Annotated in this window: 58 protein-coding genes and 1 tRNA gene (2 of these 59 only partly in view); 38 read left to right on the top strand and 21 right to left on the bottom strand. The window is 54.9% G+C overall.

Annotation, left to right across the window (positions count from 1 at the left end):
• The 4 genes from recA to AC2FLB_RS01170 form a co-directional block, all read left to right on the top strand.
• A protein-coding gene (gene recA / locus AC2FLB_RS01185; RefSeq protein WP_142633714.1) for a recombinase RecA crosses the window boundary here: on the top strand, positions 1–595 show its 3' portion. The gene continues 470 nt to the left of window position 1, outside the view; the window shows 595 of its 1,065 coding nt (coding positions 471–1,065); its start codon lies off the left edge, out of view; it ends in the stop codon at positions 593–595.
• A 175-nt stretch (positions 596–770) separates the two neighbouring features.
• Positions 771–3,443 carry an alanine--tRNA ligase gene (gene alaS / locus AC2FLB_RS01180; RefSeq protein ID WP_496708466.1) on the top strand — a complete coding sequence of 891 codons (2,673 nt, stop codon included), beginning with the start codon at positions 771–773 and terminating at the stop codon, positions 3,441–3,443.
• A gap of 4 nt (positions 3,444–3,447) precedes the next feature.
• Positions 3,448–3,735 (top strand): DUF1330 domain-containing protein, encoded by a 288-nt coding sequence (locus AC2FLB_RS01175; protein ID WP_142633718.1) that lies wholly within the window; start codon positions 3,448–3,450, stop codon positions 3,733–3,735.
• A gap of 316 nt (positions 3,736–4,051) precedes the next feature.
• The gene (locus tag AC2FLB_RS01170) at positions 4,052–4,726 is read left to right on the top strand and encodes a transglutaminase-like cysteine peptidase (protein WP_496701059.1); all 675 of its coding nucleotides are present in this window, start codon (positions 4,052–4,054) and stop codon (positions 4,724–4,726) included.
• Positions 4,727–4,804: 78 nt separating this feature from the next.
• Here AC2FLB_RS01170 and AC2FLB_RS01165 read toward each other — a convergent pair whose 3' ends face one another.
• Positions 4,805–5,464, bottom strand: coding sequence for a hypothetical protein (locus AC2FLB_RS01165; RefSeq protein ID WP_496708465.1), 660 nt, complete (start codon positions 5,462–5,464; stop codon positions 4,805–4,807).
• Between AC2FLB_RS01165 and AC2FLB_RS01160 the strand changes: the two genes are divergently transcribed.
• The gene (locus tag AC2FLB_RS01160; protein ID WP_185956608.1) at positions 5,463–5,633 is read left to right on the top strand and encodes a hypothetical protein; all 171 of its coding nucleotides are present in this window, start codon (positions 5,463–5,465) and stop codon (positions 5,631–5,633) included. The genes AC2FLB_RS01165 and AC2FLB_RS01160 overlap by 2 nt on opposite strands.
• Before the next feature lie 190 nt (positions 5,634–5,823).
• Here the strand turns inward: AC2FLB_RS01160 and typA are convergent, their stop codons facing one another.
• Together typA and AC2FLB_RS01150 are read right to left on the bottom strand one after the other, a co-directional pair.
• Positions 5,824–7,641 (bottom strand): translational GTPase TypA, encoded by a 1,818-nt coding sequence (gene typA, locus AC2FLB_RS01155; protein WP_271947178.1) that lies wholly within the window; start codon positions 7,639–7,641, stop codon positions 5,824–5,826.
• 76 nt (positions 7,642–7,717) lie between these two features.
• The gene (locus AC2FLB_RS01150; protein WP_142633723.1) at positions 7,718–8,053 is read right to left on the bottom strand and encodes a DMT family transporter; all 336 of its coding nucleotides are present in this window, start codon (positions 8,051–8,053) and stop codon (positions 7,718–7,720) included.
• 175 nt (positions 8,054–8,228) lie between these two features.
• Between AC2FLB_RS01150 and AC2FLB_RS01145 the strand changes: the two genes are divergently transcribed.
• On the top strand, positions 8,229–8,360 hold the full coding sequence (locus tag AC2FLB_RS01145) for a hypothetical protein (protein ID WP_271947174.1): 132 nt from the start codon (positions 8,229–8,231) through the stop codon (positions 8,358–8,360).
• Positions 8,361–8,414: 54 nt separating this feature from the next.
• Here the strand turns inward: AC2FLB_RS01145 and AC2FLB_RS01140 are convergent, their stop codons facing one another.
• From AC2FLB_RS01140 to AC2FLB_RS01130, 3 genes are read right to left on the bottom strand one after another with little or no spacing between them, the layout of a single operon-like run.
• Positions 8,415–9,572, bottom strand: a complete 1,158-nt coding sequence (locus AC2FLB_RS01140; RefSeq protein ID WP_496708464.1) for an HD domain-containing protein — start codon at positions 9,570–9,572, stop codon at positions 8,415–8,417.
• Positions 9,569–9,814, bottom strand: coding sequence for a hypothetical protein (locus AC2FLB_RS01135; protein ID WP_142633727.1), 246 nt, complete (start codon positions 9,812–9,814; stop codon positions 9,569–9,571). Before AC2FLB_RS01135 ends, AC2FLB_RS01140 begins: the two co-directional genes overlap by 4 nt.
• Positions 9,814–10,467: an alpha/beta hydrolase gene (locus AC2FLB_RS01130; protein ID WP_142633729.1), complete on the bottom strand. Its 654-nt coding sequence runs from the start codon at positions 10,465–10,467 to the stop codon at positions 9,814–9,816. Before AC2FLB_RS01130 ends, AC2FLB_RS01135 begins: the two co-directional genes overlap by 1 nt.
• A 178-nt stretch (positions 10,468–10,645) precedes the next feature.
• Here AC2FLB_RS01130 and iscR point away from each other — a divergent pair, with 178 nt between their 5' ends.
• The 9 genes from iscR (at position 10,646) to AC2FLB_RS01085 (ending at position 18,303) form a co-directional block, all read left to right on the top strand.
• Positions 10,646–11,104: a Fe-S cluster assembly transcriptional regulator IscR gene (gene iscR / locus AC2FLB_RS01125; protein WP_142633731.1), complete on the top strand. Its 459-nt coding sequence runs from the start codon at positions 10,646–10,648 to the stop codon at positions 11,102–11,104.
• Positions 11,105–11,152: 48 nt separating this feature from the next.
• The gene (locus AC2FLB_RS01120) at positions 11,153–12,232 is read left to right on the top strand and encodes a cysteine desulfurase family protein (RefSeq protein WP_142633733.1); all 1,080 of its coding nucleotides are present in this window, start codon (positions 11,153–11,155) and stop codon (positions 12,230–12,232) included.
• A gap of 18 nt (positions 12,233–12,250) precedes the next feature.
• The gene (gene sufB, locus AC2FLB_RS01115) at positions 12,251–13,771 is read left to right on the top strand and encodes a Fe-S cluster assembly protein SufB (protein ID WP_142633735.1); all 1,521 of its coding nucleotides are present in this window, start codon (positions 12,251–12,253) and stop codon (positions 13,769–13,771) included.
• A gap of 70 nt (positions 13,772–13,841) precedes the next feature.
• Positions 13,842–14,597, top strand: a complete 756-nt coding sequence (gene sufC / locus AC2FLB_RS01110) for a Fe-S cluster assembly ATPase SufC (RefSeq protein ID WP_142633737.1) — start codon at positions 13,842–13,844, stop codon at positions 14,595–14,597.
• On the top strand, positions 14,597–15,877 hold the full coding sequence (gene sufD, locus AC2FLB_RS01105) for a Fe-S cluster assembly protein SufD (protein WP_271947165.1): 1,281 nt from the start codon (positions 14,597–14,599) through the stop codon (positions 15,875–15,877). Before sufC ends, sufD begins: the two co-directional genes overlap by 1 nt.
• Positions 15,877–16,362 (top strand): YIP1 family protein, encoded by a 486-nt coding sequence (locus AC2FLB_RS01100; RefSeq protein ID WP_496708463.1) that lies wholly within the window; start codon positions 15,877–15,879, stop codon positions 16,360–16,362. The genes sufD and AC2FLB_RS01100 overlap by 1 nt, the downstream gene beginning before the upstream one ends.
• Positions 16,359–16,925: a YIP1 family protein gene (locus tag AC2FLB_RS01095; RefSeq protein WP_496695491.1), complete on the top strand. Its 567-nt coding sequence runs from the start codon at positions 16,359–16,361 to the stop codon at positions 16,923–16,925. Before AC2FLB_RS01100 ends, AC2FLB_RS01095 begins: the two co-directional genes overlap by 4 nt.
• A 14-nt stretch (positions 16,926–16,939) precedes the next feature.
• Complete coding sequence (locus tag AC2FLB_RS01090; RefSeq protein ID WP_496708462.1) at positions 16,940–18,160, top strand: cysteine desulfurase; 1,221 nt, start codon at positions 16,940–16,942, stop codon at positions 18,158–18,160.
• Between the two features lie 66 nt (positions 18,161–18,226).
• Positions 18,227–18,303: transfer RNA gene (locus AC2FLB_RS01085), tRNA-Arg, on the top strand.
• A gap of 165 nt (positions 18,304–18,468) precedes the next feature.
• Here AC2FLB_RS01085 and mepK read toward each other — a convergent pair.
• The gene (mepK, locus tag AC2FLB_RS01080; RefSeq protein WP_142633747.1) at positions 18,469–19,038 is read right to left on the bottom strand and encodes a peptidoglycan L,D-endopeptidase MepK; all 570 of its coding nucleotides are present in this window, start codon (positions 19,036–19,038) and stop codon (positions 18,469–18,471) included.
• 421 nt (positions 19,039–19,459) lie between these two features.
• On the opposite strand from mepK, the gene AC2FLB_RS01075 reads away from it, so the two are divergent.
• From AC2FLB_RS01075 to AC2FLB_RS01060, 4 genes are read left to right on the top strand one after another with little or no spacing between them, the layout of a single operon-like run.
• Positions 19,460–20,998 (top strand): L,D-transpeptidase family protein, encoded by a 1,539-nt coding sequence (locus AC2FLB_RS01075; protein WP_496708461.1) that lies wholly within the window; start codon positions 19,460–19,462, stop codon positions 20,996–20,998.
• 36 nt (positions 20,999–21,034) lie between these two features.
• The gene (lpxD, locus tag AC2FLB_RS01070; RefSeq protein ID WP_496691225.1) at positions 21,035–22,126 is read left to right on the top strand and encodes a UDP-3-O-(3-hydroxymyristoyl)glucosamine N-acyltransferase; all 1,092 of its coding nucleotides are present in this window, start codon (positions 21,035–21,037) and stop codon (positions 22,124–22,126) included.
• A 32-nt stretch (positions 22,127–22,158) separates the two neighbouring features.
• Positions 22,159–22,416 (top strand): acyl carrier protein, encoded by a 258-nt coding sequence (locus AC2FLB_RS01065; protein WP_142633752.1) that lies wholly within the window; start codon positions 22,159–22,161, stop codon positions 22,414–22,416.
• A 9-nt stretch (positions 22,417–22,425) separates the two neighbouring features.
• Positions 22,426–23,634 (top strand): beta-ketoacyl-[acyl-carrier-protein] synthase family protein, encoded by a 1,209-nt coding sequence (locus AC2FLB_RS01060; protein WP_496708460.1) that lies wholly within the window; start codon positions 22,426–22,428, stop codon positions 23,632–23,634.
• Between the two features lie 41 nt (positions 23,635–23,675).
• On the opposite strand, the gene AC2FLB_RS01055 is transcribed toward AC2FLB_RS01060, so the two are convergent.
• On the bottom strand, positions 23,676–24,293 hold the full coding sequence (locus AC2FLB_RS01055; protein ID WP_142633757.1) for an invasion associated locus B family protein: 618 nt from the start codon (positions 24,291–24,293) through the stop codon (positions 23,676–23,678).
• A 433-nt stretch (positions 24,294–24,726) separates the two neighbouring features.
• Here AC2FLB_RS01055 and AC2FLB_RS01050 point away from each other — a divergent pair, with 433 nt between their 5' ends.
• Entirely contained in the window at positions 24,727–26,268 is a 1,542-nt protein-coding gene (locus AC2FLB_RS01050) for a helicase HerA-like domain-containing protein (protein ID WP_496708459.1), read from the top strand.
• Positions 26,269–26,304: 36 nt separating this feature from the next.
• On the opposite strand, the gene AC2FLB_RS01045 is transcribed toward AC2FLB_RS01050, so the two are convergent.
• The 7 genes from AC2FLB_RS01045 to AC2FLB_RS01015 form a co-directional block, all read right to left on the bottom strand.
• Complete coding sequence (locus tag AC2FLB_RS01045) at positions 26,305–26,556, bottom strand: hypothetical protein (protein WP_142633761.1); 252 nt, start codon at positions 26,554–26,556, stop codon at positions 26,305–26,307.
• Positions 26,557–26,732: 176 nt separating this feature from the next.
• A complete protein-coding gene (locus AC2FLB_RS01040) occupies positions 26,733–28,046 on the bottom strand; it encodes a branched-chain amino acid ABC transporter permease (RefSeq protein ID WP_496708458.1) in 1,314 nt (437 codons plus the stop codon).
• The gene (locus AC2FLB_RS01035) at positions 28,043–29,053 is read right to left on the bottom strand and encodes a branched-chain amino acid ABC transporter permease (protein ID WP_496693159.1); all 1,011 of its coding nucleotides are present in this window, start codon (positions 29,051–29,053) and stop codon (positions 28,043–28,045) included. Before AC2FLB_RS01035 ends, AC2FLB_RS01040 begins: the two co-directional genes overlap by 4 nt.
• Positions 29,053–29,430: a hypothetical protein gene (locus AC2FLB_RS01030; RefSeq protein ID WP_496708457.1), complete on the bottom strand. Its 378-nt coding sequence runs from the start codon at positions 29,428–29,430 to the stop codon at positions 29,053–29,055. Before AC2FLB_RS01030 ends, AC2FLB_RS01035 begins: the two co-directional genes overlap by 1 nt.
• Before the next feature lie 98 nt (positions 29,431–29,528).
• Positions 29,529–30,359, bottom strand: a complete 831-nt coding sequence (locus AC2FLB_RS01025; RefSeq protein WP_142633769.1) for an ABC transporter ATP-binding protein — start codon at positions 30,357–30,359, stop codon at positions 29,529–29,531.
• Entirely contained in the window at positions 30,356–31,144 is a 789-nt protein-coding gene (locus AC2FLB_RS01020) for an ABC transporter ATP-binding protein (RefSeq protein WP_271947144.1), read from the bottom strand. The genes AC2FLB_RS01025 and AC2FLB_RS01020 overlap by 4 nt, the downstream gene beginning before the upstream one ends.
• A 130-nt stretch (positions 31,145–31,274) precedes the next feature.
• Positions 31,275–32,456: an ABC transporter substrate-binding protein gene (locus AC2FLB_RS01015; protein ID WP_142633772.1), complete on the bottom strand. Its 1,182-nt coding sequence runs from the start codon at positions 32,454–32,456 to the stop codon at positions 31,275–31,277.
• Positions 32,457–32,609: 153 nt separating this feature from the next.
• Between AC2FLB_RS01015 and AC2FLB_RS01010 the strand changes: the two genes are divergently transcribed.
• Positions 32,610–33,707, top strand: a complete 1,098-nt coding sequence (locus AC2FLB_RS01010) for a PQQ-dependent sugar dehydrogenase (RefSeq protein WP_496708456.1) — start codon at positions 32,610–32,612, stop codon at positions 33,705–33,707.
• Here AC2FLB_RS01010 and AC2FLB_RS01005 read toward each other — a convergent pair.
• On the bottom strand, positions 33,704–34,708 hold the full coding sequence (locus AC2FLB_RS01005) for a GlxA family transcriptional regulator (protein ID WP_496691228.1): 1,005 nt from the start codon (positions 34,706–34,708) through the stop codon (positions 33,704–33,706). The two genes, AC2FLB_RS01010 and AC2FLB_RS01005, sit on opposite strands and share 4 nt — an antisense overlap.
• Before the next feature lie 169 nt (positions 34,709–34,877).
• Here AC2FLB_RS01005 and AC2FLB_RS01000 point away from each other — a divergent pair, with 169 nt between their 5' ends.
• A complete protein-coding gene (locus tag AC2FLB_RS01000) occupies positions 34,878–36,248 on the top strand; it encodes a class II 3-deoxy-7-phosphoheptulonate synthase (protein ID WP_142633778.1) in 1,371 nt (456 codons plus the stop codon).
• Positions 36,249–36,321: 73 nt separating this feature from the next.
• Here the strand turns inward: AC2FLB_RS01000 and AC2FLB_RS00995 are convergent, their stop codons facing one another.
• Positions 36,322–36,996 (bottom strand): PAS domain-containing protein, encoded by a 675-nt coding sequence (locus AC2FLB_RS00995; protein WP_496708455.1) that lies wholly within the window; start codon positions 36,994–36,996, stop codon positions 36,322–36,324.
• Between the two features lie 243 nt (positions 36,997–37,239).
• Here AC2FLB_RS00995 and AC2FLB_RS00990 point away from each other — a divergent pair, with 243 nt between their 5' ends.
• From AC2FLB_RS00990 to AC2FLB_RS00935, 12 genes are all read left to right on the top strand, one after another.
• Complete coding sequence (locus AC2FLB_RS00990) at positions 37,240–38,130, top strand: YicC/YloC family endoribonuclease (RefSeq protein ID WP_281972091.1); 891 nt, start codon at positions 37,240–37,242, stop codon at positions 38,128–38,130.
• 16 nt (positions 38,131–38,146) lie between these two features.
• The gene (gene gmk, locus AC2FLB_RS00985) at positions 38,147–38,788 is read left to right on the top strand and encodes a guanylate kinase (RefSeq protein ID WP_142633784.1); all 642 of its coding nucleotides are present in this window, start codon (positions 38,147–38,149) and stop codon (positions 38,786–38,788) included.
• On the top strand, positions 38,785–39,309 hold the full coding sequence (locus AC2FLB_RS00980) for a gamma carbonic anhydrase family protein (RefSeq protein ID WP_282027405.1): 525 nt from the start codon (positions 38,785–38,787) through the stop codon (positions 39,307–39,309). Before gmk ends, AC2FLB_RS00980 begins: the two co-directional genes overlap by 4 nt.
• A 34-nt stretch (positions 39,310–39,343) precedes the next feature.
• Positions 39,344–40,390 (top strand): sensor histidine kinase, encoded by a 1,047-nt coding sequence (locus AC2FLB_RS00975; RefSeq protein WP_496691232.1) that lies wholly within the window; start codon positions 39,344–39,346, stop codon positions 40,388–40,390.
• A 195-nt stretch (positions 40,391–40,585) separates the two neighbouring features.
• Entirely contained in the window at positions 40,586–41,626 is a 1,041-nt protein-coding gene (locus AC2FLB_RS00970) for a substrate-binding domain-containing protein (protein WP_142633790.1), read from the top strand.
• A 78-nt stretch (positions 41,627–41,704) separates the two neighbouring features.
• Complete coding sequence (gene pstC / locus AC2FLB_RS00965; RefSeq protein WP_271947131.1) at positions 41,705–43,177, top strand: phosphate ABC transporter permease subunit PstC; 1,473 nt, start codon at positions 41,705–41,707, stop codon at positions 43,175–43,177.
• The gene (gene pstA, locus AC2FLB_RS00960; protein WP_271947130.1) at positions 43,174–44,535 is read left to right on the top strand and encodes a phosphate ABC transporter permease PstA; all 1,362 of its coding nucleotides are present in this window, start codon (positions 43,174–43,176) and stop codon (positions 44,533–44,535) included. Before pstC ends, pstA begins: the two co-directional genes overlap by 4 nt.
• A gap of 12 nt (positions 44,536–44,547) precedes the next feature.
• Positions 44,548–45,345, top strand: coding sequence for a phosphate ABC transporter ATP-binding protein PstB (gene pstB / locus AC2FLB_RS00955; protein WP_142633794.1), 798 nt, complete (start codon positions 44,548–44,550; stop codon positions 45,343–45,345).
• 16 nt (positions 45,346–45,361) lie between these two features.
• A complete protein-coding gene (phoU, locus tag AC2FLB_RS00950) occupies positions 45,362–46,063 on the top strand; it encodes a phosphate signaling complex protein PhoU (RefSeq protein ID WP_271947126.1) in 702 nt (233 codons plus the stop codon).
• Between the two features lie 11 nt (positions 46,064–46,074).
• The gene (gene phoB, locus AC2FLB_RS00945; protein WP_142633798.1) at positions 46,075–46,764 is read left to right on the top strand and encodes a phosphate regulon transcriptional regulator PhoB; all 690 of its coding nucleotides are present in this window, start codon (positions 46,075–46,077) and stop codon (positions 46,762–46,764) included.
• A gap of 121 nt (positions 46,765–46,885) precedes the next feature.
• Entirely contained in the window at positions 46,886–48,115 is a 1,230-nt protein-coding gene (locus AC2FLB_RS00940; protein WP_281972097.1) for an acyl-CoA dehydrogenase, read from the top strand.
• 121 nt (positions 48,116–48,236) lie between these two features.
• Positions 48,237–49,004, top strand: a complete 768-nt coding sequence (locus AC2FLB_RS00935) for an SDR family oxidoreductase (RefSeq protein ID WP_496691234.1) — start codon at positions 48,237–48,239, stop codon at positions 49,002–49,004.
• On the opposite strand, the gene AC2FLB_RS00930 is transcribed toward AC2FLB_RS00935, so the two are convergent.
• Together AC2FLB_RS00930 and AC2FLB_RS00925 are read right to left on the bottom strand one after the other, a co-directional pair.
• Positions 49,001–49,870: an acyl-CoA thioesterase gene (locus tag AC2FLB_RS00930; protein ID WP_282021248.1), complete on the bottom strand. Its 870-nt coding sequence runs from the start codon at positions 49,868–49,870 to the stop codon at positions 49,001–49,003. The genes AC2FLB_RS00935 and AC2FLB_RS00930 overlap by 4 nt on opposite strands.
• A 49-nt stretch (positions 49,871–49,919) precedes the next feature.
• Complete coding sequence (locus tag AC2FLB_RS00925; protein ID WP_496708454.1) at positions 49,920–51,137, bottom strand: serine hydrolase domain-containing protein; 1,218 nt, start codon at positions 51,135–51,137, stop codon at positions 49,920–49,922.
• Between the two features lie 183 nt (positions 51,138–51,320).
• Here AC2FLB_RS00925 and AC2FLB_RS00920 point away from each other — a divergent pair, with 183 nt between their 5' ends.
• Positions 51,321–51,932: a 2-hydroxychromene-2-carboxylate isomerase gene (locus AC2FLB_RS00920; protein ID WP_496708453.1), complete on the top strand. Its 612-nt coding sequence runs from the start codon at positions 51,321–51,323 to the stop codon at positions 51,930–51,932.
• A 6-nt stretch (positions 51,933–51,938) separates the two neighbouring features.
• Here the strand turns inward: AC2FLB_RS00920 and AC2FLB_RS00915 are convergent, their stop codons facing one another.
• Together AC2FLB_RS00915 and AC2FLB_RS00910 are read right to left on the bottom strand one after the other, a co-directional pair.
• Entirely contained in the window at positions 51,939–52,964 is a 1,026-nt protein-coding gene (locus AC2FLB_RS00915; protein WP_281972102.1) for a phosphotransferase family protein, read from the bottom strand.
• A 25-nt stretch (positions 52,965–52,989) separates the two neighbouring features.
• On the bottom strand, positions 52,990–53,808 hold the full coding sequence (locus AC2FLB_RS00910) for an SDR family NAD(P)-dependent oxidoreductase (protein WP_281972103.1): 819 nt from the start codon (positions 53,806–53,808) through the stop codon (positions 52,990–52,992).
• Positions 53,809–53,959: 151 nt separating this feature from the next.
• On the opposite strand from AC2FLB_RS00910, the gene AC2FLB_RS00905 reads away from it, so the two are divergent.
• The 3 genes from AC2FLB_RS00905 to AC2FLB_RS00895 all read left to right on the top strand — a co-directional run.
• Complete coding sequence (locus tag AC2FLB_RS00905; RefSeq protein WP_496708452.1) at positions 53,960–54,955, top strand: NADPH:quinone oxidoreductase family protein; 996 nt, start codon at positions 53,960–53,962, stop codon at positions 54,953–54,955.
• A gap of 123 nt (positions 54,956–55,078) precedes the next feature.
• Complete coding sequence (gene aroQ, locus AC2FLB_RS00900; protein WP_271947108.1) at positions 55,079–55,519, top strand: type II 3-dehydroquinate dehydratase; 441 nt, start codon at positions 55,079–55,081, stop codon at positions 55,517–55,519.
• A gap of 5 nt (positions 55,520–55,524) precedes the next feature.
• On the top strand, positions 55,525–55,720 hold the 5' end (the start) of the coding sequence (locus tag AC2FLB_RS00895; RefSeq protein WP_142633818.1) for a LuxR family transcriptional regulator. The gene runs 560 nt beyond the window's last position; only the first 196 of its 756 coding nucleotides appear in the window; its start codon is at positions 55,525–55,527; its stop codon lies off the right edge, out of view.

The following is a 55,720-nucleotide window of genomic DNA, read 5'->3' as shown; positions in this document are numbered from 1 at the left end:
GCTGACGCCGAAATCTGAACTCGAAGGCGATATGGGCGACAGCAGCGTTGGTGTGCAGGCCCGGCTGATGAGCCAGGCAATGCGTAAACTGACGGGTTCGATCAGCCGCTCGAACTGTATGGTGATCTTCATCAACCAAATCCGGATGAAAATCGGCGTGATGTTCGGCAGCCCGGAAACCACCACCGGTGGTAACGCCCTGAAATTCTACAGCTCGGTCCGTTTGGATATTCGTCGGATCGGTGCGATCAAGGACCGGGATGAGGTTGTTGGCAACCAGACCCGTGTGAAGGTCGTTAAAAACAAAGTGGCACCGCCCTTCAAGCAAGTTGAATTCGACATCATGTATGGCGAAGGCATCAGTAAAATGGGCGAGCTGCTGGATCTGGGCGTCAAGGCCGGTGTGGTCGAGAAATCGGGTTCGTGGTTCAGTTATGGTGATGAGCGGATCGGGCAGGGGCGTGAGAATGCCAAGCAGTATCTGCGCGACAACAACCGCATCGCGTTTGAGATCGAGGACAAGATTCGCGCGGCACATGGGCTGGAATTCGATGTACCGCCCGGCGCGGAAGAGGATGATATCCTCGAGGCATAAGTGGTTCGGGAAGAAAGTGATTTTCGCAGCTCTTTCCTAAGAACGAACCATATTCCGATCAAGGCGGTCCGTCGGGGCCGCCTTGTTCCGTTCTGCGACGCTCGCCTGTGGACTATCCCGGGGGAGGCGGATAAACCCTTTTTGAAACAAACTGATTGCGCGCCGAGAGAGCCCTATGTCAACGTTGAACGAAATCCGATCGACCTTTTTGAACTACTTTGCCAAACAGGGGCACGAAGTAGTGGCATCCAGTCCCCTGGTGCCGCGCAACGACCCAACATTGATGTTCGTCAACTCGGGTATGGTGCAGTTCAAAAACCTGTTCACCGGTGTCGAAACCCGTGACTATCAGCGCGCGACGACAGCACAGAAATGTGTTCGGGCCGGTGGCAAGCACAACGACTTGGACAATGTCGGCTATACTGCGCGTCACCACACATTCTTTGAGATGTTGGGCAATTTTTCGTTCGGCGATTACTTCAAGCCCGAAGCAATTCCATTCGCATGGGAATTGATCACCAAAGAATTCGGGGTCGATAGAAACCGCCTTCTGACAACGGTTTACCACACCGATGACGAAGCGTTCGAGATGTGGAAGAAGGTGGGCGTCCCCGAAGATCGGATCATCCGTATCGCAACCAGTGACAATTTCTGGCAGATGGGACCGACCGGCCCGTGCGGTCCCTGCACCGAGATATTCTACGACCACGGGGATCATATCTGGGGCGGCCCTCCGGGTTCGCCTGAGGAAGATGGTGACCGGTTCATCGAAATCTGGAACATCGTTTTCATGCAGAACGAACAGTTCGAAGACGGTTCGATGGTCGAGCTCGACATGCAGTCTATCGACACCGGGATGGGGCTGGAGCGGATTGGTGCCCTCTTGCAAGGAAGCCATGACAATTATGACACCGATCTGTTCAAGACCCTAATCGAGGCCTCGGCGAGTGCCACCAATGTCGATCCCTATGGGGATCAAAACGTACATCACCGCGTGATTGCGGATCACCTGCGGTCGACCTCGTTCCTGATTGCAGACGGGGTAATGCCCAGCAATGACGGGCGCGGCTATGTGCTGCGGCGGATCATGCGTCGTGCGATGCGGCATGCGCATCTGTTGGGTGCGAAGGATCCGGTGATGTATCAGCTGGTGCCGACATTGGTCCAACTGATGGGTGCTCAGTACACCGAACTTGGCCAGGCTCAGTCGCTGATCGAAGAGACGCTGTTGCTGGAAGAAACCCGCTTTAAGCAAACATTGGATCGCGGCCTGAAGTTGTTGGATGACGAGGTCTCTGACTTGCCAGAGGGTGCGGCACTGTCTGGAGAGGCCGCTTTCAAGCTGTATGATACATACGGTTTTCCGCTTGATCTGACACAAGATGCACTGCGTGAAAAAGGCCGGACGGTTGATACCGACGGGTTTGATACGGCGATGGCCGAGCAAAAGGCCAAGGCACGCGCTGCCTGGGCTGGATCAGGGGAAGCAGCGGACCAAGCCGTTTGGTTTGACGTTCTGGATATCGCGGGCGCTACGGATTTTCTTGGATACGATACAGAAAAGGCTGAAGGACAGGTCGCGGCAATGGTCGTGGATGGCGCTTTGGTCGACAAGATCGAGACAGGTTGTTCCGGCTGGGTCGTTGTGAACCAAACCCCGTTTTATGGTGAATCCGGTGGTCAAATAGGAGACACCGGCGAAATTCGTCGTCTGGAAGAGCGTGATGATGTCGCGCGGGTCGAGGACACCCGGAAATTTGCGGATGGCAAAATCTATGCGCATCGGGTCACGGTCGATCACGGTACCTTGTCCAAGGGAGACGCAGTTGAGCTTGAGGTGGACCATGTTCGCCGCACCGCCATCCGGGCCAACCATTCGGCCACACATTTGCTGCACGAAGCATTGCGGGAAACACTGGGTGACCATGTTGCGCAGCGCGGTTCTTTGAATGCGGCTGACCGGCTGCGGTTCGACTTTAGCCACGCGAAGGCGATGAACCCCGAGGAAATTCGGCAAGTTGAACGCTCGGTCAACGCTTTCATCCGCCAGAACTCGACCGTCGAGACCCGGATCATGACACCGGATGATGCCCGGGAACTGGGTGCGCAGGCCCTTTTCGGTGAGAAATACGGCGACGAAGTTCGCGTGGTTTCGATGGGCAAAGCGCCAACTGGCAAAGGCCAGGATGGTGAGACCTGGTCGATCGAACTGTGTGGTGGAACGCATGTTCGCCAGACCGGTGATATTGGCGCGCTTGTTGTATTGGGGGATAGCGCCAGCAGTGCCGGTGTCCGGCGGATCGAAGCGCTTACCGGTGACGAAGCCATGGTTTACCTGACCGACCAGGACCAACGTTTGGGGCAGATCGCATCTGAACTGAAAGCGCAACCGGATGACGTTGTATCTCGTGTCAAAGCTCTGTTGGATGAACGTAAATCCCTTCAAAATGAAGTTGCGCAGCTGCGCCGCGATCTCGCGATGGCTGGTGGTTCGGGGCAGGGCGGTAGCGCTGAGGCCAAAACGGTAAACGGTATCTCGTTCCTGGCTCAATCCCTTACTGGCGTATCTGGCAAGGACTTACCCGCGCTGATCGACGAACACAAAAGCCGACTTGGATCGGGTGCTGTGTTGCTGATAGCGGATACGGGCGGCAAAGCAGCCGTCGCCGCCGGTGTCACAGCTGATCTGACGGATGCAATCTCGGCCGTGGATCTGGTTCGGGCGGCGGTTGCTGAACTTGGTGGAAAAGGTGGCGGTGGACGCCCTGACATGGCGCAGGGTGGTGGCAAGGACGCTTCGAATGCTGATGCCGCGATCAAGGCTGCAGAGAATATTCTTGGAGGTTAACAAAATGTCCGCACTTTGGATTGCACATGTCAGTGTTACTGACGCCGAATCCTATGGAAAATATGCCGAGCTCGCCGGGCCTGCGATTGCCAAACACGGTGGTGCGTTTATCGCGCGTGCTGCGCGATACGTGCAGTTGGAAGGCAAAGAACGGCCGCGCAACGTTGTCGCCAAATTCCCCTCATTGGAAGCCGCTGTAGAGTGTTATAATTCGGTGGAATATCAGCAAGCACTGGATCACGCGCGTGGTGCAAGTGAGCGGGAATTGGTGGTCGTAGAGATCACAGATTAGAATCACCCCGTGCGATCAGGGATTTAATACCCCTGTCAGCTTATTCATTGGGCGGTTTTCAGCCAAAAGATGGCCGCCCAATTATGACGTTGCGGCAAGCGTCGACCTGAAGTCCCATAAATTTTTTATTTACAAGTAGTTAACAGGTCTTGATGTCGGGCCTGCCAAGGGGTTCGTGTTTCGAATGTGGCGAGCAGCGCCAGATTCTTACCCAAAAATGCCATTTTCAATGACGGAATTCCGCCTCTTTTAGTTGCAAGATTTGAGACAGATTGCACAATTAGGCGTGTTTACCGATAGTTTCGGAAAACGGAATATGGTCCTGTTTTGCGGCAATCGCAGGGAAAACACGGATCGAGGGACAGGCATGGCGACCATGGGTACGGAATTTAGGGCCGTTAATGCGCGGATCTGGACTGGTTTTGGTAGAACTTTAGGAATCCTCGCATTGGCGTTGGGGACCTCGGTTGTGGCACCAGATGCGCAAGCGCGGGAAGGCAACTTCATCCGCACAGTCGCATCTTCGCCCCCGCCGTCTGGAGCGCGGCAACTGTGCCGTCAATACTCTTGGGCATGTTCCAGCAAGGCTTCGAATTCAATGTCGAGCCAGCAAGAGATGCAGATCATCAAAAAGGTCAACCGGCAGGTAAACGCAACCACCCGCTCGGTTACAGATCAGGCCCAATATAGAACTCGTGAACGTTGGGCACTGCCGACTTCGCGCGGTGGAGATTGCGAAGACTTTGCTCTGTTGAAGAAAAGGGATCTTATCCGTGCGGGCGTCGATCCGAGCAAACTTTTGATCGCAACTGTACTGGATACGCAGCGAAATTCTCATGCGGTTTTGGTTTATCGCTCGGCCAGTGGCGATCTGGTTCTGGATAACTTGACCAACCGCATCAAACCCTGGTCGGCGACGCGATATCTGTTTCTGCGGATGCAGGACCCTCGGCGGCCCAGTAAATGGGTCGGGGTCTTCGGCAGAAGCTGAGGAAAGCTAATCTCAGCTGGTTAGAATGCAAAAATGGCGAAGCAGCAGCTTCGCCATTTTCTGTAGTACTAAATTAGCTTACTTGGGGTTGCCCGGATTGTTGGTACCGTTCGGGTTCTGAGATTGGCCGCCTGGATTGGTTCCGTCGCTATGGCCAGAACGGTTGCCCTTGGGTCCACCGTCACCACCTTCGCCGCCGTCACCACCTTCGCCGCCGTCGCCACCTTCGCCGCCGTCGCCGCCGTCGCCACCTTCGCCGCCGTCGCCACCTTCGCCGCCGTCACCACCTTCGCCGCCGTCGCCGCCGTCGCCACCTTCGCCGCCGTCACCACCGTCGCCGCCGTCGCCACCTTCGCCGCCGTCACCACCGTCGCCGCCGTCACCACCGTCGCCGCCGTCACCACCGTCGCCGTCGTCACCATCGCCGCCGCCGCCGCCGCCGGTACCACCGCCGCCGCCGCCGCCGGTACCACCGCCGCCGCCGCCACCGCCTGAACCACCACCGCCATTTTCATCAGCAGGGCCGTCTCCTGATCGTTGCTCATTTCCGAGAATAGATGCGGTTGGAAAGTCAGTCAGAACTGCTGCAAAAGCTGGGCAACTCTCCAATGTACGGGACAAGATGTCCTCGAAATCTGAGCGTCGCTGCAAATAGCGCAGCATCCGGGCGTCTACAACAGAACATGCACAAAGCGTTTCAGTCGATACCGACTGTTTGGCTGTTCGTATTGTACACATGTCTGAAGCTGAAGCGGATACAGCTGAAATAACTGGGAATGTTGCTGAAACAAATACTATTGAAAGTAAGCGAGACTTAATGCGCATGGCGCTACTCCTTGATACTCATTACTCAAAACTTGGCAGGCAAACAGGTGCCATACTTTGGACACAAATACATCCCTTTTGAGCCAGAATTACAAGTTTCCTAAAATTGTGAATGTTAAAAGTGAAACAACTTAAAGAAGAAAGTGTTGGTAAAACAAAAAGAAGGCCCGCTTTGAGAGCGAGCCTTCCAGGATGGGCCTTAATACGCGTGTGCGCAAATATGTCACGATTGTGTTATTGTTTCCAATCTGTGAACTGCATCACTGCAATGATCAGGCAGATCTTGCCATACGCTTGCGCTCGTGCGGATCCAGAAAGCGTTTGCGCAGACGGATTGCGTTCGGGGTCACTTCGACAAGTTCGTCATCGTCGATATAGGCGATCGCCTCTTCCAACGAGAACTGAATATGGGGTGTCAGGCGCACAGCGTCATCCGATCCGCTGGCCCGGACGTTGGTCAGCTTTTTCCCCTTCAGCGGGTTAACCTCAAGATCGTTGTCGCGCGAATGCTCGCCGATAACCATACCCTGATATACATCGGTCTGAGGGCCAACAAACATGCGGCCACGCTCTTCGAGGTTCCAAAGGGCATAGGCAACTGCCTGTCCGTTCTCCATCGAGATCAGAACGCCTGCGCGGCGGCCCGGAATTTGCCCTTTATGCGGTGCCCAGTCGTGGAACACACGGTTCAAAACGCCAGTACCGCGTGTATCTGTCAGAAATTCACCGTGATAACCGATCAACCCGCGTGACGGCACATGGGCGATGATGCGGGTTTTGCCCGTACCAGCAGGCCGCATCTCGGCTAGTTCACCTTTGCGGACACCTGTTATCTTTTCAATGACCGAGCCGGAATACTCGTCATCCACGTCAATGGTGACTTCTTCGATGGGCTCTAGGCGCTGACCGTCTTCTTCGCGGAAAAGTACCTGTGGGCGAGAGATACTCAGCTCGAACCCTTCGCGGCGCATGTTTTCGATCAGAACACCCATCTGCAATTCGCCGCGTCCCGCAACTTCGAAGGCCTCACCGCCCGGAGTGTCGGTAATGCGAATGGCGACGTTTGATTCTGCTTCTTTCATCAAACGGTCGCGAATGACACGGGACTGAACCTTTTTACCGTCTCGGCCGGCAAGGGGCGAATCGTTGATACCAAAGGTCACTGTGATGGTCGGCGGGTCGATCGGCTGCGCGGGCAGAGCGTCTTCGACCTGTGGGGCAACAAGCGAATCTGCCACGGTCGCTTTGCTCATACCTGCGATGGTGACGATATCGCCCGCCTCGGCCACATCAATGGGTTGCTGCCCCAAACCGCGGAAAGCCAGGATTTTTGAGGCGCGGAAGTTCTCGATAAGTGTTCCGTCCCGGCTGAGCGCCTTGAGGGTGTCACCTGCCTTAAGCGTACCACTTTCGACACGGCCAGTCAGAATGCGGCCGATGAACGGGTCGCTGCCCAGTGTCGTGGCAAGCATCCGGAAGGGTTCGTCCTTGCGTTCGATCTGTTTGGGAGCTGGGACGTGGTCAACGATCAGGTCGAAGAGTGCTGACAGATCCTTGCGGGGTCCTTCCAGCTCCATATCTGCCCAGCCCGACCGGCCTGAGGCGTACATTGAAGGGAAATCAAGCTGATCGTCATCCGCACCAAGGTTTGCGAACAGATCAAAGCATTCGTCCAGCGCGCGGTCTGGTTCGGCGTCGGGCTTGTCGACTTTGTTCAGCACCACAATCGGACGCAGACCCAGCGCCAGCGCCTTGGAGGTCACGAATTTGGTTTGCGGCATCGGACCTTCGGCAGCATCGACCAGCAGGACAACGCCGTCGACCATGCTAAGGATGCGTTCAACCTCGCCGCCGAAATCGGCGTGGCCCGGCGTATCGACGATATTGATCCGCGTGCCTTTCCACTCCACCGAAGTGGCCTTTGCAAGGATGGTGATACCACGCTCACGCTCGAGGTCATTGCTGTCCATGGCGCGTTCTGCGACAGCTTGATTTTCCCGGAACGCACCGGATTGTTTTAGCAGCTCATCGACCAGCGTTGTTTTGCCGTGGTCCACGTGAGCGATGATTGCGATATTGCGCAGGTCCATGAGAGGTCAGCCTTTGAACGGGAAGTTGACGCGCGCATAACGCGGCTCGGCGAAATATGCCAGCCCTAACCGATCGTCAGTGTCCTGCTGTACCGGAAAAGAGGTGTATGATTAGTATTCCACCCAAAATCATGCTGAGTCCAGCGATCCCGGGTAAATCCAACCTCTGACCAAAGACAATGAAACCGATGATGGCAATCAGCACGATTCCAAGGCCGGACCAGATTGCATAGACGATACCAACCGGCATGTATTTGAGCGTGAGGGCCATCAGATAAAAGGCAATTCCATAGCCAACAACCACAAGCACTGACGGCCAGAACCGGCTGAATTGCTGGCTGGCCTGAAGTGCAGTTGTACCAATCGTTTCGGCAACAACTGCCAACAGCAGTAGAAGATATGCTTTGGGCACGGTGGTCTCGCATTCAATAAGGTTGCATTGGGTTGAGCACGAAATGACCGATACCCGCAAGCGATAGCAGGAGTTTTCTGGCATCCGTCAGGGGTCAGGATTACCCGACTATGTGGATTTTCGGCAATGTGATACTTTGTCCGCGTTTTATCGTGTTTTTTTTATGAGTATCGCCATGACGAAATTTGCAAAATACGTCATCGCTCTTTCGGCACTTATTGTTGCGCTTGGGTGGCTTGCTGGCGGGGGGTCCGTCGAAACAAAAGCAGCCCGAAATGTTGAGCGATTGATTGGTACATCGGTTTAAGCGACTGCCGAATACAGGAAAAAGGGGTGTTATGCTCCTTTTTCCGCTGTGTTTTCAGCTTTCTGCAGTCTCAGAAAAGTAACCCCGAAGTAACGGATCCAGCCATGCCCACAGGGCTGGTGCACCGGGAATAATCACCGTGCCGACACGGCTGTGGATTTGTTCGTATGTGACGTTGTAATCAATCCAGGAACCGCCTCCTGTCTCGAGGTTGCCAACCGGGGTCTGGAAGCGATCAATCGCTTTGGCGAAACAGGCATCGGGGCTTTCGGCCTGTTCAAACTCCTGCCAGATCGACATGAATTCTTGATTTTGGACCTCTGGGAGCATTCCAAACAACCTTTGCGCCGCAGCAAGTTCCTCGGCGGCTTGTGCCGCGTGGTTGACCTGCCCATGAATTGGGTGATCACCGGCGTCAATTTCAACAATGTCGTGCAGCAAAAGCATCCTGAGGGCGCGGTTCACAGAAACGGAAGGGGCTGCATATTCAGACAGGACCCAGGCAAAAAGCATAATGTGCCAGGAATGTTCGGCTGAATTCTCAAACCGGTTATCATAGAGCAGACGCGATGCGCGCTGAACCGATTTGAGTTGGTCAGTTTCGGACAAGAAACCCAAACGCAGAGAAAGCTCGGAGGTTTCGAGTTTGCCTCCATTCAGCAGCGCTTGGGCAAGATTATATGCGTCCGGGAAAGCTTGTTGCAGATAGGCAGCGCGACCACGTTTTAGGTTGTCATTCACGACAGCTAAATGCTCTGGGTTTGGCCGTTCTGCACACAGCACCTGAAACATCGGTTGCGACCGATCCAGAATCTTGGCGAATTTCGCGTCCGGCGTGGCGTCGGCTTCGAATTCTTGCCAAAGAGCAAGAAACGTCGTGGCCTGATCCGCAGGCAGCATGCCAAACAGCTCTTCAGCAGCTGTTTGTTCCGCCAATTCCAGTGCTTTCCAATCTGTTTTCAGGTGAATCGGGTGATCGCCTACGATGATTTCGACCAGATCATGCAGCAGTAGCATTTTGATCACGCGGTCGATATTCACGTCTGGCCCGGCAACCGGTTCCAAAACCAGGGCCCAAAGCGCCAGTTGCCAACTATGCTCAGCCGCGTTCTCTGGGCGGGACTGATCCAACAAGGCGTTGGCGCGATTGACAGATTTCAGCCTGTCCGCGCGTTTAAGGAAGTCGATTTGCGCGGACAATCTTTGCGTCATTGTTTTTCTATAGCTTTCAGTTTTGACCGATGTTCGGTCAATTTCTCGACGACAAACTTGCGGGCCTTACGTTCGGCCATCCGGACACGGATCTCGGTCAGGAATGCTTCTTCCAATGTTTGTGAGGACGCCCCGATCACTTCGCCAACTTCCATGAAGAAGCGGTCGTTACCGGTTTCGTCCATCACTTTCATTGTGTCTTCGGCCAGCTTGGAAGCAAGCCTGATGATCGTGTCGGACATTAGCGCGTGTTCTCTGTCAGCCGCCGTTTCACATAGTCACTTACATCAGTGATCAGCGTATCCATGTGGCGATCCTGAAAGAAGTGGTCAGCACCCTCAACTTCGTTATGGGTGATTGTGATGCCCTTCTGTTCATGCAGCTTGTTAACCAATGCAGTGGTGTCTGCAGGCGGGGCTACCCGATCAGAGGATCCGTTGATAATCAGACCCGAAGAGGGGCAGGGCGCCAGGAACGAGAAATCATACATGTTGGCTGGCGGAGAAACGCTGATGAAACCGGTAATCTCAGGGCGGCGCATAAGCAGTTGCATCCCGATCCAGGCTCCGAACGAGAACCCTGCGACCCAGCAGTGTTTCGAATTGTTGTTCATCGACTGCAGGTAGTCCAGTGCCGATGCCGCATCACTCAGCTCGCCTACGCCCTGGTCATATTCGCCCTGGCTGCGGCCAACACCGCGGAAGTTGAACCGCAACACGGTGAAACCCATATTGTAGAACGCATAGTGCAGATTATAGACCACCTTGTTGTTCATGGTCCCGCCAAATTGAGGATGCGGGTGCAACACGATGGCGATCGGTGCGTCTTTTTCCTTTTGCGGGTGGTAGCGGCCTTCCAGGCGGCCTTCGGGTCCGGGAAAAATCACCTCGGGCATGTGTGCATAGGTCCTGTCTTTTTCTTCTGGGTGTCCGGAAATACTTGACGATAATCGTCGGACACCTTAGAACGGTTCTAATTGTGATGGTCGGCGCAAGGGCGCTGTCAGTCGGAGATACGCACTGGCAGCGGCGGCGTCAATGATTTCGCGCGTTAACTGCCATAAGGGAATGAGAATGAAGCTTTCGACCAAGGGTCGTTACGCGATGGTGGCCTTGGCTGATATCGCTCTTCAGTCTTCTGACGGACTGGTAACGCTGAGCGAAATTTCCGAACGGCAGGACATCTCGTTGCCTTATCTTGAACAGCTGTTCGTAAAGCTGCGCCGGGCCGAGCTTGTCTCGTCAGTGCGCGGTCCGGGCGGAGGTTATCGGTTGGCGCGCCCTGCGTCGGAAATCCGTGTAGTCGAAATTCTGTCCGCCGTCGACGAAACTGTAGACGCGTTGAAAAAAGGGGCAGGGGCATCCGGGGCCTCATCGGGCAGTCGTGCGCAATCGCTGACCAACCGATTGTGGGAAGGGCTGAGTGCCCATGTTTATGTGTTTCTGCATCAAACGCGGCTTTCTGATGTGATCAGGAACGACTTGGCACCCTGTCCGGCTGTTCCCAATCTGTTCGCGGTCGTGGACGAGTAAGATGAATTTGCTTTGTCCAAGTCCCTTTGGTTGCCAAAAGGTGCATCCATGAATCGTGTTTACCTTGATCATAACGCCACAACGCCAATTCGCCCCGAAGCGCGCGATGCGATGATCACGGCAATGGATCAGATCGGTAACCCTTCCTCGGTTCACGCTGAAGGACGAGCGGCAAAGGCCATGGTCGAGCGTGCACGGGCGCAGGTGGCCGAAGCTGTCGGGTGCCGACCGCAGGAAGTTATTTTTACCTCTGGTGCGACCGAAGCGGCTCGGGCCTTGCAGAATAGACCGAATAATTGCGATGTGTTCGTCGATGCAACGGCGCATGACGCCCTTTGGTCGCATCTTGATCTATCGAATTGCAACGAACGCCCGTTCGGACCTGGTCACATCTTAGCAATGGGGTTGGCGAATTCGGAAACAGGTATCGTTACTTTGCCACCGAAAAAGGTCGAAGGTCAGTGGCCCTATGGCGCACGGCGCGCCGATTGGTTGTTGCTGGATATTACACAGGCTGTTGGCCGTATTCCCTTTTCCTTCGCCTGGAGCGATGCGGATATGGCGGTTCTTTCGGCGCATAAAATCGGCGGTCCTAAGGGTGTTGGCGCTCTGATCCTAAAACAAGGGCTGGACATCAACCCGCTTGCGGTTGGTGGCGGGCAGGAAATGGGCCGGCGCTCCGGGACGGAAAACGTTGTTGGAATCGCGGGTTTTGGTGCCGCTGCCGAGGCCGCAGTGAAAGATCTGGCTAACGGTGTTTGGGAAAATGTTGCTAAATTTAGAAATATTCTAGAGAACGCTCTTGAGGCCGGATCGAAAGCGACTATTTTTGTCGGGAAAGATCAGGAGCGACTCCCCAACACTTTGTGTTTTGCAACTCCCGGATGGAAAGGGGAGACGCAAGTTATGCAGATGGATCTGGCTGGATTTGCGATCAGCGCAGGTTCGGCCTGTTCAAGTGGCAAGGTAAAGACCAGCCGAGTTTTGACGGCAATGGGATATGACGAGGTAACGGCAGCCAGCGCAATTCGCGTATCGCTCGGCCCTTGGACGACAGAAGATGATGTGCTGCGTTTCGCGGATACGTGGCTGGAAAAAGAGAAAAAGCATCGCGCGCGTGCCGCGTGATCTGACGGAGGATAAGTCATGGCCGCTTTGGACCAGACTCAGGTAAAAGAAGGTGTCGATCAGGAAACCGTTGATGCGGTGCGCGAGGCCGGAACCTATAAATACGGCTGGAACACCGATATTGAGATGGAATACGCCCCAAAAGGCGTGAACCCCGATATCGTCCGTCTGATCTCGGACAAGAATGAAGAACCGGAATGGATGACCGAATGGCGTCTGGCCGCGTTCGAACGCTGGACCAAGATGGAAGAGCCGAAATGGGCGATGGTCAGCTATCCCGAAATCGACTTTCAGAACCAGTATTACTATGCCCGTCCGAAATCGATGGAGGTAAAGCCGAAATCGCTGGATGAAGTGGATCCGAAGCTGCTGGCCACTTACGAAAAGCTCGGTATCCCACTGAAAGAACAGATGATTCTGGCTGGCGTCGAAGGTGCTGAGGATATGCCTGCTGAGGGCCGCAAGGTGGCTGTGGATGCGGTGTTCGACTCGGTGTCCGTTGGCACAACTTTTCAGGCGGAATTGAAAAAGGCAGGTGTGATCTTCTGCTCGATCTCTGAAGCGATCAGGGAACACCCCGAGCTGGTCAAGAAATACCTGGGCACCGTGGTTCCGGTATCCGATAATTTCTATGCCACGCTGAACTCAGCCGTGTTCTCGGACGGGTCATTTGTCTACATCCCGCCGGGCGTACGCTGCCCGATGGAGCTGAGCACCTATTTCCGCATCAATGCGGAGAACACCGGTCAGTTTGAACGTACCCTGATCATTGCCGATAAAGGCAGCTATGTCAGCTACTTGGAAGGCTGTACTGCGCCTCAGCGCGACACTGCGCAGCTGCATGCTGCCGTGGTCGAAATCATTATCGAGGAAGATGCCGAGGTAAAATACTCGACCGTTCAAAACTGGTACCCCGGGGATGAGAATGGCAAGGGTGGCATCTATAACTTTGTGACCAAGCGCGCGGATTGCCGCGGCGACCGGTCAAAGGTGATGTGGACGCAGGTGGAGACCGGCTCTGCCGTGACATGGAAATACCCGTCCTGCATCCTGCGCGGTAATGAAAGTCAGGGTGAGTTCTATTCGATCGCGATTGCCAATAACTATCAGCAGGCCGACACTGGCACCAAGATGATCCACCTCGGCAAGAACACCAAGTCTCGGATCGTTTCGAAAGGGATCAGCGCGGGCAAGGCGCAGAACACCTATCGCGGGTTGGTCTCGATGCATCCGAAAGCCAAGGACAGCCGCAATTACACCCAGTGTGACAGCTTGCTGATCGGTGACAAATGCGGGGCGCATACGGTGCCCTATATCGAGGTCAAGAACAACTCATCGCGCGTCGAGCATGAAGCGACGACGTCGAAGGTCGATGATGATCAGCTATTCTATTGCCGTCAGCGCGGAATGGACGAGGAAGAGGCCGTGGCCCTTGTTGTCAACGGGTTCTGCAAGGACGTGCTACAGGCACTGCCAATGGAATTTGCGATGGAGGCCCAGCAGTTGGTGGCCATCAGTCTCGAAGGATCTGTGGGTTAATCCCGACTTTCCCTGAATTCAGAACATACAGGGGGCATGACCCTCTTGCGATACGCCAAAGGAAATAAACATGCTGGAAATCAAAAACCTGCACGTCAAACTTGAAGAAGAAGACAAGCAAATCCTCAAAGGTGTCGACCTGAAGGTTGAGGCTGGCAAGGTACATGCGATCATGGGGCCAAATGGCTCGGGCAAATCGACGCTCAGCTATGTGCTGTCCGGTCGGGATGGGTATGAAGTGACCGAAGGCTCGGCGACCCTTGGTGGTGAGAACCTGTTCGAGATGGAACCGGAAGAGCGCGCAGCAGCTGGTGTTTTCCTGGCGTTCCAATATCCGGTTGAAATCCCGGGCGTTGGCAACATGACCTTTCTGCGCACCGCTGTGAATTCACAGCGCAAGGCCCGTGGGGAAGAAGAGCTTTCGGCAGCCGATTTCCTGAAAGAGGTGCGCGCCAAGGCCAAATCGTTGAAGATCGATGCGGATATGCTGAAGCGCCCTGTGAATGTTGGCTTTTCTGGCGGTGAGAAAAAGCGCAACGAAATACTGCAAATGGCCATGCTAGAGCCCAAAATGTGCATTCTGGACGAGACAGATTCCGGTTTGGATGTAGACGCGATGAAATTGGTTGCAGAGGGCGTGAACGCGCTGCGCGACGAAGCGCGTGGCTTCCTTGTTATCACGCATTATCAGCGCCTTCTGGACCACATCAAACCTGATGTCGTACATATCATGGCCGATGGGCGGATTGTAAAAACTGGCGGTCCCGAGTTGGCACTTGAGGTCGAAAACAACGGTTATGCCGACATTTTGGCCGAGGTGAACTGATGGCGTTGCCCCAAGCAAAACAGACTGCGACGGAGGAGCGGCTGGCCGTCCTGTCGTTGCCCGATGCCGGATGTACTCGCGCTGCGCGCGAGGATGCGATTGCCCGTGTGCGCCAAATGGGCTTGCCCAGCCGGCGCGACGAGTACTGGAAATACACCCAACCCGATACGCTCGTATCGGCTGATGCAGCGCATGCGGCGCTGTTCGAGTCGGACGAGCCGCAAATGTTCGATGAATTCGACCGCTTGAAGATTGTCTTCGTTGACGGAGTGTTCAATCCCGAAGAGTCCGATGATCTGACGCTCGAAGGTGTTTCGATCGACCGGCTTGAAGATATTTGCTGCAAAGATATCCATTGGGCCAAAGACTTGTATGGCGTTCTTGAAGCGAATGGACAAGTTCCGGTTCAGCGCCCGCTGGCCGCATTGAACACCGCATTTGCATCAGACGGCGTGGCCATCCATGTGACCGGTAAGCCATCGAAACCGATCAGCCTGATCTATCGCCATGCGTCCGAGGATTCGGATGCGATCCTGCATCACGTAGTACGGGTCGAAACTGACGCCGAGGTTACCATTCTCGAAAACGGGCCGGCGGCATCGCGTTTCAACAAATGTATGGAAATTGACATTGCCGATGGTGGCTCGCTGCACCATGTGCGGGCCCAGGGTCGTGACCACGAGCGTCGTGCGGCGACGCATATGTTTACACGGTTGGGTGCCAATTCTGTCTACAAATCCTTCACCCTGACCATGAACGGTGTTCTGACCCGGAACGAACAGGTGATCGAATTGACCGGCGATGATGCGGTGGCGCACGTGGCCGGTGCCTGCGTCGGAGATGGCGACTTTCACCATGACGACACGGTATTCGTCACCCATGACGCGGTTGGTTGCGAAAGCCGCCAGGTGTTCAAGAAGGTGCTGCGCAACGGCGCGACCGGCGTGTTTCAGGGCAAGATCCTTGTGAAAGAGGGCGCTCAGAAAACAGATGGGTATCAGATTAGCCAGTCTTTGCTACTGGATGATGATAGTCAGTTCCTCGCCAAGCCCGAGCTTGAGATCTATGCCGATGACGTTGTCTGTTCGCACGGTTCGACATCAGGTGCGCTTGATGAAACGGCTCTGTTCTACCTGCGGTCTCGGGGTGTGCCCGTCAAAGAGGCAACAAATTTGCTGACCTTGTCGTTCCTGGCCGAGGCTGTGGAAGAGATCGAGGATGAAGGCCTTGCGGAGGCTATGGTTGACCGCCTTGAAGGCTGGCTTTCTCGGCGAAGCTGATGCCGGTAACGACGGATATAGTGGCCACATACCGTGGACCAGGCCGGGTTGTAAGCCGGCTTTTGGATTTGGGCGAACGTGAGGACCGCGCTTTGGTCTTTGTAATGGCGTTCTGCGTGGTGGCATTCATTGCGCAACTGCCACGTTTGTCCCGACGGGCGCATCTCGAAGACCTCGAACTTAACATGCTGTTGGGCGGTGCCTTGCTTGGAACGGTCATTATCTTGCCGCTGTTCTTCTACCTTCTGGCCTTCGTGTCCCACGGTGCGGCGCGTCTGTTCGGCGGAAAGGGGACTGCCTATGGCGCAAGGTTGGCTCTGTTCTGGGCGTTGCTATCCTCGACGCCGTTGATTTTGCTGAACGGCCTTGTCGCTGGTTTTATCGGTCCGGGGACAACCATGACCACTGTCGGGTTGGTCTGGTTTGTCGTATTCCTGTGGTTCTGGTTTTCGGGCCTTAGGCAAGCGCAAAGGTATGCGGAATGAATCCGGCCGTGCTGAGTCAGATTGCTGTTCTGACCCTGACCAACCCTGCCGAAGCGGCAAGACGGTTGCTGGATCTGCGTCCCGGGCGTGAAGTTGTCTGGCTGGCATTCTTTCTGGCTGTCGTTCTGAACGGTGCCATCCAAATTGGTATTGAACAGATGGTCCCTGTCCCGCAGGGTGAACCGCTTCCCGTTTCTGATCCTGTTATTCTGAACCTTCTGCGTTCGTCAGGCGCGATGCTGCTCAGCGTGGTGGCTCTTCTTTTTGTTGGTCGTACTATAGGGGGCGTTGCGACATTCAAAGATATCCTGATCCTGACGATCTGGCTGCAATTCCTTCAGATCGCAGCGATGTCGGTGACTCTGATCGTTTCGATGGTTGTTCCATTTATGATGGTCATGTTTTTGCTGGCGACCGCACTTGTCAGCCTTTACGTCTCAATGCATTTCCTGAATGAAGCTCATAAGTTCAACTCGATGCTGAAATCTTTTGGGGTCATTCTGTTATCCGCACTGATTTCAATCTCATTTGTCCTCATGTTCACACCCAACGGCCCGGTTTAGGGAAGAAAAATACGATGTTCGATCTGCAGAAAATTCGCGCTGACTTTCCGATCCTGTCCCGAGAGGTAAACGGCAAGCCGCTGACCTATCTGGACAATGGAGCATCAGCTCAGAAGCCACAGGTTGTCATTGACGCTGTGACGCGGGCTTATAGCGAAGAATATGCAAATGTGCATCGCGGGCTGCACTATCTGTCCAATCTGGCGACCGAGAAATACGAATCCGTTCGTGGAACTATTGCCCGATTTCTGGGCGTAACGGATGAAGATGAGATTGTTCTGAACTCGGGCACGACCGAAGGCATCAATCTGGTCGCCTATGGCTGGGCGATGCCGCGTCTTCAGGCAGGGGACGAGATCGTCCTGAGTGTGATGGAGCATCATGCAAACATCGTACCCTGGCATTTCCTGCGCGAGCGTCAGGGAGTAGTGCTGAAATGGGTGGATGTGGATGCGGATGGCGGGCTTGATCCGCAAGCTGTCATTGATGCCATCGGTCCAAAAACCAAGCTGGTCGCGGTGACCCATTGTTCGAACGTGTTGGGCACGGTTGTGGATGTCAAAGCAATCACCGAAGGCGCCCATGCCAAAGGCGTCCCGGTGCTGGTGGATGGCAGTCAAGGCGCCGTGCATATGCCGGTCGATGTCCAGGATATCGGCTGCGATTTCTACGCCATCACCGGGCATAAGCTTTATGGCCCATCGGGATCGGGAGCGATTTACATCAAATCTGACCGGATGGCCGAAATGCGCCCGTTTATCGGTGGCGGTGACATGATCAAAGAGGTCAGCAAGGGTCAGGTGATCTACAATGATCCACCGATGAAATTCGAGGCGGGAACTCCTGGCATCGTGCAAACCATCGGACTGGGCGTCGCTCTGGACTATCTGATGGATTTGGGGATGGACAACGTTGCTGCTCATGAGGCCGGGATCCGAGACTATGCGATGCAGAGGTTTGCAGGGCTGAACTGGATTCAGCTTCAGGGGGCACGGCCGGACAAAGCGGCGATCTTTAGCTTCACTTTGGACGGTGCAGGCCACGCGCATGACATTTCGACGATTTTGGATAAAAAGGGCGTCGCCGTTCGGGCCGGGCACCATTGTGCTGGACCATTGATGGATTTCCTCGGAGTCACCGCGACATGCCGCGCCAGTTTTGGTCTCTATAACTCGAAAGATGAGGTCGATACCCTGATCGAAGCGCTTGAACTTGCGCATGATCTGTTCGCGTGAAACCTGTTTGATCCGGGTCGATTTTCAGTTGCACCCGGCCCGGAACAAGGTTAGCTAACGGCTCAGGCACCTGTAGCTCAGCTGGATAGAGCGCTGCCCTCCGAAGGCAGAGGCCAGAGGTTCGAATCCTCTCAGGTGCGCCATTTCTTGAATATTTGGGCTCGTATTGAAGATCACCTGCAACAGCCGGTTTGCGCAGGATTTATGAGGCTGCCTGAGTGGAATGGCACCTCCGCAATGGCAGATAAATCTGCTCATTCAAACGGTTACGTGAGCGACAAAGTTCTCTTGACGACGGGCGGGGCGGATCAACCGCCCCAGCTTCTTACCACACCGCAATCCATATGCACGAAGTTCGAGCGGTGGTATTTGCCAACACCACCAGCACGGCAAGACATCGCCGCTTTGGCCATTTGCGAGACCGAACGAGATGACAGGCGGAGGTCGGCTGCCTGGCCTTTCATGTGCAACGAATTCTTGGCAACACGGCGCGACCGTGACCGCAGCATCGCGTTGGTCTGCGGCGAGCGATAGCCCGACAGCAGCATATAGGGTTCGTTGACATCCAACAGATTATGCGACGCCGCCATGATGTCGATCGTGCGGAGGTCCATATCTTTGGCCTGGTCGGTGCGCCAATCGCGCATGAAGTGGTTCACTTCTTTGACCGCGTCTTTGATGTATTTACCGTCAACCCAATAGATCATATCGATCCGCTCGCCAGTGCGTCCGGAATACATGCGAATACGGCGAATATCACCACCGCCACGAAGAAATCCTGCTGCATTGGAGTAGGTTGGAGTTGCTACAACTGCTGTAGCTGCGAATGCGCCCAATAAAGCACGCCGGGTCAAACCCGAGGAACTGCTCGTCGTCATTTTGTGTTTCGTCCCGTACTGTTCCTGCCTGCACACGATGTTACGCGCGCTGTATTAATTTATTCCCATCCCAGATGAGGGATTTATGACACAGTCGTGAAGGGCGGCCAAGAAGTCTTTCGAATTCATCTTTTCAAGGGGGAATTTTCGGCAGTTTTTTGCGCAGGTGGTGCAAAATGGCAAAGATCCAACGTCTTAGGCCGTCGCGGAAACCTGTCCGATGCAAACAAGCATCACGCTTGGGTATAAGCACGAAATTGATGCATTTGTGAATAGACAATGGGTTTCAAGCAAAACCATAATTGTTCGGCATTGCCTGAAACGGCGTATTATATAGAAAATTCAAGGGCTCCAAATGTTCTCTGTTCTTCGTGCAAGCACCGGTATTGCTTTGGCCGCATGTTTTCTAACGTCTTCGGCGATGGCGAACACTGAGGCCAAGCCTGACACCGCATTCCAGATGGCGGTTGCCGAATTTGCACCTTCCGGGTCTGAGATTGCCGATTTCTACCGTGAAAGAGGATTCGTGCCTGTTTGGGTTGGCGACACGGCTGCACATGCTGAACGTCGTCAACGGTTGATTGAGGGGCTTTCTGCGGTCGAATTACACGGGCTACCCGCGAACGCCTATGATGCGCAGGGCTTGGTTGACCGACTTCAATCAGCAAAATCAGCGCGTGAGCTTGGGGCCGTCGAGGTCGAGTTGACACGCGTTTTTGCAGCCTATGCTCAGGACATGAGGACAGGCCTTTTACGACCATCCGATATAGACGATGGATTAGTCAGGAAGGTCGAGCCGACCTCGACAGCAGGGCATCTGCGTGGACTGACGACCTCGGAGGATGCAGCCTATTTCGATCAGTTGGCGCCAAGCTCGACCCAGTACCGGGCTTTGATGAAGCAGAAACTTGCGCTGGAAGAATTGGTTCGCCAAGGCGGTTGGGGAACTACTGTTCCACAAGCAAAGCTAGAGCTGGGAGATACGGGACCCGCCGTAATAGCGATGCGTAACAGATTGGTTGAAATGGGTTTTATGAACCCAACAGCCAGCCCTGTTTTTGACGATGCCTTGCTGGCAGGTGTTCAACGGTTTCAAATCGCACATGGTCTTGCCGCAGATGGCGTCGCGGGTCCGGGCACAATTACTGAATTGAACCGCACTGCTTCGGATCGTCTGAAGGCCGTCTATGTCGCGCTGGAGCGTGAGCGCTGGTTGCCGCGCGAGCGCGGTGAACGCCACATTCTGGTCAATCAGGCTGATTTCTCAGCCAAGATTGTTGATGACGGCTTTATTACCTTTGAAACCCGCGCTGTGATCGGCAAGAACACCCATGATCGTCGGAGCCCCGAGTTTTCCGACAAGATGGAACATATGGTCATTAACCCCAGCTGGTATGTCCCACGCTCGATCATCACCAAGGAATACCTGCCGCAGCTGCAGTCCAACCCAAATGCCGTTGGGCATATTCAGATTACCGATCGCAGTGGTCGCCAGGTCAATCGCGGGGCAGTAGATTTCACTCAGTTCACCGCAAGCAACTTTCCTTTTGCGATGCGCCAACCGCCCAGCAAAAGCAATGCCCTGGGGCTGGTGAAGTTCATGTTCCCCAACAAGCACAACATCTATCTGCATGATACACCGCAGAAAAGTTTGTTTGCTCGGGAATCTCGTGCCTTCTCGCATGGTTGTATCAGATTGGCTCAGCCTTTCGAATTCGCTTACGCACTGTTGGCGAAGCAAGAAGAAAACCCAAAGGCATTTTTCCATCGGATTCTCGCGACTGGAAAAGAGACCACTGTGAAACTTGAGCAGCATGTTCCTGTCCACTTGATTTACCGCACTGCCTTTATTGGCCCGAAAGGTGAGGTACAGTACCGACGCGACGTCTATGGCCGTGATCAGAAAATCTGGAATGCTCTGCAGAAAGCAGGGGTGGCCCTGCCGGACGTTCAGGGGTAATCACCGGGGGCAGGTCCTAGTTCCGGGAAGCCCCACATGAAATATACAGTTCAACAAATCGCAGATGCCCTTGACGCTGAGTTCCAGGGCGATGCCAGCCTGGTCGTACATGCTGCTGCTGAACCGTCGGATGCAACTGCCACTGATCTGGCGATGGCGATGTCGCCGAAATATGCCGAGGATCTGGGATCGGGTTCGGCGCAGGTCGCCATCCTTTGGGAAGGTGCTGACTGGCAGGCGTTGGGGCTTAAGGCAGCAATATTCGTTCGGCGACCGCGGATGGCGATGGCCGGGATCACCTCCATGCTGGATAAAGGGCAGGGCTTTGGATCCGGGGTTCACCCTTCTGCAGTCATCGACCCGACTGCGGATGTGGCAGATGGGGTCTCAATCGGCCCTCTGGCAGTCATTGGTGCACGGGCCCGGGTCGGCAGAGGGGCGAATATCGGACCGCATTGCGTCATAGGCATGGATGCTGTGTTGGGCGAAGACGCCGTTCTGCGCGAAATGGTCAGCATTGGTGCCCGTGTGCAGATCGGGGATCGTTTTATCGCGCAACCAGGGGCAAGGATCGGTAGCGACGGGTTCAGTTTTGTTACGCCCGAAGTTTCGGGGGTAGAGAACGCGCGCAAGACCTTGGGGGATGCAGGAGACGCCAGCGCGCAAAGCTGGCTGCGCATTCATTCGCTTGGTTCTGTGGAAATTGGCGACGATGTCGAGATCGGTGCGAATTGCACGATCGACAACGGGACCATTCGTAATACTCGCATCGGGAATGGCACAAAACTGGATAATCAGGTCCATATCGGCCACAACACGCGCGTTGGTAATGACTGTCTGCTGTGTGGTCAGTCTGGTATTTCCGGTTCGGTTGAGCTTGGCAATAACGTGGTTCTGGGTGGGCAATCAGGCGTCTCGGACAATATTTTCGTTGGCGACCGGGTGATTGTCGGCGGTGGTACCAAAATCCTGTCAAACGTACCTGCCGGTCGTGTGTTGATGGGCTACCCGGCTGTGAAGATGGAAACCTTTACTGATGTCTATAAGGCGCAGCGCAGATTGCCGCGGATGCTTCGTGACGTGGAGGCGTTGAAAAAGGCTGTTTCCAAACAGCCTCCGAGCGATTAAATCACATTCAACGTGATAATCAGAGGATCGATATGAGCATCACCGACCGCGTCATTGCCATCATTGCCGAACAAGCCGTGTTGGAGCCTTCGGATGTGACGCCCGAAAGTACGCTCGAAGATCTGGGGATCGACAGCCTGGGGCTGGTCGAGAGTATCTTTGCCATCGAAGAAGAGTTCGACATTACCGTTCCGTTCAATGCCAATGAACCAACGGCCAGTGACTTTGACATCTCAAATGTCGCCGCGATCATTGCTGGGATCGAAAAGCTTGTGGCAGAAAAGGTCTGACCCAAGCAAATGAAACGGGTAGTAATAACCGGGGCAGGCACGATCAATTCGCTTGGTCATTCAGTTCCAGATACGCTTGAGGCGATGCGGGAAGGCCGTTGTGGCATTTCGGAACTTGAATTTCGAGACGTCGACAGGTTGGCGATCAAGATCGGTGGGCAGGTCCGGGGGTTCGAAGCCGAGGGTCGGTTCAACCGCCAACAGATGACTCTGTATGACAGGTTTACACAGTTTACCCTGACCGCGGCCAAAGAGGCCATAGATCAGTCCGGGATCGAATTCCACGGTGAGTTGGCTGCACGATCTGGCGTGGTTCTGGGAACAGCAGGTGGTGGCGTTTCGACCTGGGACGACAATTACCGTTCAGTCTATGAGGACGGGAAGAACAGGGTTCATCCATTTGTTGTTCCTAAACTTATGAACAACGCGGCGGCAAGCCACGTATCGATGGAACATAACCTCAAAGGTCCCAGCTTTACCGTATCGACTGCTTGTGCCTCATCGAACCATGCGATGGCGCAAGCCTTTCAGATGGTGCGCAGCGGGGCGGCCCCTGCGATGATCACCGGCGGCTCAGAATCCATGTTGTGCTTTGGTGGCGTCAAGGCCTGGGAAGGGCTGCGGGTGATGTCCAAGGATGCCTGTCGTCCCTTTAGCGCCAACCGAAACGGTATGGTGCAAGGAGAGGGAGCGGGCATCTTCGTGTTCGAGGAATACGAACACGCGAAGGCGCGTAGGGCAGAAATTTTGTGCGAAGTTGTTGGTTTCGCGATGACCTCGGATGCATCAGACATTGTGATGCCCAGCAAGCAGGGCGCAGCCCGTGCGATGTCAGGGGCGTTGTCTGATGCTGGCCTGAATGCCAATCAGGTGGGTTATATCAACGCCCATGGCACAGGTACTGCGGCCAATGACAAAACGGAATGTGCCGCTGTAGCTGGCGTTTTCGGCCCGCATGCGGACGAACTTTTGATCTCATCCACCAAGTCGATGCATGGTCACTTGATTGGCGGAACCGGCGCGGTAGAGCTTTTGGCCTGTATCATGGCCCTGCGAGATGGGGTGATTGCACCGACGATTGGCTACGAAGAACCAGATCCGGAATGTGCTTTGGACGTTGTGCCCAACGAGGCACGCGATGCGAAAGTCGAGGTTGCGCTAAGCAACGCTTTCGCTTTCGGAGGTCTGAACGCAGTACTTGCCTTGAAGCGGGTTTGAGAAAGCCGCTGGGTTAAACGGCTTTCTCGAAAATGTAGTCTTCAGTTGGTTGCGACATCAACAATGTCGTAACCTGCAGTAAACCCGGACAAAGATAGGTCAAGTTCGATCACCTGATCCGGCGCGGGCGCTGGAACGATGGTCAAAGTCGCCTTGCTACCCTGCTTCATTGCGTCGATATCCCCTTGGGTCAGGCCGATTTGGGCAACACAGCCAACAGGGTTACAAAACGAATAGTTGTAGCGTTTGGCAGGCGCCCCGTCGATTGAGAGGGTCAGCTGCGCTTGCAACAGGGTTTCAAGCGGAACCAAGATATTTGCTCCGGCTACAGCCGAACCGCCTTCGGGTAGGCGGAACATGGAAAACTCAGCCATAGGCACATCTTGCGGGCCATTTATGACTTGCAGCAGCGAACACAGATCTTTGCCCGCGTTCATCTTCAAACAGTTCAGGCTCCAGTCGCCGAATTTTTCTTTGTCATAGCGCTGTCCGACCTTGACGGTTTCATCGACCGGCTGCCCCAGGTCGAGACCATTGTCCACCTGCTCGGTCGTAGGGGATTCGGTGGCAGGTTCTGTCGTGTCGGTGGTCTCTTGCGCCAGGGCGGCGCCGTTGAAAAGAAAAGCTGCCGCAACAAGCTTTATCGGTGTCCTGAACATAATTGCCTCGTGATTGTTGATGTGGCTTTTCGCCGGGTCTAGCACCACTGGCGCGCAGTGTCAGGCATTATGCAGCGTAAAAAGACAGAAGTGATCGGAATCTCGCCTGAGGCCCCGTGGGCAACACGTGTGGCCAAGATAAAAGGGAGCCGGTGGAGCGGCTCCCTTTCATGAATTTTTCTCCCCGTCGGACCGGCCGACTTAATTATGAGCAGACGTTACGAGAGGGCGGCGCGGTGGTCAACTGCTAACCTGAAAATTTAATTATGAAGCTATGGTGGAAAAAGGGCCGCGCGTGAACGCGCGGCCAGTCGACAGGGAGGAAGTTTGTTGACCGCGGAATTCTCATACACGAACAACCAGAAAACTATCGCAGCCAAAGGTTAACTTTGTATGCTGGGCGGAGATCGGTAGGAAACAGGGCCTTAAGCATATGAGTGAGAACATATTTCTTGGCGGTGGTGGCGCAGATTACAGCCAACCGCAGACGTTGTCGTTGAAATACGCCAACCGCCACGGCCTGATCGCCGGTGCGACCGGCACTGGCAAGACCGTGACGCTTCAGATCCTGGCCGAGGGGTTTTCCAAGGCCGGGGTGCCGGTGTTTCTGTCTGACGTCAAAGGTGATCTGTCTGGTTTGGCGCTGGCGGGCAGTGAAAGTCACAAGCTACATGGGGCATTTCAGAAGCGTGCCGAAACCATCGGATTCACGGATTACGAATATGCCGCTTGCCCGGTCACTTTCTGGGACCTGTTCGGTCAGCAAGGCCATCCGGTTCGAACCACAGTATCCGAGATGGGACCTTTGTTGTTGTCCAGGCTGATGGACCTGAGCGAAGCACAGGAAGGCATTGTAAACATTGCATTTCGGGTTGCCGATGAAGAAGGTATGCCCCTGTTGGATATGAAAGATCTGCAAGCCCTGTTGGTCTGGATCGGAGAGAACAGAGCAAATCTTTCGCTGCGCTATGGGAATGTCTCAACCGCCTCGATCGGTGCCATCCAGCGACGGTTATTGGTTCTTGAAAATCAAGGGGGCACCAATCTGTTTGGCGAACCTGCCCTGGAACTGGCCGATCTTATGCGCACCGATGCCAACGGGAATGGCATGGTGAACATCCTGGCCTCTGACAAGCTGATGGGATCACCTCGTCTGTATGCGACGTTCCTGTTATGGCTGCTGAGCGAACTGTTTGAAGAGTTGCCCGAAGTCGGCGATCCGGACAAACCCAAGCTGGTATTTTTCTTTGACGAAGCGCATCTGTTGTTCGAAGACGCGCCCAAAGTGCTTGTGGACAAGGTCGAGCAGGTCGCCCGCCTTATCCGATCAAAGGGCGTAGGGGTCTATTTCATCTCGCAAAACCCGGCAGACATCCCAGAAGACATTCTGGGTCAGTTGGGTAACCGGGTACAGCATGCTTTGCGAGCTTTCACCGCCCGAGACAGGAAAAACCTTCGCCTTGCGGCTGAAACCTACCGCGAGAATCCAACCTTTGATACTGAGGCCGCCATCCGTGAGGTTGGCGTGGGCGAGGCGGTTACATCCATGCTGCAAAAGAAAGGGGTTCCGGGCATCGTCGAACGCACTTTGATCCGTCCCCCTGGGTCACAGTTGGGGCCGATTACCGCTGCCGAACGGCAAACGGTAATGAATGCGTCTCCGATGAAAGGCAAATACGAAACCCGCATAGATCGCAGATCAGCCTTTGAGATGCTCCAGGCGCGGACTGATGCCGCAGCACAGGCCGCAGCCGAGGCAGAAGAACAGCTTGAGTCTCAATCGATTGCAGAACGCGAATTTGCCACGGCTCGCCGATACTCAGGCAGCAAAGTAACGCGGTCTTCTTCGCGGATCGTGCGAAAGAAAGACACCTTTGCCACCGCCATGAGCGAGGCCGTCATTAAAGAGCTTAAGGGAACAACCGGGCGCAGGATCGTCCGAGGCATTCTGGGCGGGTTATTTCGTAATCGTTGAATGGCGAGCCGGGCTAATTGCCCGGCCTCACAACGGTCACTTCAGGCGGCGTTGGCCTTCTTGTCTGCAATATGCATCAGCCTCGGGGACGGACATTTTTGTTGCCGGAAAGTCGATTGCCCGGTCCCAGTCCACGCGATTCTGCCGGTAGAGCTGGCATGTCACCACGCCCTTGGGGGTCTGGACCTTGACCGGAGTGGTTTCCAGATCTTTTGGTGACGGAATACATGCGGTCAAAGAGGCAAGAACCGGCAGCAGAATGAGTGTCTTTGTAAGAGTGGTTTTCATCGGTGTTTTCTATTCCCTGCGGGCAAATGGTAGTAGTCTGCACAAAGGCAAATAATTGGTGAACACGACTGTGAAACATGTCAGGCCGATGATTTGCTCTAGTAAGTTCCTCACTCAAAATCAAGAAACCGCGCCAATTTCTTGACGCGGTTCCATATATTGGAGGTTCTGTGGCCCTATTTCTCGGGGATCAGCCCTCTTGGACTGAATCTAAGAACAATCAGCAGAATCAACCCCATCGTGAACAGTCGCATATGGGCCGCGCTGTCGATCAGATGCGTCTTGAGCGCACTGCCATCGGGCATTCCGGACGTGATCAGGTTCATAAGCCACAACCCAATCGGTTCGACCTGGACCCACAGGAACCAGATGAGGAATGCGCCCAGCACAGCACCAAAGTTGTTGCCCGATCCGCCCACGATCACCATGACCCAGACCAGAAATGTAAAGCGCAGAGGGTTGTAGGTACCCGGCGTCAACTGCCCGTCCAGCGTTGTCATCATCGCGCCCGCGATACCGCAGATGGCAGAGCCCAGAACGAAGATTTGCAAATGGCGGCGGGTGACATCTTTACCCATCGCCTCGGCTGCAACCTCGTTGTCACGGATGGCGCGCATCATGCGGCCCCAGGGGCTGCGCAGCGCCATCTGGGCCATCCACAGCAGGATCAGAAGAACAACCATGAACAGCAGGGAATAGCCCAGCTTGACCGACAGGGTCGAGGCGATGACAGGGTCCAGCCCAAACCAATCGGCACGGGCAATGAAGGATGGATCCTGCTGAAGCTCAACCTCATAGCCGACCACGGGCGAAGGGCGTGGGATGCCGTAGACATTCTTGACACCTCGGGCCAGCCAGTCCTCGTTTTTCATGATTGCGATGATGATTTCGGCAATCCCAAGCGTCGCAATCGCCAGATAGTCCGAGCGCAGGCCAAGGGCTGTTTTGCCGATCAGCCAAGCGGCACCGGCGGCCAGCACACCGCCCGCGGGCCAGGCCAACAGAACCGGCAGATTCAACCCGCCAAGGTTGCCCGCAACGGCTGGGTCAATGGCTTCGACACCAGCAACGCTGGGGTCAAACACCGCACGGTAAATGAAAAACCCGGCGATCAGAATCGCGACGATGGCAATCGTCTGTACACGGCCCCTCGGTATTTTTGTTGCCACCAGAACCGCCGCAACGACGGTCGCAGCCCCCAACAGCAACGCAAGGACGATCCCGTATCCTCCGGATGACCACGCGCCGGGTGTCGGCGGGGTTGAGACCAGCACAACCGCCAGCCCGCCCAGCGCAACAAAGCCCATAACACCAACGTTGAACAGGCCCGCAAAGCCCCATTGCAAGTTCACCCCAAGCGCCATGATGGCCGAGATCAACCCCATGTTCAGGATCAGGATCGCCGAATTCCAGCTTTGCGTGAATCCGGTCAACAGGATCAGGCCGCCAACAACCACGAAAAGCAGCGTATTTTTGACAGTCTCGGTCATACTGCTTTCCCCTTAAACAGACCTGTGGGCTTAAACAGAAGCACGATGAGCAAGATAACAAAGCTGACCGCGAATTTGTAATCGGTGGATAAGAATTGGACCAATCCCGAGGGCTCTAGATGTTCCGGTGCCATATAGGTCAGCACCTTTTTCCACGCATAGGTGATCGTCACCTCGGAAAACGCGATGATGAACCCGCCCGCGATAGCGCCCAGCGGGTTGCCGAGGCCGCCGACGATGGCCGAAGCGAAGATCGGCAGCAGAAGCTGGAAATAGACAAAGGGCTTAAAGCTCTTGTCCAACCCGTAAAGCACACCCGCAGTTGTCGCCAGCGCCGCGACAAGGATCCAAGTGATCATCACCACACGTTCAGGGTTGATGCCAGACAGCAGCGCCAGATCCTCGTTATCCGAATAAGCGCGCATCGACTTGCCGGTGCGGGTTTTGTTCAAAAACCAGAACAAAAGTGCCACGGCGACTACGGCCACAACCACGGTGATGCCCTGAGAGGTCTTGATCGCCAACCCCTCACGCAGCCCGGTCATCGCCTTGAATTCCCGCGCTGAAACGATGAACCGCTCACCGTCCGAGAACCTTTGATCATCCGGCCCGATTATGAACCGCACCAGCCCGTTCATGATGAACATCACGCCCATCGAGACGATCACCAGAATGACCGGTTTGGCCTTTTGTTCCCGGTAGAAACGGTAAACCAGCCGATCCGTGATCAGAACCAGAACGATACAGCCCAGAATGGCAAAGGGCAGGGCCAGCAGAGCGGTCGGTAACGGCCCGAAACTGACCCCGGCGGCCTGCAGGCCCCATGTGACCAGCACGGCGATCATCGCACCAAAGGCCATCGTGTCGCCATGGGCAAAGTTCGAGAACCGCAGGATGCCATAGATCAGAGTGACCCCCAGAGCGCCCAGCGCCAACTGGCTGCCATAGGCGATTGCAGGAACGAGGACGAAGTTGGAGAGCGCCACTAGGGCGTTGAGGAAATCCATTATTCAATGACCTCACATGTACCGATGCTGGATTGAACTGAGAGATCACCGAGCGCGTTGTAAATCTGTGTACGTACGCTTCGGCCATCAGGAAACACCGTTATGGTCAATCCTGCAAGTGGCCCCATTGAAGGGACCAGAAAATGCCGTGCCCCGCCAACCCCAATTTGCTCGATTGGGTTGTTCTGAATGGCGGTGTCAAGTTTGATGGGTTTGGAAGACGACGAATAAGCGAGTGTGGGTGTTCCAGAAAGCGTGCCGGTACTTTCAAGCGAATGGTCGTTAGACCAATCACATTCTATTTCGAATACCTGAGGTAAAGTGTTTGCTGCTTCGGCCAACGCAAAATTGTCTGTTAGACCGATTGCGCAAGCCATGGCAGTAATCCTAACGATCTGGTTCCTTGGCTTTTGAACCACGGCAGACCGATGCCAATCAAGTGAACGGGATGTTGAGCTCAAAATTTGCACTGTGCTCACCCCCCCAAGAAACTCTTACGAACTTCGGGATCGGCCAGCAGTTCCTTGCCCGTGCCGGTGTATGCATTCCGCCCTTGAACCAGCACATATCCCTTGTCCGCGATCTCCAACGCCTGACGGGCGTTTTGTTCCACCATCAGGATCGGCAACCCGGTGCGGGAAACCTCGATAATCCGGTCGAACAGCTCATCCATAACGATGGGTGAGACACCAGCGGTCGGCTCGTCCAACATCAGCACTTTGGGCTGGGTCATCAATGCGCGGCCCACGGCGACCTGTTGGCGTTGACCCCCCGACAGCTCTCCGGCGGCTTGGTTGCGTTTGTCTCGGAGAATGGGGAAGAGGTCATAGACCTGTTCCATCGTGTCTGAAAAGTCGTCACGACGGATGAAGGCACCCATCTCAAGGTTTTCTTCGACCGTCATCGACGTGAAGATGTTCGAGGTCTGAGGAACAAAGCCCATCCCCTTGATCACCCGATCCTGGGGCGACAGGTTGGTGATGTCTTCTCCGTCCAGTCGCACAGATCCCGCGCGGACATCCAGCATCCCAAACACGGCCTTCATTGCAGTGGATTTACCGGCGCCGTTGGGGCCAACGATTACAGCGATTTCACCGGCATCGACTGAAATCGTGCAATCATGCAGGATATCCGGGCCCTTGCCGTAGCCTCCGGTCATGGTGTCGCCGATCAGGAATGGGCCACCTTCGACGCGGTGCGTCTTTCCGCTTTTGCGATGTGCGGGCGTCATCGTGCCCATGCCGTGTGTATTGGTGATCGAGGCATCCTTGTTGCCGTGGTCATCCTGATAAGGATTATCGCTCATGCCCCGGCCTCCAGCTTGTCTTTGTTCTTGAGGCCGGTGCCCAGATAGGCTTCGATCACATGCTCATTGGCTTTGATCTCGTCCAGAGTGCCCTGGGCCAGAACCTTGCCCTCGGCCATACAAATGACCGGGTCGCAGATTTTGCCGATGAAATCCATGTCGTGCTCGATAACCACGAAAGTATAGCCGCGTTCCTTGTTCAGGCGCAGGATTGTGTCGGCGATGGTCATCAGCAGGGTGCGGTTCACACCCGCGCCGACCTCGTCCAGAAACACGATCTTGGCGTCGACCATCATGGTACGGCCAAGTTCCAGCAGCTTTTTCTGCCCGCCCGAGACCTGACCGGCCTTGTGATCGGCCAGATGTTCGATGGTCAGAAACTCCAACACCTCATCAGCCTTAGCCTTTAACGCGCGCTCTTCATTAGCGATGCGTTTGCGGCCGAACCAGGTGTTCCAAAGTGATTCCCCGGATTGCGCGCCGGGCACCATCATCAGGTTCTCTCGGCAACTCATCGAGGAGAATTCATGCGCGATCTGAAAAGTGCGCAGCAGACCTTTGTGAAATAGATCATGCGGTGGCAAGCCGGTTATGTCCTCGCCATCCATGAACACGCGCCCAGAGGTGGGCGGGAGCACACCCGCGATCACGTTGAACAGAGTTGTCTTTCCGGCCCCGTTCGGCCCAATCAGGCCGGTGATCGAACCCTTCTGGATTTCCAGCGATGCCCCATCCACCGCATGAAACCCGCCGAAATGCTTATGCACGTCCTCGACGACGATCATCTTTTCCCCTAGCCGCCGTTTTCGGCGTTCTTGTTTTCACACCCTCATTGAAGAGGTGCGGTCTTTTTTCACTGAAGCAGCCCGGACACAAGGTCCGGGCTGCTTATTTTCAGGTCTTCTTAGGTCAAAATCAACGGAAGTTGACGGTCTTGTTTTCGCCGTCAGTGACTTCGATCTCGCGATACGAACCTGCGCTTTCGCCGGGGCCGATCAGCTCAACGCCGGACGCGCCGACATAGTCGATGTCTTGACCTGCGGCCAACAGTTCCAGACCTTTGGCCAGCTCACCCGGATAGATCTTCTCTCCTGGAGCGTTGGCAACATCTAGGATCTTGCTGCCGTAGTCGGCCGGGTTGGTCGAACCAGCGGCCTGCATCGCCAGCATGAACAGCGCTGCGGCGTCATAGCTTTCAGGCGAATAGGGCGACGATCCGTCAAAACCGGCGGCTTCGGCCATGGCAAAGTACTTTTCAGCACCTTCACCACCTGAACCGGCGATCTGACCGAACGAGCCGTTCAGGTCGGGGCCGACATTTGCGGGCAGCGAGTCACCGATCATGCCGCCGGGCAAGCCGAACGTGTCGAATGCACCGCTGTCCAGTGCCGACTGAATGATGCCCAGTCCGCCCTGATCCAGATACCCGGCAACAACCAAAATGTCGCCGCCGGCCGAGGCCAGCGCGCCGACTTCGGCCGAATAGTCTGCTTTGCCATCTTCATGCGCGGCCACGATCGTGACCTCGCCACCCGATGCCTCGAACGAGGACTGGATCGCGTCTGCCAGACCCTTGCCATAGTCATTGTTGGTGTAGGTCAGCGCGATTGAGGTGATACCACGATCATTCAGGATATCCGCCATAACCTGACCTTCACGCGCATCCGACGGGGCGGTGCGGAAGAACAGGCCGTTGTCCTCCATGGTCGACAGACCAGGCGAGGTGGCCGAGGGTGAGATCATCACCATCCCGTTCGGGATCGCGACGTTCTGCAGGATCGCACCGGTCACGCCAGAGCAGTCGCCGCCGATGATGCCGGCAACACCGTCGGCAATCATGCGTTCACCGTTCGAGGTGGACAGACCGTTATCGATACAGCCGGTATCAGCGCGCGATGCGGTGACGGTCGAGCCATCCAGCAGTTTGCCGGATTCGGTGACTTCGGCCATCGCCATCTCGGCGCCTGAACCCATTGCGGGTGCCAGCGATTCAATCGGTCCGGTAAAGCCGAACAGAACACCCAATGTGACGTCTTCGGCCATAGCTGCGCCCGAAAGAAGGGCGGTTGCTGCAGTTGCTGTAAGCAGCTTTTTCATATGGTTACTCCCAGTTGTGAACGTATTCGTTCTGGGCACGACCCTAGGCAAGCTGTTCGAAAAAGAAAAGTCCTAACGCAAACGTGTTTTTGTGGCGCACAGTTCTAGTTGTTCAGATGTGCCCGGCGCGGTGTTTTCGGTAAGGAGAACGAGATGTTTAGACTAGCTTTGATCTTCATCTTATCTGTTGTTTCAGGGTTGGCAGGGGCAGAATCGCTAACTACCAACTCCGGATCGGCGCGTGTGACGGCGATGGTGAAGGGGCTCGATACGCCCTGGGCAGTCGGCATCCTGCCTGACATGTCCTTTCTGGTAACTGAGCGCGACGGTGATCTTCTGTTCGTGTCGGAGGGAAACATAGTTCGCGTCAAAGGCACTCCCAATGTGGTTGCAAAGGGGCAGGGCGGTTTGCTGGACGTAACCGTTGCCAGGGATTTTTCGCAAAGCCGTGAGGTTTTCCTGACCTATTCCAAGCCTCAACCAAAGGGGGCAGGCACTGCACTTGCGATTGCGCGCCTGTCCGAAGACGGATCAAAGCTGACCGATCTGCGCACGATTTTCGAAGCTGAAAATGGTGGGGATTCTGGGCGTCATTTTGGCTCTCGTATTGTCGAGGCAAAGGACGGGACATTACTTGTCACTATCGGCGATCGTGGTGATCGCCCGACCGCACAGGATCAATCGAGTCACAACGGCTCGGTGATCCGTGTGAACCGGGACGGCTCGGTGCCGGCTGATAATCCATTTGTCGGACAACCGGGAATTCAGCCAGAGATATGGTCTTATGGCCACCGGAATCCCCAAGGTGCAGGGCTGGATGCACGGGGGCATCTATGGGTATCGGAACATGGAGCCAAGGGCGGTGATGAAGTGAACCTAATCCGGCCGGGGCGGAACTATGGCTGGCCGGTGATTTCCTATGGCAAGCACTATTCCGGACAAACAATCGGCGAGGGGACGGCGAAACCGGGGATGGTGCAGCCTGAATTCTATTGGGACCCTTCCATCGCCCCATCCGGCCTTTTGATTTATTCAGGCAAGCTTTGGCCCGAATGGAAGGGTGATCTATTCGTCGGGTCGCTCAAATTCGACTACATTGCTCGGCTTGAAGGCACTCCATTGACTGAGGTCGAGCAGATCAAGGGCCCTCAGACGGAACGCGTCCGCGACATTGTCGAGGCACCGGATGGATCAATCTGGTTTATTTCCGTCGGGCAGGGTGCTGTCTTTCGCATGACCCCCAGCGATTAAACAGACAAGCGCCCGCTTTGCGCACCGCGCTCACGATAGGGCGTGGTGTTGTAATGCGCCCGGTAGCATTTCGAGAAATGGCTAGGCGAGGCAAACCCGCATGCCAGTGCCACGTTGATCACGCTCATGTCGGTCTGCATCAGCAGGTTCCGGGCCTTATGCAGGCGCAGCTCCATATAATAGCGTTTAGGCGACCGGCTGAGGTAACGGCGAAACAGACGCTCTAGCTGCCGCGTGGACATGCCGACCTCTTTGGCCAGAATCGAAGGCGAGATCGGCTCTTCGATGTTTTTCTCCATCATCAGGATGACCTGGCTCAGCTTGGGATGGCGCACCCCAATCCGTGTTGGGGTCGACAAACGCTGTGTGTCCTGATCGGTGCGGATCGAGGAATAGATCAACTGATCGGCCACCGCGTTGGCAAGGTCTTCCCCGAAATCCTCGGCGATGATTTTCAGCATCAGGTCGATAGAGGAAGTGCCACCGGCTGTTGTCATCCGGTTTCCGTCAATCTGGAATACGGATTTGGTCAGTTCGACCTCATCAAATTCTTCGGTGAAACTGTCTGAGTTTTCCCAGTGAATTGTCGCACGCTTGCCATCCAGTAAACCGGCCTTGGCCAAGGTATAAGCTGCCGTACACAGCCCACCAATGCGCAATCCCCGGCGTGCTTCGCGGCGGACCCAGTTCAGAATTTTCTTGGTGGTAGCGGCTTGAACATCGACACCGCCGCAGATCAGCACGACGTCATCGCGCTGCAGCTCGGCTAGATCAGCGTCCAGTTTGAACTCGGTCCCGGCGGAGCATTTGATCGTCTCGCCGCCTTCGCCAGACAGGCTCCAACTGTAAAGCTCTTTGTCGGCCATGCGGTTTGCGATGCGCAGGCTATCCAGCGCGGATGCGAAACACAGCAGCGAGAATTTGTCCAACAGGACAAACACGAAATGACGAGGGCTGGCCGCAGTGGTTTCCACCGTGACAACTTGGCGTTGCTCTTGCATGGCGAGGTGTCCTTGATTCGGCGCCGTTTGACCCTACGTCCGGCGACAGATTTGACCGCCACCATGATCAAAGCTTGTTTGCGACGTCAAGAGGTCCAAATCGTATATGGCCTCTCATCAAACGTTTTTGTATAGAGGCGACTTGAATACTTCAGCGGAGATCAAAGCTATGACCGAATGGCAAAAAACGAACTGGCGCAACAAGCCCCGGGTTCAGATGCCAGACTATACCGACGCAGCCGCGCTGGCAAAAGTCGAGGCTCAGCTTTCGCAGTATCCGCCGCTGGTGTTTGCAGGTGAGGCACGTCGGCTCAAGCAACATCTTGGTGCTGCGGGGCGGGGTGAGGCCTTCCTGCTGCAGGGCGGCGACTGTGCTGAAAGCTTTGAACAATTCAGCGCGGATGCGATCCGCGACACCTTTAAGGTGATGCTGCAGATGGCCATGGTTCTGACCTATGGCGCAAAGGTGCCGGTGGTCAAAGTGGGCCGTATGGCTGGACAGTTCGCCAAACCGCGCAGCGCACCGACAGAGGTGGTGGATGGCATTGAGCTGCCCAGCTATCGCGGCGATATCATCAACGAGCTGGATTTCACGCCCGAGGCGCGGATTCCGAATCCGTCCAAGATGTTGCAAGCCTATACGCAGGCAGCGGCAACATTGAACTTATTGCGCGCCTTTTCGACCGGTGGTTTCGCCGATATGAGCCATGTGCATTCGTGGACACTCGGCTTTGCCGATGGCCAGGATGTTCAGAAATACTCTGAAATTGCTGACCGAATTCAGGATTCGATTGATTTCATGGGGGCTGCGGGCATCACCGCGGACACAACGCATGAATTCTCGTCGGTTGAATTCTATACCAGCCACGAAGGTCTGCTGCTTGAATACGAAGAGGCGCTGACCCGTCTTGATTCTACATCGGGCAACTGGTTGGCCGGGTCCGGCCACATGATCTGGATTGGCGACCGCACCCGTCAACCTGATGGCGCGCATGTTGAATTCTGTTCCGGCGTTCTGAACCCGATCGGTCTGAAATGCGGTCCGACGACATCTGCCGAAGACCTCAAAGTTTTGATGGCCAAACTGAACCCGGAAAACGAAGAAGGGCGTCTGACCCTGATCGCGCGGTTTGGTGCAGGCAAGGCGGGAGAGCATCTGCCGCGTCTGGTCAAAGCCGTCAAGGAAGAGGGCGCCAAGGTGACCTGGGTCTGTGACCCAATGCACGGCAATACGATCAAATCGGCCACCGGCTATAAGACCCGGCCCTTTGATTCCGTGCTGCGCGAAGTTCGCGACTTCTTTGGTGTGCATCAGGCCGAGGGCACGATCCCCGGCGGTGTGCATTTTGAGATGACGGGGCTAGACGTGACCGAATGCACTGGAGGTGTACGCGCTGTAACAGAAGAAGATCTGTCAGACCGTTACCATACAGCCTGCGATCCACGTTTGAACGCGTCGCAATCGTTGGAACTGGCCTTCCTTGTTGCGGAAGAACTGACAGATCTGCGCCGGAACCGCGGCAAACGCGCAGCCTCCTAACCACTTGGTCAGACGATTTTAAAAAGGCGGGTCTAATAGGCCCGCCTTCTTTACATTTAACACGCGTTACTCGTTACTTATCCCGTGATACGACCAATCGAAGGTGAGATCCGGGACGTTTGTACTCTTGTTGTTCTTCGGCAAATCCTTCGACAACAGGCTGAACCGGTTGTTGCGGTGCCTGTATTTCTGACACAGCACGCAGTTTATAATGGCTTACATCAAAGCGCCGGGGGGTTGCCCCAATCGCCCCGTCATTGACCATAACGCCAAGAACACGGCTGACATCGCCCAAATCGCTTTTCAGCGGCAAAAGGATCATTCGCGCCTGAAGATCCGTGCGCCCAAACCCACCGGTCGAGGCCAATTCAAGTTCAGCAATGGCAGGACCGGCAAAAACCTGTTCAAGGATCTCGGTAACCTGAGTTCGCGCGCTGGGTTCGAAAAAAGCGGTCAGAGGCATTCCCCGAACCTCCATACCCGCCAGTGTGTTCAAGTGACTGCCGGCCAGACGAAACCGGGCCAGACCGGGTGCAATGCGTTCAAGGATGAAGGTGTTAGGCAGGATATTCTCAAGCCCGCGCGGGTCGATCTGAGATCGCATAGGAACACCATCGCCGGACAGCAAGGCTGTCCAGTACGCTTCGGCCTGTCGTATGGGCGATAGACTGCGCCCACTGTCAAAACGATCCATTGCGACGATCTTTCCAAATTTAGTCCCGGAACCGTTACCGAAAAAGATCTTCATTTTCATCACCCTAACTGCAATCGACCGTCATTTTCATAAAATGCAAGATACCGGGAGCTTTTGCGCCTTGTCGGTACTTGCCTAGACGAGATTGGCACGGGTTGAGTCAATTTTGGAGTAATTCTTTAATGAATGGTTAACCTCTGTCCGACGCTGTCATTCTCAGCAAACTCTTGCCCTGCACACGAGGATGGCATTAGGTGCGGACAAGAACATTAGGCGGGCAAAGCGGAGAAGACAGGCATGATCAGATCCATGACCGGATTTGCCTCGGGCAAGGGAACACATGGTCCACATAGCTGGACCTGGGAGTTGCGCAGCGTAAACGGCAAAGGGCTGGATATGCGTCTGCGGGTGCCTGAATGGCTCACCGGGCTCGAAGCCGCGCTTCGTTCGCGGATTTCGAAAAGCCTGGGCCGGGGGAATGTGACGCTTTCGCTCAAGCTGAGCCGCGAGGAAACGACAGCCGATCTCGTGCTGAATCCAGTTGCGATGGCCGCTGCTCTGGATGCTCTGGCGCGAACGCAGACGATGGCAGAAGAACGGGGACTAGCGCTGGCCCCGTCGACGGCGGCCGAGCTTATTGCTGTCAAAGGCATGTTGGAAACCGGCGGGGATGCGGATGATCCGGCCCCCTTGGTCAAACATCTGACCGGCGCGTTTGACGATTTGCTGAGCGATTTCATTAAGATGCGTGAATCCGAAGGCCGGGCCCTGGCCGATGTGCTTGAGGCGCAGCTATCGCAGGTTTCAAGCCTTACGGAGCAAGCCGCCAAGCTCGCTGAAGAGCGCCGGGATAAAATCGCTGAAAACTTACAAGAAAACCTGCAGCGCGTGATGGATAATGCGCAAGGCGCGGATCCGGATCGGGTTGCACAGGAGTTGGCTCTGATCGCAGTCAAGTCGGATATAACGGAAGAAATTGACAGGCTGAAAGCCCATGTCACTGCCGCACGCGATTTGCTTGCACAGGATGCCGCTGTGGGGCGCAAGCTTGATTTTCTGATGCAAGAGTTCAACCGCGAGGCCAATACGCTGTGTTCCAAGGCACAAAGCGCCGATTTGACATCGGTTGGGCTTGAGTTGAAGGCGGTAATAGATCAGATGCGCGAGCAAGTGCAGAACGTAGAATAATGACAGGAGCGCCCTGATGGCGGATCGACGCGGCCTATTAATCATTCTGTCCTCGCCTTCGGGCGCAGGGAAATCCACGTTGGCCAAGCGTCTGATGCAATGGGACACGGATCTGGAGTTCTCGGTTTCGGCCACAACACGCGCGCCCCGGCCTGGGGAAGAACATGGGCGTGAGTATTATTTCCTGACAGAAGATACCTTTCGACAGCAGGTGTCCGAGGGACAGATGCTGGAACATGCCCATGTGTTTGGCAATTTCTACGGCTCTCCGGCTGGGCCAGTTCGCGAGTCCATCAATGACGGCAAGGACGTTCTGTTCGATGTCGACTGGCAGGGCGAGGTGCAGATTAGGAACTCGGATCTGGGCAAACACGCCCTGTCGATTTTCATCCTGCCACCGTCGATCCCCGAATTGCGCCGCCGACTGGAAAGCCGCGGTCAGGACAGTGAAGAGGTTATTTCCAAGCGGATGCTTAAAAGCTGGGATGAGATCAGTCATTGGGGATATTACGACTATGTGCTGGTCAATGACGATCTGGACGAGACCGAAGAAAAGCTGAAAACCATTGTCAGTGCCGAGCGAATGCGGCGTATCCAGCAACCCAAGCTTCAGGATCATGTCCGTACGCTGCAAAACGAATTCGAGGATCAGTCATGACCATCTATGCCCTTGGCTCTGATGTACCGGAAATCCACGAGGACACCTGGGTCGCCCCAGACGCCAATCTGATCGGCAAAGTCGTGCTTGAACAGGGGGCCTCAGTCTGGTTCGGCTGCACGATCCGCGCTGATCACGAAGAAATCCGGGTTGGTGAGGGCAGCAATGTTCAGGAAAACTGCGTCATGCATATTGATGCGGGGTATCCTCTGACCATCGGGAAGAACTGCACGATTGGGCATAAGGTCATGCTGCATGGCTGTACGATCGGGGATAATACCCTGATCGGAATGGGGGCCATCGTGTTGAACGGTGCCAAGATCGGCAAAAACTGTCTGATCGGGGCAGGGGCTTTGGTGACCGAAGGAAAAGAGATACCGGATAACTCTCTGGTCATGGGCTCACCGGGTAAAGTCGTGCGCGAGATCGACAATGCGACCGCCCAGAAACTGACCTTCAGCGCCTTGCATTATCAAGAAAACATGCGTCATTTTCGCGATACAATGCGAGAGCTATCCTAGCGTCCAACTGCGTTGCTAAGAGAACTGCCCCTTTATGACCAACGACCAACTTGAAGAAATTGTAACCGCCATCCCGATGCCCGCGCTGATGGTTGACCAGACGGAACGGATTATTGCGGTCAATACCGAAGCAAAGACGTTGTTGGGCCAGAATATCCTGCAGCGGCATTTCGCGACCATCCTCAGACAGCCGCAGGTTATCGAAGCGATTGAACAAAGCCTGCGCACGAAGGGAACGTCCAACACTCGGCACCTGTCCAATGACGGTGCCCAGGATACAACTTTCGAAGTTCAGTGCCGGTATATGAATGGGGTTGGTGCAGTATCCGGCGGTGCGTTGCTTGCTGTATTTCAGGACGTTACGCATGTTGAGCACGCAAATCAGATGCGACGTGATTTCGTCGCGAATGTCAGCCATGAATTGCGGACCCCACTGACGGCATTAATGGGCTTTATTGAAACCTTGCGCGGTCCGGCCCGAGATGACGAGGCTGCCCGGGATCGTTTTCTTCAGATCATGAACGACGAGGCAAATCGCATGAACCGGCTTGTCGGTGATCTTCTGTCTTTGAACCGCGTCGAAAGCGAAGAGCGGGTTCGCCCGAAAGAACAACTTGAGCTGACAGCACTTCTTAGATCGACCCTCAATTCTCTGCGCCCATTGGCAGATGGCGCGGATGTAGTGCTGAGCCTAGATGCGCCCGACGACAAAATAATGCTAGTTGGCGACAGCGACCAGTTGCTCCAAGTATTTACCAACCTGATCGAGAACGGAATTAAATACGGCGGCAGCGGTGGTCGGGTAGAAGTTCGCGTCAAATCTTCGGATCACGATACCGCCATGCGCGGTCCCGGCGTTCGCGTTCAGATCGTGGATAGGGGACCTGGAATCGACCCGAAGCATGTATCGCGTTTGACCGAACGATTCTATCGCGCGGACAGTCATAGGTCACGGCAACTGGGTGGAACCGGGTTAGGCCTTGCGATTGTAAAACATATTCTAAACCGCCATCGCGGCAGATTGCGGGTGGAAAGCGATCTTGGAAAAGGCACTGTTTTTACAGTGATTTTGCCGCGCTGATCGCTCGGATCAAACCAGTTGTCGGATCTGTTTTGTTTCTTTCACAGCATATGTCCCGTGGCGTATCGGCTGAAAATCCAAACGTGTCATGAAACCGTTACACACTTGTCACAAAAGGCTTACGCACGACTTTTAGAGGTTCGGCCAAGATCATCATGAGGATGATCCAGAAACATATTTCTCAAGGAGACTGAAATGTCCTTTGTAAAACTGTCGGCTTCGGTTCTGGCTATCGCTGCTGTTTCGGCCACTGCGGCCACCGCGCGTGATCAAGTTCAGGTTGCTGGTTCTTCCACCGTTCTGCCCTATGCTTCGATCGTTGCAGAAGCTTTTGGTGAAAACTTTGACTTCCAGACCCCGGTTGTTGAATCGGGCGGATCTTCGGCCGGCCTCAAGCGGTTCTGTGAAGGTGTTGGTGAAAACACCATCGACGTAGCGAACGCTTCGCGCCAGATCCGTGAAAAAGAGATCAAAGCCTGTGCCGAAAACGGTGTTACCGACATCATCGAAGTTCAGATCGGCTATGACGGCATCGTTTTCGCATCCGACATCAACGGCAACTCATTCGAGTTCACGCCGGAAGATTGGTACAAAGCGCTGTCCGCCCAGATCGTGGTTGATGGCCAGCTGGTCGACAATCCCAACAAGACCTGGGCCGACGTGAACCCTGCATTCCCAGCGCAGCCGATTGCAGCCTTCATCCCCGGCACCAAGCACGGAACGCGTGAAGTGTTCGAAGACAAGGTGATCCTGGCCGGTTGTGAGCATCTGGGTGACTTTGATGTCTACAAAGCTGCAAATGGCGACGACAAAAAAGCCGCTGAAAAAGCCTGTATAGCTTTGCGTACCGATGGCGTTTCGGTCGACATTGACGGCGACTATACCGAGACCCTGGCTCGTATCGACAGCAACAAAGACGGCATCGGCGTCTTTGGTCTGGCGTTCTACGAGAACAACACCGACAAGCTGCAGGTTGCGACCATGGCAGGCATCGTGCCTTCGACCGAATCCATAGCAACCGGCGAATACCCGGTATCGCGCCCGCTGTTTTTCTATGTGAAAAAAGCACATATCGGCGTTATCCCCGGGCTGAAAGAATATGCAGAGTTCTTCGTCGCTGATGAGGTTGCAGGCCCCGATGGTCCTCTGGCTGCATACGGTCTGGTATCAGACCCTGAGCTGGTCAAGGTTCAGGAAATCGTAGCCAGCGAAACCACTTTGGGCGGCGGTTCCTAAGCTTTCACACGACTGAACCGGGGCGGTGTCTACGCCCCGGTTTTCTTAAATCCACTCCTGCCGCTTGACGGAGTTCTCATGGCACTAACCTGGCTGCTGCTCATTTTGCTGGCGATTGCTGTTCTTGGCTATTTTGTGGGCCGGTCCCGCGCGATGGCCAGCGCGGACGGAAACCTGCGCAATCTGCACTCACTTCCATCCTATTACGGCTATAACGTTGCTTTGACGGCGCTGATACCGGGGTTCGTTTTGCTGGTCATCTGGTTGCTGGCGCAGCCCTTGATCGTTAGCAATTCTGCCTCGGGATTGCTCCCGGATTCGGCAATCCCCGAGGGGTCAACCCGCGGTTTGCTGATGAGTGAGGTGCGCCGAGTTGCCAACGGCCTGGACGGCGCGGTTGCCGCAGGCACCATGACCGAAGAATTTGCCCGCAGCGCGCATGAGGATTTTGCCGATGTGACAGCGCGACTGAAAGAGGCTGGCCAGATCATTACGCAAGAGGTAACCGCACCTATTCTGCTGGCGGCGCAGAAATATCGCTCGATGAGCGCAAGCGGAACCATTGCGATGCAGATCGCGGTTTTGGTTGTGACGCTGATCGGGGCCTCATTTGCCTATATCCGCACTCATAAAGAATTTCGCGCCCGAAATGTTGTCGAACAAGGCATTCTGGCGCTGCTGCTGCTGGCCGCTTCGATCGCAGTTCTGACCACAGTCGGCATCGTCCTGTCCATGTTTTTTGAAACGATGAATTTCTTCGAACTTCATTCGTGGAAAGACTTTTTCTTTGGAAGCACCTGGGCCCCGAACTTCCGGGGCGGAAGTGAACTGTCGATCCTCCCACTGCTGTGGGGGACTTTGTATATTTCTCTGATCGCTTTGCTGGTTGCGGTTCCGATTGGGCTGTACGCTGCGATCTATCTTTCCGAATACGCATCCGGCGCGGCACGGTCTGTGGCCAAGCCTTTGCTGGAAATCCTCGCCGGTATCCCAACCATCGTTTACGGTCTTTTCGCGCTGCTGACGGTCGGTCCGGCACTGGTATCTGTGTTCGGGCAGGGGGGAGCTTTGGGCGTTGGTTGGATGGCCAGTTCGAACGCTGTACTCACGGCGGGTCTGGTCATGGGCATCATGCTCATCCCATTCGTGTCGTCACTATCTGACGACATCATCAACGCGGTGCCCCAGTCGATGCGAGACGGATCGCTAGGCCTAGGCGCAACGCATTCCGAAACTGTCAGGCAAGTCGTCCTGCCGGCAGCTTTGCCCGGGATCGTGGGGGCAATCTTGTTGGCCGCCAGCCGCGCAATCGGTGAGACCATGATTGTCGTGATGGCCGCCGGTGCGATTGCCAAATTCTCGGGAAACCCTTTCGAAGCCATGACCACAATCACCACTAGGATCGTCAGCCAGCTGACCGGGGATACTGATTTCGCAAGCCCGGAGACTCTTGTGGCCTTTGCCCTGGGTCTGACCCTTTTCATCATCACGCTGGGGCTGAACATCTTCGCCCTCTATATCGTGCGCAAATACCGGGAGCAGTATGAATGACTGACATGTCCCAAAAACAAGACGCAGCACCTGCCGCTAAACACAAAGGGGCTTCGCTGTTCAATCAGGACACGCGAACCAAACGTCGCAATGCGGCCGAATCCCGGTTCAAAATGTACGGTATCGCGGCCATTGGTATCGGTCTTGTGATGTTGATTGTGTTGGTGACTAATATCGTCACCGCCGGTACGGGCGCTTTTCAGCAAAGCTTCCTAGAGCTGACGGTAGAGCTGAAGGCAGACAAGCTCGACAAAAAGGGCAACCGCGACATCGCAGATATTAGTAAAGTCTCGACCTTTGGATACGCGCCTTTGATCGCCTCAGCGCTGGAGGTTGAGGTGCAGAAACTGGGCATCCAGTCCGATCTGTCGCCCAAAGAGATGGGGCAAATCCTGTCCAAATCCGCACAGGCGGACCTGCGCAACTACGTCATTTCGAACCCGGATGAGATAGGTACGTCGGTCAGCTTCCGCTTTTTGGTGAACAGCCGCGTTGATGGCTATCTGAAGGGCCGTGTGACACGCCAGTCCATCGCAAATGACAAAAGCATCTCTGTCGCACAGCTGGACTTCGTGGATCAGTTGCGTGCTGCTGGTGTGCTGTACAAGGCGTTCAACCCTGACTTTATCTTCGGGGCGGACGCCTCCGATCAGCGGCCCGAGGCTGCCGGGATCGGAGTATCTATGCTGGGTTCTCTGTTCATGATGCTGGTCGTGTTGGCACTGGCCTTACCGATCGGGGTCGCCGCCTCGATCTATCTGGAAGAATTCGCGCCTCAGAACCGGTTTACCGATATCATCGAGGTGAACATCTCGAATCTGGCGGCCGTTCCTTCGATTGTATTTGGTATTTTGGGCTTGGCTGTGTTCATCAATTATATGCATTTACCGACCTCTGCGCCGCTGGTTGGTGGTCTGGTTCTGACGCTGATGACGCTGCCAACAATTATCATTTCGACCCGAGCATCACTCAAGGCGGTGCCGCCGTCGATCCGGGACGCTGCGTTGGGGGTAGGGGCCTCGAAAATGCAGGCGGTGTTCCACCATGTGCTGCCGCTTGCGGCACCCGGCATCCTGACGGGCACCATCATTGGTCTGGCACAGGCGCTTGGCGAAACCGCTCCGCTGCTGCTGATCGGGATGGTGGGCTTTATCGCCTCGAACCCGCCCGACGGGATTGTCGAGGGCTTTCTGTCACCAAACTCGGCCATGCCCGCACAGATTTACGAGTGGTCCAAGCGCGCGGACCCGGCCTTTTACGAGCGCGCATGGGGGGGCATCATCATCCTGCTGCTTTTCCTTGTCACTATGAATGCAATCGCAGTTATCCTGCGCCGCCGCTTTGAACGCCGCTGGTAAATGGGGGCCATTATGAACGATATGACACGAGTGGAGAGAACCGTGGACGCCAAAGACATCAAGATCGCCGCGAACAAGGTTCAGGTTTATTACGGTGAAAATCACGCCATCAAAGACGTCGACGTCAGGATCGAAGACAAGACCGTCACCGCCTTTATCGGCCCCTCGGGTTGCGGAAAATCCACCTTCTTGCGCTGCCTGAACCGGATGAACGACACGATCGACATCTGCCGTGTCGAGGGCGATATCCTGCTGGATGGCGAAGATATCTATGACAAACGCGTCGACCCGGTTCAGCTGCGTGCCAAGGTTGGTATGGTGTTTCAGAAACCGAACCCGTTTCCCAAGTCGATCTATGACAATGTGGCCTACGGCCCGCGTATCCACGGGTTGGCCAGAAACAAAGCTGAACTGGACGAGATTGTTGAGAAATCACTGCGCCGCGGCGCCATCTGGGATGAGGTCAAAGACCGTCTTGATGCGCCTGGAACCGGCCTGTCCGGCGGTCAGCAACAGCGCTTGTGCATCGCCCGTGCGGTGGCTACGGAACCTGAGGTCCTGCTGATGGACGAGCCGTGCTCGGCCCTTGATCCGATTGCGACTGCGCAGGTCGAGGAACTGATCGACGAATTGCGGTCGCGATACTCGGTGGTGATCGTTACCCACTCGATGCAGCAGGCCGCTCGCGTCAGCCAGAAGACCGCGTTTTTCCATTTGGGCAACCTTGTCGAGTTTGGTGAAACCGGACAGATTTTCACCAACCCCGAAGATCCCCGCACCGAAAGCTACATCACCGGCCGTATCGGCTGAACATAGGTATTCAGAGATGACAGAACAACATATCGCATCCGCCTTCGACCGGGATCTGGAAGCCATTCAGGCGCATATCATGAAAATGGGCGGCCTCGTCGAAGCCGCAATCATGAGCGCGGCACGGTCGCTTGAATCGCGCGATGTCGAGCTCGCGCAAGAGGTGCGTCAGGGCGACAAGGCCATTGATGCGTTGGAAGAGCTGATCAACGAAGAAACGGCGCGTTTGATCGCGCTGCGTGCGCCAACAGCAAGCGATCTTCGTCTGGTCCTATCGGTATTGAAGGTTTCCGCCAACCTGGAACGCATCGGCGACTATTCAAAGAACATAGCCAAACGCACGACCGTTCTGGTCAATACCAGTGAGATCAATGGCAGTGCCGCCGCCTTGCGACGTATGGCACGTGAAGTCGAGCGGATGCTCAGGGACGCTTTGGACGCCTATGTCCAGCGCGACGCTGAGCTGGCGGCGGATGTCATCGAACGTGATGAGGAAGTCGACCAGATGTATAATGGTCTGTTCCGAGAATTCCTGACTTTCATGGCAGAAGACCCGCGCAACATCTCATCCTGTATGCACCTGCATTTCATCGCCAAAAATATAGAACGTATGGGCGATCATGTGACGGCGATTGCCGAGCAGGTCGTTTATCTGGTGACCGGAGAGCGCCCGACAGAAGCGCGTCCCAAAGCCGATTTTACATCGCAATCCGTCTAGGAGATTTGAGAATGTCCGCTGATCAACCGACCGTTCTGGTTGTCGAGGATGAGCCGGCTCAGCGCGAAGTCCTGGCCTATAATCTCGAGGCAGAAGGTTTTCGCGTTTCCAAAGCAGCCAATGGTGAAGAGGCCATGTTGCTGGTCGATGAAGACAGTCCGGACATTATCGTACTGGACTGGATGATGCCCAATCTCAGTGGGATCGAGGTTTGCCGCCGGCTGAAAACCCGCTCCGACACCCGGTCGATCCCAATTATCATGCTGTCGGCCCGGTCGGAAGAAATCGACAAAGTACGAGGTCTGGAAACCGGGGCTGATGACTATGTGGTCAAACCCTATTCGATTGTCGAGCTTATGGCCCGGGTACGCACCCAGTTGCGGCGTGTCCGGCCTGCGACTGTAGGAATTAGGCTGGAATTCGCAGACATCGTTTTGGATTCTGAAACTCATAAGGTCAGCCGCGACAGCAAACCACTAAAGCTTGGCCCAACCGAATTTCGCTTGCTGAGCACATTCATGGAAAAGCCGGGCCGCGTCTGGAGCCGAGAACAGCTATTGGATCGCGTCTGGGGGCGGGATATTTATGTCGATACACGAACGGTCGACGTTCATATCGGCCGCTTACGCAAAGCACTAACGCAGTATGGTGGAGATGATCCGGTTCGCACTGTTCGCGGTGCCGGATACGCGCTGGGTTGAACGCGTGGGGTAGGCGGCTGCAAGCTATGAGTTTTACTCAAGGGTGGATGCGAAACTCTTACTGTTTTTTGGCGGGCCGACGGGTTAGTTTGCCGCGAAGCTGACAAAGCGGAGACGCACCATGAATGCCCCTGACACCAAGCCGACATTACGCGCCAAAGATGCGCCTGACATGGGCCAGTTCGCCTGGGATGATCCGTTCCGCCTGTCGGACCAGCTAGACGAAGACGAACGAATGATTGCGGCCAGTGCGCAAGCCTATGCGCAGGAAAAGCTTCAGCCGCGGGTGACAGAAGCATTTCAGAACGAAGAAACTGACCCCGAGATTTTTCGTGAAATGGGTGAAATGGGTTTGCTGGGCACTACGATCCCGGAAGAATACGGCGGGCTAGGGGGCGGATATGTCTCTTACGGCCTTGTCGCCCGAGAAGTGGAACGCGTGGATTCGGGCTATCGCTCGATGATGTCTGTACAAAGCTCGTTGGTGATGTATCCGATCTATGCCTATGGCAGCGAGGAGCAGCGCCGGAAATACCTTCCGAAACTGGCCAGCGGCGAATGGATCGGGTGTTTTGGTCTGACCGAACCTGATGCGGGCTCTGATCCGGCAGGTATGAAAACGCGTGCGGAAAAGATCGACGGTGGATATCGTCTATCTGGCAGCAAGATGTGGATATCGAACGCCCCGATTGCGGATGTGTTTGTTGTTTGGGCCAAATCTGATGCACATGACGGAAAGATCCGTGGTTTTGTCCTTGAAAAAGGCCTCAAAGGTCTGAGCGCGCCGAAAATCCAGAACAAGCTGAGCCTACGCGCCTCGATCACCGGTGAAATTGTGCTGGAGGGTGTCGAAGTCACCGAGGATGCTTTGCTGCCTCATGTTCAGGGACTGAAAGGCCCGTTTGGATGTCTTAACCGCGCACGCTACGGAATCAGCTGGGGTGTTATGGGCGCTGCCGAAAGCTGCTGGCATGCGGCGCGCCAATATGGGTTGGACCGGAAACAATTTGACAAGCCATTGGCGCAGACGCAGCTTTTCCAGCGCAAATTGGCGGATATGCAGACAGAAATTGCTCTGGGTCTTCAGGCAAGCCTGCGTGTCGGGCGACTGATGGACAAGGCCGAAGCCGCGCCCGAGATGATTTCGATCATTAAGCGCAACAATTGCGGCAAAGCCCTGGATATTTCACGTCATGCGCGAGACATGCACGGCGGCAACGGCATTTCGTTAGAGTTTCAGGTCATCCGACATATGGTGAACCTAGAAACGGTCAACACGTACGAGGGGACGCATGATGTTCACGCGTTGATCCTGGGGCGTGCACAGACGGGATTGCAGGCGTTTTACTAAGTTTCCAGAATTCGTGTAATTGGTATTATGTTAAAATAATGTCAATGCGCTTGGGGAACTTTTCAAATCCTCACAATACCTTACGATCTGTTCCTGACACCTACCACATCATGAGGATCGAATGGAATTGAACGGAAAGATCGTTGTTGTGACCGGTGCCGCTGATGGCATCGGAAAAGGTTTGGCACAGCGATTTGCTCGTGAAGGTGCCACGGTTGTCTGCGCTGATATCAACAAAACCGGCGCAGACGCTGTCGCAAAAGAGATTGGCGGCCATTCATTCCATTGTGATGTTTCGCTTGAGGCTAATACAGCCGAGTTGATCGAAGCTGTAGAAAGCTCGGTTGGCCCTATCGATCTGTATTGTGCAAATGCCGGGATATTGACGATTGGTGGTTTGGAGGTTCCGGATGAAGACTGGGATCGCATCTGGAAAATCAACGTGATGTCACATGTTTGGACCGCGCGGCATCTGGTGCCCAGAATGCTGGAGCGTGGCGGAGGCTACATCATGACCACGGCGTCTGCTGCGGGATTGTTAAACCAGCCAGGTGCCGCGCCATACGGCGTCACAAAGCACGCAGCCGTTGGGTTTGCTGAATGGTTGTCGCTTACATACGGGCATAAAGGTTTGCGGGTCTCGGTTCTGTGCCCACAGGCCGTACGGTCCGATATGACGCGCGGGCACGAAACTTCCGTGGCTTCGATTGACGGAATGTTGGAACCTGAAGATGTTGCCAAGGCTTGCGTAGAGGCAATATCTTCTGAGCAATTTCTGGTACTGCCGCATCCACAGGTTCTGGACTACATTCGCCATAAATCCGGAGATTATGACAGGTGGATTTCAGGAATGCAGAAGTTAAATCAAATGTTTATTGAAGAGACTTAACTTTTGTTCTGAGGGCGCCTCATCAGGCCTTCCTGGGCGACTGATGCGACCAGAACGCCATCTTCGGAATAGATTGATCCACGGTTGAAGTTGCGCCCTCGCCCGCCCCATGGCGAATCCATGGAATACAGATGCCAATTCTCGAACTTGAGCGGCGCGTGAAACCAAATCGCATGGTCCAGGCTGGCGCCGTTCACTTCACCAGTAAACCAGCTTAGGCCGTGCGGGCGCATTCCCGAGCTCATGAGATACATATCTGAAGCATAGGCCAGCAACAGATGCTGCGTGACCGCATCGGCATTGGCCGCGGCGCCCATTCGGAACCAAATCTGGTTGCGGTCATCCGATTTCTCTGGGTTGAAAGGATCCAGATGGCCGACCTCGCGGACTTCGATCGGGCGCTCGCGTGTTAGTTCTCCGCGAAAGCTGGGCGGTACTTTGTCCAGATATTTCTTCTTGAGCTCTGATCGCGATGGGTAGGATTCGGGCGCTTCCATCTCAGGCATGTCGTGTTGATGATCCCAACCTTCGTCCTGAATGTGGAATGAGGCGGACATGTTTAAAATCTGCTTACCATGCTGAATTGCAACCACACGGCGCGTCGTGAACGAACCTCCGTCACGGGCCCTATCAACTTGATAAATTACGGGAATGCTTGGGTCGCCCGGGCGGATGAAATAGGCGTGCAGGGAATGACACAGGCGGTTGTCGACGGTGCGATATGCTGCGGCTAGTGCTTGTGCGATGACCTGACCGCCGAAAATTCGCATAGGTGTTTCGCCGCCCGACCCTGTTCCCCGAAACAGGTCTACTTCCAGTCTTTCAACGTCCAGAAGATCCAGAAGAACTTTCTCTGCTTCGGTCATATGCGGTACTCCGATTAATCTTGGCGAATGGGTATCAGCGCGCCGAATGTCATTCAATGATTGACCCGAGGGTGAGCGCCTTCAATTCTGCGCGGGAGGGATAAGAGCTGGATGGTGACAGTTGGGTGAAAAAGATCGCTGTAAAATCGTTCTGACGATCAACCCAAAAGAAGGTCGATGCCATACCACCCCAGCTGAAATCCCCCATGCTGCCCGGAACACAGGTTCTGCCGGGGTTAATGACGACAGCGCCACCAAGGCCAAAGCCCATGCCCTCCATGGGTTGTTCCGCAAAACTCTGCGGTCCCATCGAGGCAATATCGCCGGGTAAGTGGTTGTGAAGCATGAATTCTACAGTTTTTGGTGCAAGAATCTGTTGATCACCAAACCTTCCGCGATTTCGGAGCATCTCTGAAAATCTAGCAAAGTCATCAATGGTTGAAACCAACCCTCCGCCCCCAGAGCACATTGTTGCCGATTCAAAGGGCGATGCTTCGGCATTGTCGACCAGACGCAATGTCTGCTCACCCGTACGGGCTTCGTTTAGCGCCATCGCATTGCCCGCCAAAGGCGTATAGAGCGAGGCAAACCGATCCCCTGCTCCCGCCGGAACCCTGAACCCGGTCTGGGACATGCCAAGAGGTTTGAAAATCTCTTTCGCAAGGAATTGCTCCAGAGATTGGCCAGAAATAACTTCAATCACGCGACCAATAACGTCTATCCCTACCGAATATTCCCATCGCGTTCCCGGCTGAAAGGCGAAAGGCAAAGTGGACAGCAAAGATACTCTTTCGGCCAAAGACCCTTCTTTAGGGCCGAAAACAAGATCAAGTTCGTCCATTGCCGATGCCAGGATTCCGGGGTTGAAAGGATAGCTCAGGCCACTTGTATGGGTCAGCAGCTGATGAAGCGTTGGTGCAGGTGCAGGTTCGGTCTGATCCAACCTTGTGGCGCCGGGTACCAGCGCCTGTGTTGCGGTGAAATCAGATATATATTCAGACACTTGAGCGCCGAGGTGAACCTCACCTCGTTCGACAAGGATCATCAGGGCCGCAGTGGTTATCGGCTTGGTCATCGAATAGATGCGAACGAGGGTCTCCCGCTCGAATGGCAGATTGTTCTCAACGCTTCTAAGCCCGCAGGAATGAAACAGAACCTCCCTGCCCTGATGCATCATCAAGAATGAGCTTCCGGCATATTTGCGATCATCCACATAGGATTGCATCCAATCGCAAATACGATCTAGCCGGGCTTGTTCGAACTTCATCTGTGTGTGCTCAACTTTGAGAAATTAACGTATCTTTCCCGGATATTGCGGGGTTAAGCGGAAAAAGGACAGCTAAATCACCTCAATCCAACGATGTCCCTGTACGCCAGAAGGGTTTTGCCTGCTAATGTGGTCGCAGATAGATTCGTGTCCGGTTCGGCTCTCGCCTAATGGAGGAGAAATATGCCGCAACATATAGAATTTGTTTATGATTTTTGCAGTCCGAACGCCTTCCTCGCGCAGAAGATGATATCTGATATCGCTGCAAAGCACGAAGTCGGTGTTACATATGTTCCGGTTCTGCTGGCCACTGTTTTCAAAGCCACCAATAACCAAAGCCCGTTTAAGGCTTTTTCAGAGAACCGGCAGAAGACGGCCTATTTGACCCGCGATCTCCATCGCTTTGCGCGTCACCGTGGGTTGAGCTTTCATATGAGCCCACATTTCCCGATGAACACCAAATTCGCCATGCGCGGGGCTTTGGTAGCATCCGGTAAATCATGGGAAAACAGATATATAGCGTCCATATTTGATGCTATTTGGGTGCACGGCCAAAAAGTGGATGATCTGGGTGTCCTTTGCGACATTCTTCAGGATAACGGCTTGCCTATACGAAAACTGCGCGAGGCCATGACCAATCTGAACGTAAAGCAAAACCTGAAAAACCAAACCAAGGCTATGGTCAAGCGGGGTGTTTTCGGTGTCCCCAGCATGTTTGTTGATACTGAGATGTTCTTTGGCAAAAACAGCCTGGCCAACCTTGAGCTTGAATTGTCGAGATTTCATACGCCCTAGGTGGTTTCACCCTCGGCCCAATGCAGTCAGCCCTCGTTGTGCAAACTTAGGAACGTAACTACCAAAAATCTGAGCTCTTTTCGGATCAGAGGCGTTTCCGTCAAGCGCCCGCTTATAAACACCCTGTAAGATCGCGGCCATTCGGAAGAAATTGAACGCCAGATAGAATCCAAAGTTATCAATTCCGGGAAGGTCGCGGCGCTCACAGTATTGATCAATGAAAGCCTGATCGGATGGCAGGCCGAGCGAGGACCGGTCTATACCAGCCAGACCCCGCCCCTCTTTTCCAGGTGGCATCTGCCATTGCATGATAACGGCTGCGAGATCGGCAAAGGGATGCCCGATTGTCGACAATTCCCAATCCAGTACGCCCAGACAGCGGGTGCCCTGCTTTTCGAACATCAGATTGTCGATGCGGTAATCACCGTGAACCAGCGTTCTCTGACCATCATCCTTGGGGGTTGCGTTGGTCAAAGCCTCGATCAAGGCATCCATATCCGGAATCTGAGTGGTTTCGGACGCCCGAAATTGTTTCGTCCACCGCCCGATCTGACGCTCAAAATAGCTTCCCGGCGGGCCATAGTCGGACAGACCAACAGAATCGATGTCGACCTTATGCAGCGCCGCCAGAACGCGGTTCATCTCGTCGATAATTGCCGTGCGGGTTTCGGTTCTTTCACCAAGCATTGTGGGTTCAAGAAAAGTCCTGCCATCGAGATGCTCCATCACATAAAACGCCGACCCGATGACGTCATCATCCTCGCAAAGCAGCAGCATTTTGGGTACAGGCACATCGCTGTCGGCCAGAGCACTTTGAACCCTGAACTCGCGGTCAACGGCATGGGCGGATTTTAGCAACACGCCCGGCGGCTTGCGGCGCAGGACATAGGAATTCTCAGGCGTTTTTAACTCAAAAGTTGGGTTTGATTGGCCAACCTCGAATTTTTTCGCCTCCAACGGACCCCGATACCCTTTGAGATGCGTGCCGAGATAGGCATCGACGCGTTTCAGATCCAGAATTGCGCTGTCCATTTTGTGGCTCCCTTTGGCCGATGCTTCAGAGTGCTTCAGCAAAGATGTTGCCGGCGGTGACAACATTGATCCCGCCCGAAACCGGGATCACCGCGCCGGTGACATAGCTGCCACCCAGACCGCACAGGAACAGCATACAGCCTGCGATATCCTCGTCACGTCCAACGCGACCCAAGGGTACGGATTTGCCGACTTTTTTGCGCGTCCCTTCGTCAGATGTGGCAAAGGCCGTCATCCGAGAGACAAAGGGTCCAGGCGCCAGCGCATTGACGGTGATGTGATGCGGAGCAAGTTCTTTGGCCATGATTTTGGTCAGATGCAGCACAGCCGCCTTTGAGGCAGAGTAGCTATACGCACCGTCGCCCATAGGAACTTCGCCCATAACCGATCCAACATTGACGACGCGGGATGGATCTTCGGCAGTCCCGGAAGACATCAGAATCGGCAACAGTTTTTGGGTCAGTTCGAAGATTCCTGTCACATTGATCGACATGACTTTTTCCCAGGCTTCGTAGGGAAACTGACCCATCGGTGCGCCCCAGGAAACACCGGCATTGTTCATGAGGATATCCAGCCGGTCCGTGCGCTTGAGCACTTCGGCCACCAGATTGTCGACACCCTCTTTTGATCCGACATCACCGGCAAACCCTTCGGCGGTTCCTGTGGCGTCCAGTGCGTTCAATTCGGCCGCGACCGCCTCGCACGCGTCGCCTTTACGAGACGCCAACAGTACACGTGCACCCGCCCGGACCAGCGCCTCGGCCGCCATTCGGCCAATTCCGGTGGCCCCTCCCGTGACCAGAGCGGTTTTGCCCTGCAATGAGAAAAGAGTTTCGGGGGTCATGACCTGCTCCTCGGTTTTTGATTTTGGTAAACTGTCTCATTTGTCGGTCAAGGGTAACGCCTAACCCGGTTGTGCCGGGTGGTTTCTTGACAACTCAGAACAGTACGCCAAAAGTTCCTCCTTACCGAATAACAGGGACATTAGCGTAAACATGCAAGCCTTACTCAGCGTCGCTCCGGGCGGACCGGAGACATTGGAACTGACCACCCTGCCCAATCCGTCGCCGGGCATGGGCGAATTGCTTGTTCGCGTGCGGGCCGCAGGCGTTAATTTCCCGGATACACTGATGATACGCGACCTGTATCAGATAAAACCACCAAGACCGTTTGCCCCCGGGGGTGAAATCGCTGGCGAGGTTATCGGGCTGGGCGAAGGTGTTTCGGCCTTTAACGTTGGCGACCGTGTGCTGGCCCTGACCGGACACGGAGGTTTTGCCACACATCTGGCGGTCAAAGCGGCGACAGCTGTTAAATTCCCGAGCTCAATGCCATTTGAAGACGCGGCGAGCTTTATCTTCACCTATGGCACCTCATATCACGCACTGAAGGACCGCGCTGCGCTGCAACAAAGGGAAACGGTCCTGATTCTGGGTGCAGCAGGCGGAGTTGGTACGGCTGCGATTGAGCTAGCTAATGCCATGGGGGCTCGGGTTATTGCGGCAGTCTCATCGCAGGACAAAGCAGATTTCTGTCGTCAGATCGGGGCGGACGAAACGATCATTTACGCGCGCGACATGGACAAACAGGCGCAAAAGGCCTTTGGATCGGACATCAAGGCCTTAGCCGGTAGTCAGGGCGTTGATGTCGTCTACGATGCCGTTGGCGGTGCCTATTCAGAGCCAGCGCTGCGCAGCTTGGGGTGGAAGGGGCGATTCTTGGTCGTCGGTTTCCCAGCCGGAATCCCTCAGATACCATTGAACCTCCCTCTGCTTAAGGGTTGTCAAATTGTTGGTGTTTTCTGGGGCGCCTCGGTGTTTCGCGACCCGAAGGGACATGGCAAAAACATGGAAGATTTGTTCGGGTTATACGCCAAAGGGCAGATCAAACCACAGATCAGTGCGCTATTCCCTCTGGATCAAGCCCAAAAGGCGCTAGACCTTCTGGCCAGCCGAAAGGCCCTTGGGAAAATTGTCGTGACCATGGCATAGCCAGCCAATATCTGAAACTTCAGCCTCGTGTCCTATAGGCCGCGGTTCTGACACATGATTCAGGTTCGGTGGACATCTCTACCTGTTCACGTTTAAGAACCTTGTTATGGGGACAGTATAACAATGCATAAAGCTCTTATTCTGAATGGTCCGAACCTCAATCTGCTGGGCACGCGACAGCCCGAGGTTTACGGAAGCACAACGCTGCAAATGGTCGAGGATATGTGCCTCGAACACGGTAAGTCTATCGGGATGGAAGTGATTCATTTCCAATCCAACCACGAAGGCGCGTTGATTGATGCCATTCATGCCGCCAAAGGTGTGCAGGACGGCATTGTTTTGAACGCAGGTGCCTATACGCACAGCTCGATTGCCCTGATGGACGCAATCGCCTCGGTTGAGCTGCCGGTCATCGAGGTTCATTTGTCCAATATCCACGCGCGTGAGGAGTTTCGACACCGATCCTATATCTCACGTGTGGCTGTAGGCATGATTTGCGGATTGGGTCCGCAGGGATATGTGCTGGCGCTGGATGCGTTGCGGTCCCATTTACAGGGTGAATGATCGCTATGAAGCTTTCTGAGTATCTGAATTTCCTCAGCTATACCAAAACCCTGGAAGAGCTCTGGGATGCCCATTGCCGGCAAATGGCAGAATATGGGTTCGATCGTTTGCTGTACGGATATACGCGATATCGCACCGAAACGTCGCTGGGGGATCCCGAGGATTTTGTAATCCTGACCAATCACAGCAAAGATTACCTGG

This window comes from Ruegeria sp. CDSA236 (genome assembly GCF_059611285.1).
Note: the sequence above shows the minus strand (reverse complement) of the source record. Positions and strands in the feature narration are given on the sequence as shown.

Bases quoted from the DNA above. Each gene is read 5' to 3' on its own strand.
- AC2FLB_RS01165 (WP_496708465.1), bottom strand. From the start codon at position 5,464: ATGTGTACAATACGAACAGCCAAACAGTCGGTATCGACTGAAACGCTT.
- AC2FLB_RS00915 (WP_281972102.1), bottom strand. From the start codon at position 52,964: ATGGACAGCGCAATTCTGGATCTGAAACGCGTCGATGCCTATCTCGGC.
- pstA (WP_271947130.1), top strand. From the start codon at position 43,174: ATGACTGACATGTCCCAAAAACAAGACGCAGCACCTGCCGCTAAACAC.
- AC2FLB_RS01030 (WP_496708457.1), bottom strand. From the start codon at position 29,430: ATGGCTTGCGCAATCGGTCTAACAGACAATTTTGCGTTGGCCGAAGCA.
- AC2FLB_RS00930 (WP_282021248.1), bottom strand. From the start codon at position 49,870: ATGACCGAAGCAGAGAAAGTTCTTCTGGATCTTCTGGACGTTGAAAGA.
- sufD (WP_271947165.1), top strand. From the start codon at position 14,597: ATGGCGTTGCCCCAAGCAAAACAGACTGCGACGGAGGAGCGGCTGGCC.
- typA (WP_271947178.1), bottom strand. From the start codon at position 7,641: ATGGACCTGCGCAATATCGCAATCATCGCTCACGTGGACCACGGCAAA.
- AC2FLB_RS00975 (WP_496691232.1), top strand. From the start codon at position 39,344: ATGACCAACGACCAACTTGAAGAAATTGTAACCGCCATCCCGATGCCC.
- AC2FLB_RS01095 (WP_496695491.1), top strand. From the start codon at position 16,359: ATGAATCCGGCCGTGCTGAGTCAGATTGCTGTTCTGACCCTGACCAAC.
- AC2FLB_RS01100 (WP_496708463.1), top strand. From the start codon at position 15,877: ATGCCGGTAACGACGGATATAGTGGCCACATACCGTGGACCAGGCCGG.
- phoB (WP_142633798.1), top strand. From the start codon at position 46,075: ATGTCCGCTGATCAACCGACCGTTCTGGTTGTCGAGGATGAGCCGGCT.
- AC2FLB_RS01005 (WP_496691228.1), bottom strand. From the start codon at position 34,708: ATGCAAGAGCAACGCCAAGTTGTCACGGTGGAAACCACTGCGGCCAGC.
- AC2FLB_RS00970 (WP_142633790.1), top strand. From the start codon at position 40,586: ATGTCCTTTGTAAAACTGTCGGCTTCGGTTCTGGCTATCGCTGCTGTT.
- iscR (WP_142633731.1), top strand. From the start codon at position 10,646: ATGAAGCTTTCGACCAAGGGTCGTTACGCGATGGTGGCCTTGGCTGAT.
- AC2FLB_RS01160 (WP_185956608.1), top strand. From the start codon at position 5,463: ATGTCTGAAGCTGAAGCGGATACAGCTGAAATAACTGGGAATGTTGCT.
- AC2FLB_RS00990 (WP_281972091.1), top strand. From the start codon at position 37,240: ATGATCAGATCCATGACCGGATTTGCCTCGGGCAAGGGAACACATGGT.
- lpxD (WP_496691225.1), top strand. From the start codon at position 21,035: ATGAAATATACAGTTCAACAAATCGCAGATGCCCTTGACGCTGAGTTC.
- sufC (WP_142633737.1), top strand. From the start codon at position 13,842: ATGCTGGAAATCAAAAACCTGCACGTCAAACTTGAAGAAGAAGACAAG.
- pstC (WP_271947131.1), top strand. From the start codon at position 41,705: ATGGCACTAACCTGGCTGCTGCTCATTTTGCTGGCGATTGCTGTTCTT.
- AC2FLB_RS00910 (WP_281972103.1), bottom strand. From the start codon at position 53,808: ATGACCCCCGAAACTCTTTTCTCATTGCAGGGCAAAACCGCTCTGGTC.
- pstB (WP_142633794.1), top strand. From the start codon at position 44,548: ATGAACGATATGACACGAGTGGAGAGAACCGTGGACGCCAAAGACATC.
- AC2FLB_RS00905 (WP_496708452.1), top strand. From the start codon at position 53,960: ATGCAAGCCTTACTCAGCGTCGCTCCGGGCGGACCGGAGACATTGGAA.
- AC2FLB_RS01045 (WP_142633761.1), bottom strand. From the start codon at position 26,556: ATGAAAACCACTCTTACAAAGACACTCATTCTGCTGCCGGTTCTTGCC.
- alaS (WP_496708466.1), top strand. From the start codon at position 771: ATGTCAACGTTGAACGAAATCCGATCGACCTTTTTGAACTACTTTGCC.
- AC2FLB_RS01055 (WP_142633757.1), bottom strand. From the start codon at position 24,293: ATGTTCAGGACACCGATAAAGCTTGTTGCGGCAGCTTTTCTTTTCAAC.
- AC2FLB_RS01035 (WP_496693159.1), bottom strand. From the start codon at position 29,053: ATGGATTTCCTCAACGCCCTAGTGGCGCTCTCCAACTTCGTCCTCGTT.
- AC2FLB_RS00935 (WP_496691234.1), top strand. From the start codon at position 48,237: ATGGAATTGAACGGAAAGATCGTTGTTGTGACCGGTGCCGCTGATGGC.
- AC2FLB_RS01065 (WP_142633752.1), top strand. From the start codon at position 22,159: ATGAGCATCACCGACCGCGTCATTGCCATCATTGCCGAACAAGCCGTG.
- AC2FLB_RS01000 (WP_142633778.1), top strand. From the start codon at position 34,878: ATGACCGAATGGCAAAAAACGAACTGGCGCAACAAGCCCCGGGTTCAG.
- AC2FLB_RS01050 (WP_496708459.1), top strand. From the start codon at position 24,727: ATGAGTGAGAACATATTTCTTGGCGGTGGTGGCGCAGATTACAGCCAA.
- AC2FLB_RS01145 (WP_271947174.1), top strand. From the start codon at position 8,229: ATGACGAAATTTGCAAAATACGTCATCGCTCTTTCGGCACTTATTGTT.
- AC2FLB_RS01010 (WP_496708456.1), top strand. From the start codon at position 32,610: ATGTTTAGACTAGCTTTGATCTTCATCTTATCTGTTGTTTCAGGGTTG.
- sufB (WP_142633735.1), top strand. From the start codon at position 12,251: ATGGCCGCTTTGGACCAGACTCAGGTAAAAGAAGGTGTCGATCAGGAA.
- AC2FLB_RS01040 (WP_496708458.1), bottom strand. From the start codon at position 28,046: ATGACCGAGACTGTCAAAAATACGCTGCTTTTCGTGGTTGTTGGCGGC.
- AC2FLB_RS01140 (WP_496708464.1), bottom strand. From the start codon at position 9,572: ATGACGCAAAGATTGTCCGCGCAAATCGACTTCCTTAAACGCGCGGAC.
- AC2FLB_RS00995 (WP_496708455.1), bottom strand. From the start codon at position 36,996: ATGAAGATCTTTTTCGGTAACGGTTCCGGGACTAAATTTGGAAAGATC.
- AC2FLB_RS01060 (WP_496708460.1), top strand. From the start codon at position 22,426: ATGAAACGGGTAGTAATAACCGGGGCAGGCACGATCAATTCGCTTGGT.
- AC2FLB_RS00980 (WP_282027405.1), top strand. From the start codon at position 38,785: ATGACCATCTATGCCCTTGGCTCTGATGTACCGGAAATCCACGAGGAC.
- phoU (WP_271947126.1), top strand. From the start codon at position 45,362: ATGACAGAACAACATATCGCATCCGCCTTCGACCGGGATCTGGAAGCC.
- aroQ (WP_271947108.1), top strand. From the start codon at position 55,079: ATGCATAAAGCTCTTATTCTGAATGGTCCGAACCTCAATCTGCTGGGC.
- AC2FLB_RS01075 (WP_496708461.1), top strand. From the start codon at position 19,460: ATGGCGAACACTGAGGCCAAGCCTGACACCGCATTCCAGATGGCGGTT.
- mepK (WP_142633747.1), bottom strand. From the start codon at position 19,038: ATGACGACGAGCAGTTCCTCGGGTTTGACCCGGCGTGCTTTATTGGGC.
- AC2FLB_RS01020 (WP_271947144.1), bottom strand. From the start codon at position 31,144: ATGATCGTCGTCGAGGACGTGCATAAGCATTTCGGCGGGTTTCATGCG.
- AC2FLB_RS01170 (WP_496701059.1), top strand. From the start codon at position 4,052: ATGGTCCTGTTTTGCGGCAATCGCAGGGAAAACACGGATCGAGGGACA.
- gmk (WP_142633784.1), top strand. From the start codon at position 38,147: ATGGCGGATCGACGCGGCCTATTAATCATTCTGTCCTCGCCTTCGGGC.
- AC2FLB_RS01130 (WP_142633729.1), bottom strand. From the start codon at position 10,467: ATGCCCGAGGTGATTTTTCCCGGACCCGAAGGCCGCCTGGAAGGCCGC.
- AC2FLB_RS01120 (WP_142633733.1), top strand. From the start codon at position 11,153: ATGAATCGTGTTTACCTTGATCATAACGCCACAACGCCAATTCGCCCC.
- AC2FLB_RS01135 (WP_142633727.1), bottom strand. From the start codon at position 9,814: ATGTCCGACACGATCATCAGGCTTGCTTCCAAGCTGGCCGAAGACACA.
- AC2FLB_RS01025 (WP_142633769.1), bottom strand. From the start codon at position 30,359: ATGAGCGATAATCCTTATCAGGATGACCACGGCAACAAGGATGCCTCG.
- AC2FLB_RS01015 (WP_142633772.1), bottom strand. From the start codon at position 32,456: ATGAAAAAGCTGCTTACAGCAACTGCAGCAACCGCCCTTCTTTCGGGC.
- AC2FLB_RS01175 (WP_142633718.1), top strand. From the start codon at position 3,448: ATGTCCGCACTTTGGATTGCACATGTCAGTGTTACTGACGCCGAATCC.
- AC2FLB_RS00925 (WP_496708454.1), bottom strand. From the start codon at position 51,137: ATGAAGTTCGAACAAGCCCGGCTAGATCGTATTTGCGATTGGATGCAA.
- AC2FLB_RS00940 (WP_281972097.1), top strand. From the start codon at position 46,886: ATGAATGCCCCTGACACCAAGCCGACATTACGCGCCAAAGATGCGCCT.
- AC2FLB_RS01090 (WP_496708462.1), top strand. From the start codon at position 16,940: ATGTTCGATCTGCAGAAAATTCGCGCTGACTTTCCGATCCTGTCCCGA.
- AC2FLB_RS00920 (WP_496708453.1), top strand. From the start codon at position 51,321: ATGCCGCAACATATAGAATTTGTTTATGATTTTTGCAGTCCGAACGCC.